At 58.3% G+C, this 56,865-nt stretch carries 51 protein-coding genes and 1 pseudogene (1 of these 52 only partly in view); 26 read left to right on the top strand and 26 right to left on the bottom strand.

Translation table 11 applies throughout. The features are described from left to right. Positions 1-918 carry the 5' portion of an ABC transporter substrate-binding protein gene (locus IE091_RS09080; protein ID WP_039175162.1) on the bottom strand. 60 nt of this gene lie to the left of the window's left edge, so 918 of the gene's 978 nt are visible here — the first part of the coding sequence; its start codon is at positions 916-918; the stop codon falls past the left edge of the window. A gap of 158 nt (positions 919-1,076) precedes the next feature. On the opposite strand from IE091_RS09080, the gene IE091_RS09075 reads away from it, so the two are divergent. Then, on the top strand, positions 1,077-1,829 hold the full coding sequence (locus IE091_RS09075; protein ID WP_189463474.1) for a DeoR/GlpR family DNA-binding transcription regulator: 753 nt from the start codon (positions 1,077-1,079) through the stop codon (positions 1,827-1,829). Positions 1,830-1,832: 3 nt separating this feature from the next. Here IE091_RS09075 and IE091_RS09070 read toward each other — a convergent pair whose 3' ends face one another. Both IE091_RS09070 and IE091_RS09065 read right to left on the bottom strand, forming a co-directional pair. After that, on the bottom strand, positions 1,833-2,291 hold the full coding sequence (locus IE091_RS09070; protein WP_039175164.1) for a DMT family transporter: 459 nt from the start codon (positions 2,289-2,291) through the stop codon (positions 1,833-1,835). A 13-nt stretch (positions 2,292-2,304) separates the two neighbouring features. Beyond that, positions 2,305-2,733 carry a DMT family transporter gene (locus IE091_RS09065; RefSeq protein ID WP_039175165.1) on the bottom strand — a complete coding sequence of 143 codons (429 nt, stop codon included), beginning with the start codon at positions 2,731-2,733 and terminating at the stop codon, positions 2,305-2,307. 89 nt (positions 2,734-2,822) lie between these two features. Here IE091_RS09065 and IE091_RS09060 point away from each other — a divergent pair, with 89 nt between their 5' ends. Continuing rightward, positions 2,823-3,764: a LysR family transcriptional regulator gene (locus IE091_RS09060; RefSeq protein WP_189463473.1), complete on the top strand. Its 942-nt coding sequence runs from the start codon at positions 2,823-2,825 to the stop codon at positions 3,762-3,764. On the opposite strand, the gene rimO is transcribed toward IE091_RS09060, so the two are convergent. Continuing rightward, positions 3,751-5,118 carry a 30S ribosomal protein S12 methylthiotransferase RimO gene (gene rimO / locus IE091_RS09055; RefSeq protein WP_039175167.1) on the bottom strand — a complete coding sequence of 456 codons (1,368 nt, stop codon included), beginning with the start codon at positions 5,116-5,118 and terminating at the stop codon, positions 3,751-3,753. The two genes, IE091_RS09060 and rimO, sit on opposite strands and share 14 nt — an antisense overlap. A gap of 261 nt (positions 5,119-5,379) precedes the next feature. Here rimO and IE091_RS09050 point away from each other — a divergent pair, with 261 nt between their 5' ends. Then, on the top strand, positions 5,380-6,579 hold the full coding sequence (locus tag IE091_RS09050) for a GGDEF domain-containing protein (RefSeq protein WP_189463472.1): 1,200 nt from the start codon (positions 5,380-5,382) through the stop codon (positions 6,577-6,579). A gap of 4 nt (positions 6,580-6,583) precedes the next feature. Here the strand turns inward: IE091_RS09050 and IE091_RS09045 are convergent, their stop codons facing one another. Next, the gene (locus IE091_RS09045; protein ID WP_189463471.1) at positions 6,584-7,354 is read right to left on the bottom strand and encodes a methyl-accepting chemotaxis protein; all 771 of its coding nucleotides are present in this window, start codon (positions 7,352-7,354) and stop codon (positions 6,584-6,586) included. Between the two features lie 74 nt (positions 7,355-7,428). On the opposite strand from IE091_RS09045, the pseudogene IE091_RS09040 reads away from it, so the two are divergent. Continuing rightward, positions 7,429-8,987: pseudogene (locus IE091_RS09040) on the top strand (IS3 family transposase). Positions 8,988-9,018: 31 nt separating this feature from the next. Here IE091_RS09040 and IE091_RS09035 read toward each other — a convergent pair. Next, positions 9,019-9,948 (bottom strand): PAS domain-containing protein, encoded by a 930-nt coding sequence (locus tag IE091_RS09035; protein WP_189463470.1) that lies wholly within the window; start codon positions 9,946-9,948, stop codon positions 9,019-9,021. A gap of 198 nt (positions 9,949-10,146) precedes the next feature. Here IE091_RS09035 and mtnK point away from each other — a divergent pair, with 198 nt between their 5' ends. After that, positions 10,147-11,409, top strand: a complete 1,263-nt coding sequence (mtnK, locus tag IE091_RS09030; RefSeq protein WP_189463469.1) for an S-methyl-5-thioribose kinase — start codon at positions 10,147-10,149, stop codon at positions 11,407-11,409. A 488-nt stretch (positions 11,410-11,897) separates the two neighbouring features. Here the strand turns inward: mtnK and IE091_RS09025 are convergent, their stop codons facing one another. The 3 genes from IE091_RS09025 to IE091_RS09015 are packed head-to-tail and all read right to left on the bottom strand — an operon-like array spanning position 11,898 to position 13,758. Next, positions 11,898-12,446, bottom strand: coding sequence for a 1,2-dihydroxy-3-keto-5-methylthiopentene dioxygenase (locus tag IE091_RS09025; RefSeq protein WP_039175169.1), 549 nt, complete (start codon positions 12,444-12,446; stop codon positions 11,898-11,900). A gap of 38 nt (positions 12,447-12,484) precedes the next feature. Beyond that, complete coding sequence (gene mtnC, locus IE091_RS09020; RefSeq protein ID WP_189463468.1) at positions 12,485-13,171, bottom strand: acireductone synthase; 687 nt, start codon at positions 13,169-13,171, stop codon at positions 12,485-12,487. Continuing rightward, a complete protein-coding gene (locus IE091_RS09015; protein ID WP_189463467.1) occupies positions 13,168-13,758 on the bottom strand; it encodes a methylthioribulose 1-phosphate dehydratase in 591 nt (196 codons plus the stop codon). Before IE091_RS09015 ends, mtnC begins: the two co-directional genes overlap by 4 nt. Positions 13,759-13,863: 105 nt before the next feature. On the opposite strand from IE091_RS09015, the gene mtnA reads away from it, so the two are divergent. Next, positions 13,864-14,883, top strand: a complete 1,020-nt coding sequence (gene mtnA / locus IE091_RS09010; protein WP_189463466.1) for an S-methyl-5-thioribose-1-phosphate isomerase — start codon at positions 13,864-13,866, stop codon at positions 14,881-14,883. A 13-nt stretch (positions 14,884-14,896) separates the two neighbouring features. On the opposite strand, the gene IE091_RS09005 is transcribed toward mtnA, so the two are convergent. The 8 genes from IE091_RS09005 to IE091_RS08970 all read right to left on the bottom strand — a co-directional run bounded on the left by IE091_RS09005 (position 14,897) and on the right by IE091_RS08970 (position 23,999). Then, complete coding sequence (locus IE091_RS09005) at positions 14,897-15,577, bottom strand: RES family NAD+ phosphorylase (RefSeq protein ID WP_039175172.1); 681 nt, start codon at positions 15,575-15,577, stop codon at positions 14,897-14,899. Beyond that, on the bottom strand, positions 15,574-15,975 hold the full coding sequence (locus tag IE091_RS09000; protein ID WP_096922051.1) for an MbcA/ParS/Xre antitoxin family protein: 402 nt from the start codon (positions 15,973-15,975) through the stop codon (positions 15,574-15,576). Before IE091_RS09000 ends, IE091_RS09005 begins: the two co-directional genes overlap by 4 nt. Before the next feature lie 74 nt (positions 15,976-16,049). Continuing rightward, the gene (recQ, locus tag IE091_RS08995) at positions 16,050-18,170 is read right to left on the bottom strand and encodes a DNA helicase RecQ (RefSeq protein ID WP_189463465.1); all 2,121 of its coding nucleotides are present in this window, start codon (positions 18,168-18,170) and stop codon (positions 16,050-16,052) included. 62 nt (positions 18,171-18,232) lie between these two features. After that, complete coding sequence (locus IE091_RS08990) at positions 18,233-19,075, bottom strand: carbohydrate ABC transporter permease (protein ID WP_189463464.1); 843 nt, start codon at positions 19,073-19,075, stop codon at positions 18,233-18,235. After that, positions 19,072-19,956 (bottom strand): carbohydrate ABC transporter permease, encoded by an 885-nt coding sequence (locus tag IE091_RS08985; protein ID WP_096922054.1) that lies wholly within the window; start codon positions 19,954-19,956, stop codon positions 19,072-19,074. Before IE091_RS08985 ends, IE091_RS08990 begins: the two co-directional genes overlap by 4 nt. 68 nt (positions 19,957-20,024) lie before the next feature. Beyond that, a complete protein-coding gene (locus IE091_RS08980) occupies positions 20,025-21,284 on the bottom strand; it encodes an ABC transporter substrate-binding protein (protein WP_422822525.1) in 1,260 nt (419 codons plus the stop codon). Positions 21,285-21,361: 77 nt separating this feature from the next. Next, a complete protein-coding gene (locus IE091_RS08975) occupies positions 21,362-22,486 on the bottom strand; it encodes an ABC transporter ATP-binding protein (protein ID WP_189463462.1) in 1,125 nt (374 codons plus the stop codon). 94 nt (positions 22,487-22,580) lie between these two features. Beyond that, on the bottom strand, positions 22,581-23,999 hold the full coding sequence (locus tag IE091_RS08970; RefSeq protein WP_189463461.1) for a sigma-54 interaction domain-containing protein: 1,419 nt from the start codon (positions 23,997-23,999) through the stop codon (positions 22,581-22,583). Positions 24,000-24,277: 278 nt separating this feature from the next. Here IE091_RS08970 and speB point away from each other — a divergent pair, with 278 nt between their 5' ends. From speB to IE091_RS08950, 4 genes are all read left to right on the top strand, one after another. Further along, positions 24,278-25,228, top strand: coding sequence for an agmatinase (gene speB, locus IE091_RS08965; RefSeq protein WP_189463460.1), 951 nt, complete (start codon positions 24,278-24,280; stop codon positions 25,226-25,228). 137 nt (positions 25,229-25,365) lie between these two features. Then, positions 25,366-26,748, top strand: a complete 1,383-nt coding sequence (locus tag IE091_RS08960; RefSeq protein ID WP_189463459.1) for a YjiH family protein — start codon at positions 25,366-25,368, stop codon at positions 26,746-26,748. A 10-nt stretch (positions 26,749-26,758) separates the two neighbouring features. Further along, positions 26,759-28,387, top strand: a complete 1,629-nt coding sequence (locus IE091_RS08955) for a 5-guanidino-2-oxopentanoate decarboxylase (RefSeq protein WP_229800796.1) — start codon at positions 26,759-26,761, stop codon at positions 28,385-28,387. Positions 28,388-28,396: 9 nt separating this feature from the next. Continuing rightward, on the top strand, positions 28,397-29,842 hold the full coding sequence (locus IE091_RS08950) for an aldehyde dehydrogenase family protein (RefSeq protein ID WP_189463458.1): 1,446 nt from the start codon (positions 28,397-28,399) through the stop codon (positions 29,840-29,842). A gap of 16 nt (positions 29,843-29,858) precedes the next feature. Here the strand turns inward: IE091_RS08950 and IE091_RS08945 are convergent, their stop codons facing one another. Then, on the bottom strand, positions 29,859-30,632 hold the full coding sequence (locus IE091_RS08945; RefSeq protein WP_189463457.1) for an SDR family NAD(P)-dependent oxidoreductase: 774 nt from the start codon (positions 30,630-30,632) through the stop codon (positions 29,859-29,861). A gap of 256 nt (positions 30,633-30,888) precedes the next feature. On the opposite strand from IE091_RS08945, the gene IE091_RS08940 reads away from it, so the two are divergent. The 3 genes from IE091_RS08940 to IE091_RS08930 all read left to right on the top strand — a co-directional run bounded on the left by IE091_RS08940 (position 30,889) and on the right by IE091_RS08930 (position 33,805). After that, positions 30,889-31,869 carry a TRAP transporter substrate-binding protein gene (locus IE091_RS08940; protein WP_189463456.1) on the top strand — a complete coding sequence of 327 codons (981 nt, stop codon included), beginning with the start codon at positions 30,889-30,891 and terminating at the stop codon, positions 31,867-31,869. An 89-nt stretch (positions 31,870-31,958) separates the two neighbouring features. Beyond that, on the top strand, positions 31,959-32,513 hold the full coding sequence (locus tag IE091_RS08935) for a TRAP transporter small permease (protein ID WP_039175186.1): 555 nt from the start codon (positions 31,959-31,961) through the stop codon (positions 32,511-32,513). Next, positions 32,510-33,805 (top strand): TRAP transporter large permease, encoded by a 1,296-nt coding sequence (locus IE091_RS08930; protein WP_189463455.1) that lies wholly within the window; start codon positions 32,510-32,512, stop codon positions 33,803-33,805. The genes IE091_RS08935 and IE091_RS08930 overlap by 4 nt, the downstream gene beginning before the upstream one ends. Positions 33,806-33,955: 150 nt before the next feature. Here IE091_RS08930 and IE091_RS08925 read toward each other — a convergent pair whose 3' ends face one another. Genes IE091_RS08925 through IE091_RS08915 form a run of 3 tightly spaced genes read right to left on the bottom strand, consistent with a single transcriptional unit; the run spans position 33,956 to position 37,900 of the window. Further along, on the bottom strand, positions 33,956-35,389 hold the full coding sequence (locus IE091_RS08925) for an FAD-binding oxidoreductase (protein WP_144980615.1): 1,434 nt from the start codon (positions 35,387-35,389) through the stop codon (positions 33,956-33,958). Beyond that, positions 35,389-36,690: an L-fuconate dehydratase gene (locus IE091_RS08920; RefSeq protein ID WP_144980612.1), complete on the bottom strand. Its 1,302-nt coding sequence runs from the start codon at positions 36,688-36,690 to the stop codon at positions 35,389-35,391. Before IE091_RS08920 ends, IE091_RS08925 begins: the two co-directional genes overlap by 1 nt. A gap of 46 nt (positions 36,691-36,736) precedes the next feature. After that, a complete protein-coding gene (locus IE091_RS08915; protein ID WP_144980609.1) occupies positions 36,737-37,900 on the bottom strand; it encodes a fumarylacetoacetate hydrolase family protein in 1,164 nt (387 codons plus the stop codon). 396 nt (positions 37,901-38,296) lie between these two features. On the opposite strand from IE091_RS08915, the gene IE091_RS18655 reads away from it, so the two are divergent. Beyond that, entirely contained in the window at positions 38,297-38,548 is a 252-nt protein-coding gene (locus tag IE091_RS18655; protein WP_422822522.1) for an SDR family NAD(P)-dependent oxidoreductase, read from the top strand. Between the two features lie 234 nt (positions 38,549-38,782). Further along, positions 38,783-39,607, top strand: coding sequence for a transcriptional regulator NanR (gene nanR, locus IE091_RS08905; RefSeq protein ID WP_229800795.1), 825 nt, complete (start codon positions 38,783-38,785; stop codon positions 39,605-39,607). A gap of 94 nt (positions 39,608-39,701) precedes the next feature. Here the strand turns inward: nanR and IE091_RS08900 are convergent, their stop codons facing one another. From IE091_RS08900 to IE091_RS08880, 5 genes are all read right to left on the bottom strand, one after another. Next, positions 39,702-40,658, bottom strand: a complete 957-nt coding sequence (locus IE091_RS08900; RefSeq protein ID WP_144981490.1) for an NAD(P)-dependent oxidoreductase — start codon at positions 40,656-40,658, stop codon at positions 39,702-39,704. Positions 40,659-40,680: 22 nt separating this feature from the next. Beyond that, entirely contained in the window at positions 40,681-41,736 is a 1,056-nt protein-coding gene (locus IE091_RS08895; RefSeq protein WP_144980604.1) for an Ldh family oxidoreductase, read from the bottom strand. 38 nt (positions 41,737-41,774) lie between these two features. Continuing rightward, entirely contained in the window at positions 41,775-42,653 is an 879-nt protein-coding gene (locus IE091_RS08890) for an NAD(P)-dependent oxidoreductase (protein ID WP_144980601.1), read from the bottom strand. A 67-nt stretch (positions 42,654-42,720) separates the two neighbouring features. Then, positions 42,721-43,686: a GntR family transcriptional regulator gene (locus tag IE091_RS08885; protein ID WP_144980598.1), complete on the bottom strand. Its 966-nt coding sequence runs from the start codon at positions 43,684-43,686 to the stop codon at positions 42,721-42,723. Positions 43,687-43,729: 43 nt separating this feature from the next. Further along, positions 43,730-45,259 carry a UxaA family hydrolase gene (locus IE091_RS08880; RefSeq protein ID WP_144980595.1) on the bottom strand — a complete coding sequence of 510 codons (1,530 nt, stop codon included), beginning with the start codon at positions 45,257-45,259 and terminating at the stop codon, positions 43,730-43,732. Between the two features lie 246 nt (positions 45,260-45,505). Here IE091_RS08880 and IE091_RS08875 point away from each other — a divergent pair, with 246 nt between their 5' ends. The 11 genes from IE091_RS08875 (at position 45,506) to IE091_RS08825 (ending at position 56,765) form a co-directional block, all read left to right on the top strand. Then, positions 45,506-46,528: a TRAP transporter substrate-binding protein gene (locus IE091_RS08875; RefSeq protein WP_189463453.1), complete on the top strand. Its 1,023-nt coding sequence runs from the start codon at positions 45,506-45,508 to the stop codon at positions 46,526-46,528. Between the two features lie 17 nt (positions 46,529-46,545). After that, complete coding sequence (locus IE091_RS08870) at positions 46,546-47,085, top strand: TRAP transporter small permease (protein ID WP_144980590.1); 540 nt, start codon at positions 46,546-46,548, stop codon at positions 47,083-47,085. A 9-nt stretch (positions 47,086-47,094) separates the two neighbouring features. Continuing rightward, positions 47,095-48,357 (top strand): TRAP transporter large permease, encoded by a 1,263-nt coding sequence (locus IE091_RS08865; protein ID WP_189463452.1) that lies wholly within the window; start codon positions 47,095-47,097, stop codon positions 48,355-48,357. 7 nt (positions 48,358-48,364) lie between these two features. Next, entirely contained in the window at positions 48,365-49,369 is a 1,005-nt protein-coding gene (araD1, locus tag IE091_RS08860; RefSeq protein ID WP_222114779.1) for an AraD1 family protein, read from the top strand. 64 nt (positions 49,370-49,433) lie between these two features. Further along, positions 49,434-51,017 (top strand): aldehyde dehydrogenase (NADP(+)), encoded by a 1,584-nt coding sequence (locus IE091_RS08855; protein ID WP_144980584.1) that lies wholly within the window; start codon positions 49,434-49,436, stop codon positions 51,015-51,017. A 143-nt stretch (positions 51,018-51,160) separates the two neighbouring features. After that, positions 51,161-52,294: an iron-containing alcohol dehydrogenase gene (locus IE091_RS08850; protein ID WP_189463451.1), complete on the top strand. Its 1,134-nt coding sequence runs from the start codon at positions 51,161-51,163 to the stop codon at positions 52,292-52,294. Between the two features lie 123 nt (positions 52,295-52,417). After that, positions 52,418-53,404 (top strand): tripartite tricarboxylate transporter substrate binding protein, encoded by a 987-nt coding sequence (locus tag IE091_RS08845; RefSeq protein ID WP_144980578.1) that lies wholly within the window; start codon positions 52,418-52,420, stop codon positions 53,402-53,404. Between the two features lie 113 nt (positions 53,405-53,517). After that, positions 53,518-54,315 (top strand): HpcH/HpaI aldolase family protein, encoded by a 798-nt coding sequence (locus IE091_RS08840; protein WP_189463450.1) that lies wholly within the window; start codon positions 53,518-53,520, stop codon positions 54,313-54,315. Positions 54,316-54,411: 96 nt separating this feature from the next. Further along, positions 54,412-55,398 (top strand): tripartite tricarboxylate transporter substrate binding protein, encoded by a 987-nt coding sequence (locus tag IE091_RS08835; protein WP_189463449.1) that lies wholly within the window; start codon positions 54,412-54,414, stop codon positions 55,396-55,398. Positions 55,399-55,407: 9 nt separating this feature from the next. Beyond that, positions 55,408-55,905, top strand: coding sequence for a tripartite tricarboxylate transporter TctB family protein (locus IE091_RS08830; protein WP_189463448.1), 498 nt, complete (start codon positions 55,408-55,410; stop codon positions 55,903-55,905). Then, positions 55,893-56,765: a tripartite tricarboxylate transporter permease gene (locus IE091_RS08825; protein ID WP_229800793.1), complete on the top strand. Its 873-nt coding sequence runs from the start codon at positions 55,893-55,895 to the stop codon at positions 56,763-56,765. The genes IE091_RS08830 and IE091_RS08825 overlap by 13 nt, the downstream gene beginning before the upstream one ends. The last annotated feature ends 100 nt before the right edge of the window (positions 56,766-56,865 follow it).

The following is a 56,865-nucleotide window of genomic DNA, read 5'->3' as shown; positions in this document are numbered from 1 at the left end:
CTCGATATCGACCGGCATCAGCTGAATCGAGTCGCGTTCGGGAAAGCCTTCCGGCGGGGCAACGTCCGGGTGCGCAGGCAGATAGCCCTGCTGGCTCACCAATTCCTGCCCGGCTTGGGAGAGCACGAAATCGACGAACTTCTGGGCAGCATCCGGGTGTTGGGCTTCTGCCATGATGGCGACGGGCTCGGTCACGGCGCTGACGCCTTCCTCAGGGAAGACGAACGCCACGGGGGAGCCCTTGGCCGCTTCACGGATAGGCAGGAAATCCACCACGATGCCGTACGGCTTGGTGCCTGCTGCCACGGCGTTGAAGACGCCACCGTTACCGCTTTGGGCTTCCGTGCGGTTGGCGTGCAGGGCGTCGTAATACTCCAGGCCCAGCGACGTTTCACCGATGGCGGCCATGTGGATCAGCGCTGCGCCGGAGTAGAGGGGGCTGGGCATGGTGACCAGGCCTTCGTATTCCGGGCCAATCAGGTCGGCCCAGCGTTGCGGCTGGTGCTCGGCACCCGTGTTGTAAACGATCCCGGTGGTAATGAGCTTGGTGCCGTAGAAGTAGCCGTCGGCGTCGTAGAGCGCCTCATCGTAGGCGTCGCGCTCGGGGCTCAGGTAGGGTTGCAGATGGCCCTCCTGCTTCAGCGACTCCATGGTCATGCTGTCCGCGATCAGCAGCACGTCGGGGTTGCTCACCCCCGCGGCCAGCTCCGAACGCAGGCGAGTCATCAGGCGCGTCGTGCCGTCGCGCACCCACTCCACCTCGATCTCCGGATAGGCCGCCTGGAAGGCATCCACGGTTTGCTGGGCGTCGCTGTTGGGCTGGCTGGTATAGAGCACCAGCGTTTGGTTGGCCAACAGAGGCGTGGACAGGGCAAAGCTTGCAAGGGTCACGGCACGACACAACGAACGCTTCAACATCGGGGAAACCTCCAGTAGGTGAACAGTGATCACACTACTGTCATCGCCTTACAACATCGTGACACTACGCTTTCGTTTGAAAGCGAATGACTTTCGCCGAGCAGAAAATGGTTTTCGTTTTGCTGGCGTCAACCTTGAAGGGAAAACCGGGAGGAAGCATGGACGTCAATCAACGTCGGCGGGCGGTGCTGGCCTGCGTGCGGGACGAAGGGCGGCAGACCCTGGAGGCATTGGCGCGACGGTTTGGGGTCTCGGTGCAAACCGTGCGCAGCGACATACGCTCGTTGGCCGAGCAAGGGCTGCTGCTGCGCCGGCACGGTGAGGTGATCGCGTTTCCTGACCAGGAAAATGTCGGCTATGACCAGCGCCAGATCGTCAATCAGGCAGGCAAGCGGCACATTGCCCGTCAGGCAGCCTCGCTGATTACCGATCACCAGTCGCTGTTTTTAGGCACCGGCACAACGGTGGAGCAGCTGGCCGATGCGCTGCACGGCAAGCAGGGCCTGCAGATCATGACCAACAACCTGCATGCGCTGATCAAACTGTGTGCCCTGGAGTGCGAGCTGGTCGTGGCGGGTGGTCGCGTGCGACGTCGCGACCAGGACGTGATAGGCGGTGATGCCTGGCGCTTCTTTCAGCGTTATCGGGTCGATGTGGGCATCGTCTCGGTGGGCGGGATGGATAGCCAGGGCCTGCTGTACGACTACAACGACGACGAAGTCATGGCCCGGGAGGCGCTGCTGGCCCACGCGGCGTACCGTATTCTGGTACTGGACAAGACCAAGTTCGACCTGCCGCTGCGCTGCGCCGCCGGATCGCTGGCCGACTATCATGCAGTGATCACCGACAGCCCCTTGCCCGACCGGCTCAGAAGCCCCCTGGCGGCCCAGGGGGTGAGATTTCTATGTTGAGCGTCAGTCGCGTTGCTGCTGCCGGTGGCTCAGGTAGATCAGGACGATCGCCACGAGCAACAGTGCCATGGCCAGGTAGCGTGAGCCATCCAGTTCACGCTGAGCGTTATCGAGCCAGCCAAAGTGGTCAATCAGCAGGCTCATCAGCAGCTGGCCCGAAATCACCGATACCGTGGCAGCAGCCGTCCCGACACGCGGTACTGCAAAGACGATGGCCAGCATGTAGACCACCCCGAAGAGCGCCCCGGTCAGTTGCCACTTGGGCACGCTCATGAGCGTTGCTTCCTGAGGGGGCTCGAAAAAGAGCACCAGCAAAAAGGTCAGCACGGCACCCACGGCGAACGTCAGCCAAGCGCTCTCCATGACGCCAGTATGAGCGCCCAGACGGCCATTGATGGAGGATTGGGCGGCCAGGACTGCACCGCCCGCCAGTAGCAGGGCAAAGACAATGGGTAATAGCATGGTGGGTCTCCTGTTACATCAACCAAAGGGCAGCAAGAATCATGGCCAGTGCCGCCAGGCGATAGCCATCGACGCGACGCCGTTCGCTACCCAGCCAGCCAAAGTGGTCAATGGCCAGACTGGCCGCGACCTGGCCGCACAAGATACCCACCATGGTCATGCCCACACCCACCAGCGGCGTGGCGAGGGTCAACACAATGACGTAGATCGGCCCCAGCAAGCCGCCCGTCAATAGCCAGCGAGGCTGCTGAAACAGCGCACCCAGCTGGCGTTTGGGCGCGAATAGCAGCGCAAGCGACAGTAACAGGGCACCTACCAGGAAGATGGAGAGCGTGGCAGAAAAGTACCCCACCTGTTCCCCCAGAGGCCCTAGCAGCCCTGCCTCCACCGATAACCCCATCCCGGCGATCAATACGCCGAGCAGTATCAACGCGTGTTGCATGTGTCGTTCCCCGATTCAGAAAGAGGCCGCACTCTAAAGAGACACGCTTGTTGCTACAATGCGTTAAACGGGCAAAGGACTATTGCATTTTGGACAACTCGATTCGCCTGCTGGCACTGCGGCTGTTTGTTCGCGTGGCTACCAGCGGCAGTTTTTCAGAGGCTGCACGCTACTATGGGTTGCCGACGTCCTCGGCGTCGCGGCATATCGCCAGTCTGGAGCAAGCGCTGGGCCAGCGTTTGCTTTATCGCCATACGCGAGCCGTCAAGCTGACGGAGGCAGGGGAACGTTACTTCCATGAAGTGCACGAGGCGCTGGCGCGACTGGAGCTTGCCACCGAGGAAGTCATGGGAGGGGCTCGGCACCCTCGCGGGGTGCTTCGAATCAATGCGCCCGTGGCGTTCGGTCGGCGCCATATCGCCCCCCATTTGGCCCGGTTTCAGCAGCGCTACCCTGAAATCGAAGTCGATTTGACGCTGGAAGATCGCTTCATCGATCCCGTGCAGGAGGGGGCCGATGTGGTCATTCGCGTGGGAGCCTTGGCTGACTCCAGCCTGGTGGCTCGTGGCATTGCTCGCCAGCGTTTCATCGTCTGTGCTGCGCCGAGCTATCTGGCGGAGAAGGGCGTGCCAACGACACCCCATGCGCTCGGAAAGCATAACTGCCTGCTTTACAAAGGCAGCAAAGGGACGCAGTCATGGCATTTTCGGGCGTTTGAAGAGGCGCGTGCGGTGCGCCATGTTTTGGCGGGAAATCTGGTGGCCAACAATGCCGAAAGCCTGGTGGAAGCGGCCATCGCTGGGCAGGGCGTGGTGATGTTTCCCTCGTGGCTGCTGTTTGAGCCACTGCGTCAGCAAACGCTGGTGCCTTTGCTGACGCAGTGGGAAGCCTCCGATGACGGTCATCTGGACAATATCTATGCGATTTATCCAGACAACCGTCTTCGCTCGTCAAAGGTCTCTGTGTTCATGACCCATCTGGAGCAGGTCATTGGGAGCCCGCCCTACTGGGATAGCATCAGCCCGCGTTGACGATGTTATTGACAAAGTTCAGCGGCTGGGGAGTATCGATCACCTCGGCCCACAGGTCGTACTCGTCGGCATGGGTGACGCGTGCTCTGACCAGGTCGCCGGCGCGCAGCGCATGGCGGCTTTCCAGATAGACCATGCCATCGATTTCCGGGGCGTCGGCTTCGCTGCGGCCAATGGCGCCTTCGTCGTCCACTTCGTCGACCAGCACTTCGATCTCACGGCCGATCTTGGCCTGCAGGCGAGCTGCCGAGATCTCCTGCTGGTGGGCCATGAAGCGCTCCCAACGGTCCTGCTTCACGTCATCGGGTACCTGCGCCAGGCCCAGCTCATTGGCGGGGGCACCTTCTACCGGGGAGTACTGGAAGCAGCCCACCCGATCCAGCTGCGCTTCGCTCAGCCAGTCCAGCAGGTACTGGAAATCTTCTTCGGTTTCACCGGGGAAGCCGACGATGAAGGTCGAGCGGATGGTCAGCTCGGGGCACTGCTCGCGCCAGCGTTTGATGCGCTCCAGGGTACGGTCTTCGAAGGCGGGGCGTTTCATCGCCTTGAGCACCTTGGGGCTGGCGTGCTGGAAAGGAATATCCAGGTACGGCAGGATCTTGCCCTCGGCCATCAGCGGAATCAGCTCATCCACATGAGGGTAAGGGTAGACGTAGTGCAGGCGCACGCGAATGCCCAGCTCGGACAGCGCATCGCACAGTTCGGTCAGGCGCGTTTTGACCTGGCGCCCGTGCCACTCGTTCTCCACGTAGCGCACATCGACGCCATAGGCGCTGGTGTCCTGGGAGATCACCAGCAGCTCTTTCACTCCGGCCCGCGCCAGGGCTTCGGCTTCGCGCAGTACCTCACCCACGGGGCGGCTGACCAGCTTGCCCCGCATGGAGGGAATGATGCAGAAGCTGCAGGTATGGTTGCAGCCTTCGGAAATCTTCAGGTAGGCATAGTGGCGCGGCGTCAGCTTGATGCCCTGGGCGGGGACCAGGTCGATGCGGTGGTCGTACTCGCTGACGAAGGGCACCGCGCTATGCACGGCGTTCACCACCTGTTCGTACTGCTGTGGGCCCGTCACCGCCAGAACGTTGGGATGCACGTCGCGAATCACGGACTCATCCACCCCCATGCAGCCAGTCACGATCACCTTGCCGTTTTCGGCAATGGCTTCGCCAATGGCGTCCAGGGACTCGGCCTTGGCGCTGTCGATGAAACCGCAGGTATTGACGACCACCACATCGGCATCGTCGTAGGTGGGTACGATCTCGTAACCATCGGTACGAAGCTGCGTCAGGATGCGCTCGGAATCGACCAGTGCCTTAGGGCAGCCTAGCGAAACAAAACCGACCTTGGGTGTGGACATAATGGGCCTCGAGGAAGAGAGCTGAGGGGCGATCACCTTGAACAGAGGCCCCAAAAAGAACATGGCGAGAAGATAAGGGGCGGCATTTTAGCGCCCTTGACCAGCGGGGGGAACCTCTACGCGTTGGATTCGCCAACGTGTTCGGCAGGCGACGACGCCGTCAAGAGGTGGCAAACTAAATTGAAGGCTCGACAAGTGTATGAAACGAACGCCTAACCGAAATGGCAACGATTGCCCTTGGGCAGCGCAGGAGCAAGGACAATGAAGAGTGATAGGTTGCTGAACGCCATCGAATATGAGCTCAGACCACGCTGCCGCTTACGGTTCAGGCAGGAGTTAGAGGCGCTCTTCGAACAGGAAACGCACCAGACACGCCAACGCCATCTGGTGATCATGGGCCTGATCACCGCTCTTCTTTATGTCCTGTTCCTGATCAACGACTACAGCTTTCGACCCGAAGCGTTTCTGGCCTCCGTGATGATTCGCGGTGTCATCTTGCTACCCATGGCGCTGGCGATTTTCTGGTGGGTCTATCGTGGGGTGCCGCCATGGCTGCGTGAAACGCTGATGGCAGGACTGGTCGTGATTGCCATGATCGGCTCCAGCACCATTTTCTACATTTCCAGCTCGCCGCACTCTTATCTGGATGTCTTTTCGTTTGGTCTGATCCTGGTGGCTGGAAACATCGTTTTTTCGTTGCGTTTTCCTTATGCCTTGATGTCCACGGTGATCAGTATCGGAGTCATGAGTGTCTTCGTATTCTATTACGAGCCTATGCCAATCGAGGCCAAACGTTTGGCTATGTTCGCTATTCTGGTCAAGGCGGTGTTTACGTTGATGGCCAACTACCGCCTGGAGTACAGCGAACGAACCTCCTTTCTGCTGCTGATGCGTGAAAAAATTCAGGCAGGCCATATGCAGAGTGCCAATCACCAGTTGACGCGGCTCTCGGTGACCGACCCACTGACGGACATTGCCAACCGCCGCCAGTTCGATACCATTTTTCCCGCGCATTGGCAGGTGGCTCGGTTGGAGCAGAGTCATTTGGCCATCATGGTGATCGATATCGACCACTTCAAAGCCTACAACGACTATTACGGCCACCTTCAAGGAGACCTTTGCCTTCGTCAGGTGGCCGCCGCGTTACAAGCCAACAGCCGATCCGACGATCTGGTGGTGCGCTATGGCGGTGAGGAGTTCGTGATTCTGATGCCTCGCACCGAACCACATACGGCGCATCAAACCGCAGAGCGTATTCGCGAGAGTGTCGAAGCGCTGGCCATTGCCCATGGCGGGTGCGGTACTTCCTCCGTGGTGACGGTCAGTATTGGGGTGGCTGCCATGCAGCCGACCTTGGGGCAGGAAGACGCCATACTCTTCACGACCGCCGATCAGGCGCTTTACGACGCCAAGCGCCAGGGGCGTAATCGCGTCTGCATGACGCCCCTGGCAGAAAGCTGACCGTCTAGAACGAAGCCGCGCTGGCGAGTGGGCTGTGTACGGGCTTGCGCGACGGCAGTGCCAGCACGTTATCCTGGCGTGGCTGTGCGCCTTGCCGCATCGTCACCGGATGCTGGCGTTCGCCGATGGGCATGAACGCGTGGGCGCTGTGGGACAAGTGAGCCACTTCTCTGGAGAGGAGGTCGACGGCACTGATGTAGGCATCCATGCTGGTCGCGCTCTCCTGGGTGCCCTGGTCGATCTGAGCGATGGCCTGGCTGATCTGAGCGATGCCCTCGCTCTGTTCGCGGGCGGCGGCGCGGATCTCTTCCATCAGGTCGTTGACGTTGTGGCTCGCCTGACGGATGCGGCTCATGGCATCCCCGGCGGAGCCTGCCTTGTGCTGGCCTGCCTCGATGCGCTGGCGGGCCGTTTCGATCAGTGTCTGTACCTGATGGGCTGCCTCGGCTGATTGGCGGGCCAGGCGGCGTACTTCTTCGGCCACTACCGCAAAGCCTCGGCCATGTTCACCGGCCCTGGCAGCTTCGACGGAGGCGTTCAGGGCCAGAATATTGGTCTGGAAGGCAATATGGTCGATGGTCTTGACGATGCCTGCCATGTCCTGGGACGTGCTGGTAATGCCCTCCATGGCATCATCCAGTTCCTGCATGATGGCCACGGCCTTGTCCACTTCGCCCACGTTACCCACCGACGCCTGGCTGGCCAGTTGGGCATTCTCCGAACTTTGCCGCACGGTAGACGCGATCTGCTCGGCGCTGGCAGCCGTTTGCTGCACCCCCCCTCTGTCAGGATTGATGTCGTGTCCCTTGTTACACTCTCTTAAATATTCAGGGGCGTTTGGAGATCTGTATGCCTCGCTATTCCGATGAGCGACGTCAGGCCGCTGTGGCCAAGCTGTTACCGCCTTATAACCAAAGCGTAGAAGAGGTCGCTCGGCAGGAGGGGATCTCGCCAGCAACTGTTTACAAGTGGCGTAAAGAAGCCCGTGCGGAGGGACGCTGCCTGCCCGATGCAAGTGACCAGGGTACGACCGGCTGGTCGTCCCGAGACAAGTTTGCAGCGGTGGTTGAGACCGCAGCGATGAACACCGAAGACGTTGCTGCCTATTGTCGTCAACGGGGACTGTATCCCGAGCAGCTGCAACGCTGGCGTCATGACTGCGAACAAGCCGCCAGCTTGTCCCATGAGGACCGCCGTCGAGAAGCGGATGAAGCCAAGCAGCAGCGCAAGCGGATCAAAGAGCTGGAACGAGAGCTACAGCGCAAGAACACAGCACTCGCGGAGACAGCTGCACTGCTGACGCTGTCAAAAAAAGCACGGGCGATCTGGGGGGACGAGGAGTCATGATCAGCATCGAGGATCGCCAACATGCCGTAGAGCTGATTGCTGTTGCCTGCAACGAGGGCGCCACCTTGGCGGCTGCCTGTGAAGTTGTCGGGATTTCTATCCGGACTCACCAACGCTGGATGCAGGCGGGAAAGCTAACAGGCGACAAACGCCCTTTAGCCGAACGCCCAGCCCCCGCTAATGCGCTGACCCCAGAAGAAGAGGCCGAGATCTTGAGGCAATGCCACCGTGACGAGTTTGCTGCTTTACCGCCGGATCAAATTGTTATTCGGCTGATGGATGAAGAGCAGCGTTACATTGCCTCCGTATCGAGCTTTTATCGAGTGCTGCGTAAACATGGCCAGCTGGCACACCGGGGACGCGCCAAAGCCCGCAAATCACAGCCAGCGCCGACTACACATACAGCAACCGCCCCCAACCAGGTGTGGTCCTGGGACTGCACCTGGCTTCCTGGGCCAGCCAAGGGTACCTACTACTATCTGGTGATGATCCTCGACATCTTCAGCCGTAAAGTCGTGGGCTGGGAAGCCTTTCTGGGGGAGTCTGCAGCTAACTCACGCCGTGTCATTGAGCGAGCCGTGCTGGCCGAAAACATGGTAGGCCAGCCTCTGGTGCTGCACGCAGATAACGGCAGCCCCTTCAAAGGCATTACCTTGCTTGAGAAGCTGAGAGATCTGCAGATCCAGCCTTCGTTCAGTCGACCGCGTGTGAGCAACGATAACGCCTTCTCCGAGGCTCTGTTCCGCACCTGCAAGTATGTGCCGAACTACCCTGTCAGTGGCTTCGCTGACCTATCAGCTGCCCAGCGTTGGGTGCACGGCTTCGTCCAGTGGTACAACTATGAGCACCGCCACAGTGCTATCCGCTTCGTGACGCCGATGCAGCGCCACACAGGAGAAGACAAAGTCATATTGGCCAAGAGACATGCCCTCAACCTTGCAGCCAGAGCTGTGCATCCTGAGCGCTGGAGTGGGGACACCCGCAACTGGCATCCTGTGACATTAGTATCGCTAAACCCAGAGCGCCGAGTAGTTAGGGAGGTAGAGAAAATAGCTGCATAAAAATCAAACAGGGCGACAGATACCTTGACAGTTACCGCACCGCAGAGGCTTGTTGATCCACTCGATGGCCCATGGCCTGGTTATGCCGAGATAACTCCTCCACCGAGGGCATGACCTGGGCAATCCGCTGGTCCAGGTCGCCAATCAGTGCATCCAGCGAACGGCGCATGAAGTTCATGGTGGCCAGGGTGTTGTCCATGGCTTTGTTGCCCACGGTAGGGACCTGAGCGTTCAGGTCGCCTGCCGCGATTTGCAGTGCAAAGTCGTTGGCCTTGTGCAAGAAGCGGCGCAACCGGCGCGCCTGGCGCCACTGCAGCGCGCTCAGCAGCAGCCCGCTGGCCAGCACCATCATCACCAGCGGCAGGGTCACCGAGGTGGTCACGTGGCCCTTTAGCCACCAGGCGCATCCCGCCATCAGTAGCCCAGTGGTGAACAGCGTCATCAGAACGCCGGAAATGCTGGCCAGTCGCGGCGCCCACCAGGCGGCACTTGCCAAGCGCTTCAGCGGGTTACGCGCCATGATCTCACCGTGCTTGACCGTGTAGCGACCCTGCTGCTCACGAATGTCTTGATAAATACGCTCCGCCTCGGCCACTTCTGCCTGTTCCGGTTTTACCCGAATGGACACGAACCCGGTGATTTGATTGTTTTCACGGATGGGCACCACGTTGGCACGCACCCAGTAGTGATCTCCGTTCTTGCGCCGGTTCTTGACCAGCCCGGTCCAGTACTGGCCCGCCTTGAGGTCGCTCCACATATCGGCAAACACCGGGGCAGGCATGTCAGGGTGGCGCACCATGTTGTGAGGCGAACCCACCAGCTCCTCATAGTCGAAGCCGCTGATCTCGACAAAGCGATGGTTGGCATAGGCGATGTGGCTGCTTCGGTCGGTTTTGGAAATCAGCACATCATCATCGCGTAGAGGGTGTTCCACTTGGGTAACAGGGCCGTTGTTTTTCATGATGGAGTACCTGTGGGAGGAATACCTGATTGGGTTGGTCAGGTATTACTATAAATCTGCTACAAGAGTTATCCAGTGGTGTTGCATTGTTTAACATTTTCCTGCCCGGACAGTCGGTCATGGCAAGAAGCCGCCATGAATTTGACAACCTCCTCGCGGTATGACAAACACACAACCCTTTCAGGTGAGGGATTGAACGTGGCAGACGAGCAAAGCTATCAGGCGTTGGCAGTGGACACCCTTGGCCAGCGGCTGGGGGGAGTGGAAGCGGTCGCCCGCCGCGTGGGCGGCGACCCGGCACAGTGGCAGATCCGTGAAGTGGGCGATGGCAACCTCAATCTGGTATTCATCGTCACCGGCAGCACCGGTAGCGTGGTGGTCAAGCAGGCGCTGCCCTACGTGCGCATGGTCGGCGAGAGCTGGCCGCTGCCGCTCTATCGTGCCCATTTCGAATACTACGCGCTGGTACGCCAAGCTACGCGTGCGCCTGGCGTGGCCCCAGAGGTGTACCATTTCGACAAGCCCCAGGCGCTGATCGTGATGGAGTATCTTCACCCGCACGTGATTTTGCGGCGCAAGCTGATCAGCGGCGAGCGGGTGGCTCGGCTAGGGGAGGCCATCGGTGAGTTCTGCGCCCGCACGGCGTTTCGCGGCTCGGAGCTTTCCATGGCCAGCCCAGAGAAAAAAGCCGATGTGGGCCTGTTCTCGGGCAACGTCGCGATCCCCGCGATTACCGAATCACTGGTGTTCACCGACCCCTACTACGGCGCCGAGATGAACCGCCATACGCCCGAGCTCTCGCCCGTGGTGGACGCACTACGCCGCAATGCGCCTTTGAAAGCCAAAGTGCAGCGGCTGTTGATGAAGTTCACCGCCAACACCGAAACCATGCTGCACGGTGACTTGCACTCCGGCTCCATCATGGCCACCGACACCAGCGTGCGGGTCATCGACCCCGAGTTTTCCCAGTATGGCCCCCTGGCGTTCGACCTGGGCATGGCCGTGGCCAATTTCTTCATGGCCTACTTCAGCCAGCCAGCCCACCGCCAGGCAGACGAGCTGGAAGCGTATCAAGCCTGGATTCTCTCGGTGATCAGCGACTGCTTTACCCGCTTCGATGAGGAGTTTCGTCACCTCTGGCAAACCGAGCGGACCGGTATTCTGTTCCCCAGGTCGCTATTCGAAGAGCAGGGCAACAGCGCCGACGACGCCTGCGATGCTCTGCTGGATGAGATTCGTGAAGATGCGCTGGCCTACTGCGGCATCGAAATGCATCGCCGCGTACTGTCGCTGGCCCACAACGCCGATTTCGAAGAGATCGAAGACACCGCCCTGCGCGCTGAGTTGGAAGCACGCAACGTGTTGATGGGCCAAACGCTGATCATGGAACCGCAAGCCTACCGAGACCTCGACGCGCTGACGCAACTCGCCAAAACGTTCAATCAGAAAACGGTGTTGTAAGCGTCTTTCCATTGACTCAGTGGCACCTTCGGCACCGCTGTGCGGTGCTTCGCGGGTGCGCTTCGCTTACGCCGCGCTACGGGTGCCCATCTTGAGCTTGGAGAAACGCCGTAGCGCGGCGTAACGAATCTTGCTCGGCACGAGCAAATGAGGCACCCGCAGGGGCGGCGGTAGCCGCCTGGGTGGGGCTGCTGTGGAGGATCAACGCTCGGTGGCACCTTCGGCACCGCTGTGCGGTGCTTCGCGGGTGCGCTCCGCTTACGCCGCGCTACGGGTGCTCTGCTTGAGTTTTGAGAAGCCTTGTAGCGCGGCGTAACGAATCTTGCTCGGCACGAGCAAATGAGGCACCCGCGGGGGCGGCGGTAGCCGCCGGGATGGGGCCAGAGTGAATGATCAACGCTCGGTGGCGACTTCGGCACCGCTGTGCGGTGCTTCGCGGGTGCGCTCCGCTTACGCCGCGCTACGGCTTACCCTTCACCCTTCATCGCTCAAAGCTGATCTAAACGATCGAATTTTCCGGCGATGTCGCTTTCGGTCCAGTGGGGGACCCAGCCTTCCACGTTGTCGAAGAAGCGCAGCGCGGTGAATTCCGGCTCGGGGCCCATGTCGAACCAGTGCGGAGTGTTGGCGGGCACGCTGATCAGGTCGTTGCGGGTGCAGAGCACCTGGTAGACCTTGTCGTCGATGTGCAGGCAGAACAGCCCCTGGCCTTTGACGAAGAAGCGTACTTCGTCTTCGTGGTGGCGATGCTCGTTCAAGAACTTCTGGCGCATCGCTTCTTTGTCCGGATGAGTGGGCACCATGTGCAGCACGTCGACGGTCTGGTAGCCACCCTTGGCTTTGACCCGGTCGATATCTTCCTGATAGAGCGCCAGGATCTCTTCCTGGGTGGCATCGTCGGCAATCTCGCCCGGCGCTGCCCAGCGTTCGAACAGAACGCCCACGCGGTTCAGTTCGGCGGCGATTTGCGCGCCGTCCGTGGTATCCAGAAGCGCATCGTTAGGGTTTTGATCGGCAAAGACTTTCAGTTGTGACATTAATGACTCCTGAAATAAGCAATGGTCAACCGTTGCCGCTAGACGGCAAGCTCGTCGAAGCGTGCGACGCAGGCGTGGTGTGTTCCCGGCTGGGTGCCTTCGCGTACCAGCTGCCGGGTTTGCATGCCCGCCTGTTCAGCGGCATCCAGCTCTTCGACGACATCTGACAAGAACAGCACCGATGCGGGCGGCAGGTCAAGGGTGTCGAGGATACGCTGATAAGAGGCGGCCTCGCGCTTATGGCCAACATGGGTGTCGAAGTAGCCGCTGAACAGCGGGGTCAAATCTCCCTCGTCACTGTAGCCAAACAGCAGCTTCTGCGCCTGCACCGAGCCGGACGAGTACACATACAGCGCCACACCTGCGGCCTGCCACTGGCGTAGCGCCGGAGCCACATCGGCGTATAAGTGGCCGGTGAAGTCGCCACGCTGGTAGCCGTCGGCCCATACCATGCCCTGCAGGGCTTTCAGCGGCGTCACTTTCTGGTCGGTATCGATCCAGTGCAGCAGTGTCGCAATCACCGCTTCCAGCGTGGCCTCAGGGGCCTGCATGTCGCTGCGCACGGCGTCGATTTGCTCGGTCACGGCAGGCGTGGCTGCGTTCTGGCGCAGAAAATCAGGCAGCTTGGCGTAGGCGTAGGGAAACAGCACTTTATGAACGAAATTGATATCGGTGGTGGTGCCTTCGATATCGGTCACGATAGCGCGAACGGTTGATTGACTCATTGGGACCACCGGCTCTCTTCCAGTACACAGGCAAGTAAGAATTCGATGGCTTCCAGGTGGCGGCGGCAGCTGGAAATGCTGTCGCCCACGGCGTAGATGCCGTGTCCCGCCACGAGAAAGCCCCAAGGCATCGGCCAGCCCTGGCGAACGTGCCTGGCCAGCTCCTCCATGTCCTGGGAGTTGGGCACCACCGGCAGGCGAACCGTTGCATCATGCGTCGCGTTACCCGCCAACGCCTTTTGCATCTCGAAACCGCTCAGTTCGATGCCATCGGGAAAGCGTCGCGACAGTACGGTGCTGGCGACAGTGTGGGTGTGCAGCACGCAGTGAATGTTCGGGTCTAAGCGGTACAGCGCGGCGTGCAGGTCGCTTTCGGCGCTGGGTTTGCCGCTACCTTCCAGCACGCGGCCTTCCAGGTCGCAGAGCAGCAGGTCATCGGCCTGGATGCGGGTTTTATCCCGCCCGGACGCCGTGACCCAGTAACCAGCCTCGGTGCGCGCGGAAAAATTGCCGCCGGTGGCGGGGGTCCAGCCTTGCTGCGCTGCCCAGGCAATGGCGTCCAGCAGTTCGGTGTGTAAGGTAGTCATAAGGCCTGCATCGTCTCATCCAATGGGCATCATTCTATATGATAAGCTTCGCGCCTGATAAGCCGCGCGCCGAGTTCACCGGTTCAAGACCTCAAGGAGCCCTTCATGGTTACGTTACAGTCACGCAGTTTACGAGTGCATGCCGACGCCCTCGAATACCTGGACCAGACCCGGCTCCCCCAGGCCGAAGAGTGGGTGCGCTGCGACTCTCCCGAGGCGTGGCAGCACGCCGTCAAGCATCTTGCCATTCGCGGGGCGCCGTTGATTGGCTTGAGCGCGGCGTTCGTACTGGCCCAGTATGCGGCTCGCCATCCGCAAAGTGAGTGGCAGTGGGTGAGTGATCGCTTACGTGCGACGCGCCCCACGGCGGTGAACCTGATGTACTGCCTGGACGCCATGGAAGCTTGCTTTGCCCAAGGCGCGGACGCCCTGGCCGAGCGTGCCAAAGCGCTGTTCGAAGAGGACCGCGCGCTGTGCCAGCGCATGGCCGAACGGGGCGCTGACCTGTTGGCCTCCGGCGACCGGGTGCTGACCCACTGCAACACCGGCGCGCTGGCCACGGCGGGCGTAGGCACCGCGATTGGCGCGCTGGCCATCGCCAAACAGCGCGGCGTGGCGCTGCAGGTCTATGTGGATGAGACCCGCCCGCTGCTCCAGGGCGGCCGCTTGACCGCGTGGGAAATGGCCGATTTAGGCATTCCCTACCAGCTGATCACCGACAGCATGGCGGCCAGCCTGATGGCGGCGGGCAAGGTGGATAAAGTGATGGTGGGGGCGGATCGCATCTGCGCCAACGGCGACTTTGCCAACAAAGTGGGCACTTACATGCTGGCGGTGGCGGCACACTACCATCAGGTACCGTTCTACGTGGTGGCCCCTTACACCACGGTCGACCCCGCCTGCGCGACCGGCGCGGCGATTCCCATTGAGCAGCGCGATGGCGCGGAGGTGCGCGGTGCCGCCGGCGCGTTTGGCGAGGTGGTGTGGGCGCCCAGCGATGCACCGGTGTGGAACCCGGCGTTTGATGTGACCCCGGCCTCACTGGTCACCGCCTGGATTCTGGATACCGGCGTGTTCGACGCCGCCGCCATCGCCCAGGGCGAGCATCTGCGAGGATGGTGTTAACGTTCCGGCAGCCTCATTCCAGCAGCGTCAGCTCGTACACATGGCGAATTCGCTGACCGTCCCAATCGTACCCGAGATGACGGCCTTGCCGAGTGGCGGAGAGTACCGGGGGCCTTAGCACGGCCGCGCACTGGCCGCTGGGGTCGCGAACGCTGGGGTACACGATGCCATCTGCCTGTTGATCCCAGGCGTTTCTACCCAGAGCTTGCCCGGCAGACCAGCTATCTGGGGCGAGCAGGGGCGCTGCGTCGCGGTGGCCCCGCAAGTCAATCAGTTGGCCCATCACATCGGAGAGATAGACGCGCTGCTGCAGCATCATGGGCGGCTCGTTGGACTCTCCCATGAAGCGCTCTGCGTGGTACAGGGTTTCCGCAATGGCGGTGGCTTCGGTAAGTGCGCAGTAGTAGGCACCAAAGGTGCCATCGCTGAACCGTGAACCGGAGGCAGAGAAGTGGCAAAACGCCGCCATGACGGGAGACCAGCCTGGCCCATAACGGCGGTCGCCGTCGCGCACCAGATGAATCGCGCCCGCCTCTTCACGAAGCCTGGCAGAGGTCTCGCCTTCCAGTTCGTTGAGCAAATCCCAGTCGTCCGTGTGGCTGTTGACGCCTTCGAACAGGTCGATCGGTGGGAAACGTGAAGGGATGACGCGATAGCTTGGCCGCCATGTGACGTTGCTGAGCGGGAAGTTCATACATGGCCCCCTCCACGTGCGGCATCCAGGTGCTGGCGAACGACATAGAGGTCGGAAACGTGACCACTCAACAGGCGCTCCATGGGCGTGTGGCCAGCAAACAGGGGATTGCTGTTGGCTCGTTTTAGCCAGCTATCGGCGGCCTCCTGGTTGGGGAGCAGGATATGCAGCGCCTTGTAGATGCCCAGAATCAACGACATTCGCTCAAGATGGTTGGCATCCAGGCGGGCTTGCTCGGGGGCTTGCTTCCAGCGTCGGTAAGTCGAGTCGGGCACGCCGAGTAACAAGGCGGCTTCGCTCTCTTTCAGGCCCCAGCGGCGGGATATGTTGGGATACGTGCGCATGGCAGCAGCTCCCATGTCGCGGCGCTTGGTAGCGGTGTTGTGCTGAATGGCCATATCGCGTCTCCTCTCTTGTATAGAGAGTACACCAATTGAGCGGTTTTATAAAAAAAACGCTCAACTGGTGGCTGCTAGCGTCGGGCAGCCATGGAAGCCCGCACGCAATGCAGTATCGGATAATCCACACGCCCCTCCAGCGCCTCGAACACCACTTTCAGCCCCTGGCCTGGAAACTTCTCGAAGGCGGCGTGAATCTGCGCCAGGGTCGCCGGGTCCAGGTTGACCACCTCTTCCAGGGTCAGTTCGCCGCCTTGAATGGCATCGCTCAAATGGCGGTAGACCGTGTTGGCGGCCAGCCCGCGCTGCTCGGCGACTTGTGCGGGGGTTAGCCCCTGGCGCAGCAGCGTGGCGGATTCCATGGCGCTATTGCCGATGTCGGTGGGCGCTTCGGGCTCATTGGGGTGCGCCAGTACCACTGCCAGAAATCCTTCGCCGTAATCGGCCAGCTTGCGTGCGCCGATGCCCGAGATGGCGCCCAGCGCCTGCAGCGTTTGCGGTTTTTGCGCTACCAGCTCGGCCAGGGTGGCGTCGTTGAAGATCACGTAGGCGGGTACGCCCTGGGCATCGGCAAGCGCTTTGCGATGCTGGCGCAGCGCTTCCCACAGTACGCCGTGGCCCTTGGCGGCGGATGACCCTTTGGCTCCGCGCCGCGCAGGCTTGCTGGGTTTGCGCAGGGTGAGACTTTGCTCACCGCGCAGTATGGGCCTGGCGTTGGCGGTGAGCTTGATCGCGCCATGGCCCTCCATGTCCACGCTCAGATAGCCGCTGGCGATCAGCTGACGAAACAGCGCTTTCCACTCGCTGGCGGTGAGCTCCTGGCCGATGCCGAAGGTGCTCAGGCTGTCGTGGCCAAAGCGGCTGATACGCTCGTTGCGCTTGCCGAGCAGCACATCCACCAGATAAGTGACGCCAAAGCGCTGTTCGGTGCGGTAGACACACGACAGCGCCTTCTGCGCGGCCACGGTGGCCTCCCAGGTGTCAGGCGGGGTGAGGCAGTTGTCGCAGTTGCCGCAGGGTTCATCTAGCGAATCGCCAAAGTAGTGGAGCAGCGCCTGACGACGGCAGCTGATGATCTCGCAGAGCCCCAGCATGGCATCGAGCTTCTGTTGCTCGATGCGCTTTTGCTGGTCGGCGGCACTGGAGTCCTGCTGCATCTGGCGCAGGGTGATCACATCCTGAAGCCCATAGGCCATCCAGGCATCGGCGGGCAGCCCGTCGCGTCCGGCGCGGCCGGTCTCCTGGTAGTAGGCTTCGATGCTTTTGGGCAGATTGAGGTGCGCCACGAAACGCACGTCGGGTTTGTCGATGCCCATGCCGAAGGCAATGGTGGCGACGATCACCACGCCATCTTCGCGCAGAAAACGGGTTTGATGCTGCTGGCGTTGCTCGGCGGGCAGCCCTGCATGGTAGGGCAGCGCGGTGAGCCCCTGGCGCGCCAGCCAGGCGGCGGTTTCTTCCACCTTGCGCCGAGAGAGGCAGTAGACGATGCCCGCTTCGCCGTCGTGGTGTTCGCGGATGAAACTCAGCAGCTGCTCTTTGGCATTGCCCTGATTTTCAGCGATGTGGTAGCGAATATTGGGGCGGTCGAAACCGTTGTTGTAGAGCGCGGCTTCCTGAAGCTGAAGATGCTCCATGATGTCGTGCCGGGTAGGCACGTCGGCGGTGGCGGTGAGCGCGATGCGCGGCACGTCGGGAAAGCGCTGATGCAGGTGGGAGAGCTGGCGATACTCGGGGCGGAAATCGTGCCCCCACTGGGAAACGCAGTGGGCCTCGTCTATGGCGAACAGCGCGATGCGTGTCTGCTCGAGCAGCATCTGCATGCGCGCCGTGGCCAGCCGCTCGGGTGCGATGTAGAGCAGGTCCAGCTCGCCTGCGCGCAGGCGGTTCTCCACCTCCATCGCCTCATGCATCTCGAGGCTGGAGTTGAGGTAGGCGGCGCGCACCCCGTTCTGGATTAGCGCGGCCACCTGGTCCTGCATCAGCGCGATGAGCGGTGAGACCACGATGGCGGTGCCGGCGCGCAGCAGCGCCGGGATCTGATAGCACAGCGATTTGCCGCCGCCGGTGGGCATCAGCACCAGCGCGTCTCCGCCGCCCGTCACGTGCTCGATGATGGCCTGCTGGGGGCCACGAAAGCGCTCAAAGCCAAAGACTTCTTGCAGTACCTTGAGGGCTGCCGGGTCGCCGTGCATCGCTGCTCTCCTTGTCGTGTGCGTGAAGGAGAATTGTCGCACGAAAACCCGAGTGAGTTGGGTTAGCGAATCCCCGCACGTAAAAACGACTGCACGAACTGGCGCTGGAACAGCAGAAAAGCCACCAGCAGCGGCGCAATACTCAGCAGCGTGGCAGCGCTGACGGTGGCCCAATTGACGCCGGTTTCTGGCGCGGAGAACACGCCCAATCCCACCGTCAACGGGCGGCTCTCCACGGAGTTGGTCACTACCAGCGGCCACAGGAAGTTGTTCCAGTGGTGGCTGATCGACACCAGCCCGTAGGCCAGATAGGTGGGCTTGGCCAGCGGCACGTAGACCTTCCACAGGATTTCCAGCCAGCCACAGCCCTCGATACGAGCGGCGTCCTCCAGCTCTCGGGGGATGGTCTTGAAGGTCTGACGCAGCAGGAAAATGCCGAAGGCGCTGGCCACGTAGGGCAGGCCAATGCCGGTGATGGTATTGATCAGCCCCAGCTCGCTGGCGATACGGTAGTTTTCGACGATCAGCACTTCGGGAAACACGAACAGCTGAATCAGTACCAGCATGAACAGCAGGTTCTTGCCGGGGATCGGAAAGCGGGCAAAGGCAAAGGCGGCCAGCGTGCAGACCACGAACTGGGCCAGTACCACGCCGGTCACCAGCGCGAAGGTGTTCAGGTAGTAACGCGCAAAGGGGGCCTGGACCCAGGCGTTCGTGAAGTTGTCCAGCGTCAAAGGCGCCAGCAGGTCGAAACGTACCATGTAGGCGGGCGGGTGAATCGCGGCCCACACCGCGTAAAGCAGCGGAAAGATCCAGATCACGGCCAGCAGCCAGGCCGCCAGGGTTTCCAGGCGGGGCAGCGCCAGGGTGCGCCGTGGCGTCACCGTAAAAGAGGAGGTGCTCATTGGTAGTGCGTCCTGCGGTCCAGAATCGTGAACTTCAGTGTGGCCACCACCGCCAACACCAGCAGAATGACCACGGTGATGGTGGCCGCCATGGTGCGGTCGAAGAACGAAAAGGCGTTCTCGTAGACGTAATAAAGCAGCAGGTTGGTGGCGTTATTGGGCCCGCCCTTGGTCAGAATGAACAGGTGGTCGACCACCCGCACCGCATTGATCAGCGCGTTGATCAGCACGAACAGCGTGGTGGGCATCAGCAGGGGAAACGTCACTCGCCAAAAGAAGCTCCAGCGGCTCGTGCCTTCCAGGTCAGCGGCTTCCTTGAGCTCCGGGGGGATGGCCTGTAGCGCGGCCAGGTAGAAGATCATGAAAAAGCCTGCTTCTTTCCACACCGACATGACGATGACCGACCCCAGCGCCACGCCGGGGTCGCCCAGCCAGTTCACCCCGGCAAACCCCAGGGCGCCGAGCAGCTTGTTGAATAGCCCTATCTGCGGGGCGTAGAAAAACATCCAGATATTGGCGGCGGCGATCATGGGCAGAATGGTGGGCGTGAAATAGGCCATGCGAACCAGCCCGCGCCCAGGTAGGCGGGCATTGACCAGCAGCGCCATGCCCAGTGCCAGCGCCATGGAAGTGGGAACCGTGCCCAGCGCGTACAGCAGGTTGTTGCGGGCGACTTTCCAGAACGTCGGGTCGTCCATCAGCACGCGATAGTTGTCGAGCCCGACGAAGGCGGCGGGCTCGCCGCGAAAGCCGGGCAAAAAAAGGCTGTTGATCACGGTGGTGACCGTGGGCAAGTAGGCAAACGCAGTGAGCAGCAGCGCCGCTGGCAGAAGCAGCAGGGCGCCGTAAAGCTGCATCGTTCGATGGGCGTTCAGGTTCATGGAGCCGCCGTGATGAGAAAAAGCCGGGGCGAACCCCGGCGAGCATGGAAAGGTCCGCCTATCGGCGCTTACCGGGCATAGCGGCGCAGCGCCGCATCGGCCTCACGCTGGGCCTGGCTCAGCGCGTCGGCAGGGCTCATTTGCCCTGTCAGTGCGGCTTGCACGGCGTTATCCAGGGCTCGGCGCACGCGGCCACCCTGGTAGGTAGAGAGTTCGGCAGTGCCGTGTTCGAGCTGGTCCCGGGCCACGGCGGCAGGGGCGAATTCTTCCACGTAATGCTGCAATGCCTCGGTGTCATAGGCGGCGGGGCTGACGCCCATGTAGCCGGTTTCGATGGACCAGGCGGCGGCACGCTCGGGGGCGGTCATCCAGCGGATGAAGGTCATCGCTGCGCGCTGCTCCTCTTCACTGGCATCTTCGAAGATGTAGAAGTTGCCGCCACCGGTGGGGCTGCCGCGCTGGGTCTTCATGGGCAGCATGGCGACGCCAAACTCGAAATTGGCCTCGTTGCGTACCGCGGTCAGGTTACCCGTGGTGTGCCACATCATGGCGGTGGACTGCTCGAGGAAGTTCTGGCGCAGGGTACCCCACTCGATGGTGCCACTGGGCATGGCGTCATGCTCGGTGGCCAGCGACACCCAGTATTCGAGGGCTTCGATGGCGGCCGGGTCGTCAAAATAGACCTCGGTGCCATCGTCGTTCATCAGACGATGGCCGTTCTGGAAGGCAAAGGCCTGGAACATCCAGTAGGGGTAGCCGGTGGACGGTACCATCACGCCCCACTGTTCACCATTCGAGGCTTCGCGCACGGCGGCGGCCATCTCGGCCATCTCTTCCCAGTTTTCCGGCGGCGTTTCCGGGTCCAGGCCAGCGGCTGCAAAGGCGTCCTTGTTCCAGAACAGCACGATGGTGGAGCGCTGGAAGGGAATGCCGTAGGTCTTGCCATCCAACTGACCGTTCTCCATCAGGCCGGGGTAGAAGCCATCCAGCCACGCGCGCTCTTCCTCGGTGTCAATGAGGTCATCAAAGGCCACGATGGCGTTCTGCTCGATCAGCTCGTACAGGTCGATGGAGAACAGCACCGAGAGCTGAGGCGCATCCCCGGCTTCCATGGCGGACATGGCGCGTACTCGGGTGTCGTCGTAGTTGCCCGCGTAGATGGCTTCTACGTTGATGTCCGGATATTCGCTTTCGAATTCAGCCACCAGGCCATCGATCACGTCGGTCAGTGCGCCCCCCACCGACACCGGGTAGTACATCGTCAAATCGATGGTATCCGCCTGAACCTGAGCGGCGCCCAGTGCGCTGGCAAGCAGGGCGCCGGACATCAAGGGATGAGAAACTCGCATGGCTGACTCCTCGAAGAGTGGGTGATGTCGCAAGGGTTGTGGGGTGGTGAGCAAACTCAGTGCTGAAAAGAGCCCACCGTCGGCGGGCGCGGAATGGTGCGATACGGCGTGAGTTCCAGCGCCGACAGGTCGTCCCGGCGTGCGCCGGAGGGGGCGAACAGGTGAGCCTTGTCTGCCGACCAGAAAAGCCGACAGGGCTGGCCCGTCAGGCTGTGTTTGCCGCCCAGCCGCACACGCAGGGTGTGCTGCCCGACGCTCACATGGGCAATGGTGTCGGCGCCCAGATACTCTTCGCTTTCCACCTGGCCGGGCAGGCCAGCCGCCGAGGCCCCGCGCAGTTCGATATCCTCGGGGCGAATGCCCAACAGGCCGCCTGCCGCGGGCAACGGGGCAACGGGGGTGGTGGGTTCACCTTCGATCACCGCTCCCTGTTCCCCGGCCACCAGCGGCAGCAGGTTCATGGCCGGGCTGCCGATGAAGCTGGCCGCGAAGGCGCTGGCGGGCTGGTTATAAAGCTCGTCGGGTGTGCCGTCCTGCACGATATGTCCTTGTTGCATCAAGATCACACGGTCTCCCATGCTCATGGCCTCTACCTGGTCGTGAGTGACGTAAACCACCGTCATATCGAGTCGTGATTGCAGGGCTTTGATCTCCCTGCGCATATCGCTGCGCAGCCGCGCATCCAGGTTGGACAGCGGCTCGTCCATCAAACAGATGGGGTGTTCGGAAATGATGGCGCGCGCCAACGCTACCCGCTGGCGCTGGCCGCCGGAAAGCTGTGCCGGTTTGCGGTGCAGGTAATCCGTCAGGTCCACCAGCTCGGCCACCTGGGCCAGGCGCTGCTGCCGTTCTGCCTTCGCTACCTTGCGGCTGCGCAGGCCAAAGACGATATTGTCGGCCACGCTCAAGTGCGGAAATAGCGCATAGGACTGAAACACCATGCTCAGACCACGGTCGCCGGGCGGCAGGTGGGTCACGTCCCGTTCGCCGATATGGATGCGGCCACTGCTGGCGTCGTCCAGCCCTGCCAGCATGCGCAGGGTGGTGGATTTTCCACAGCCTGACGGCCCCAGCAGAATGACGAACTGCCCGGGCTGAATATCGAAGGAAATGTCGTTGACTGCCGTGGTCGCGCCCCAGTGCTTGGAGACGCCTGCCAGGCGAATGCGCGATTGGTTCATGGCTCTCATCCGTCATGCGTGGCGACGATCTAGAGTGAGAGCAAGGTGTTGCGTTTGTATGACGCCTGGATGTCAGGTTGATGTCGTGAGGCGGTCACGGGGTGATCTTGATGCCGTAACGCTGCAGGCGGCGCACGACGCTGGATTGGCTGATGCCCAAACGTTTGGCGATGGCATACGTGCTGGGCAGAGTGCTGCACAGTTGGCTCAAGGTCTCGCGCTCGATGCGCGCCAGGTACTCCTTCAGGCTTTCGTCCTGTTGCAGAGACGCTGCTGGGGACGTCAGCCACGCAGTGGGCAGCGGTGTGTCGGGTGGCTCAGAGGCCGAAGGTGCCGCGGGCGCTTCGATCTGGTCGCCGGGGCTTGAGAGCCAGGCTCTTTCCAGCCAGTTTTCCAGCTCCCGCACGTTGCCGGGCCAGTCGCTGCCCATCAGCGTCGACCAGGCCGGGTTACTGATGATTTTTTGGCGGCCATAGCGGTGGTTCAGCCGGGTCAGGCAGGCTTCCACCAGCACGGGAATGTCTTCGCGGCGCTCGCGTAGCGGGGGCAGCGTGATGGGGATGACGTTCAGACGATAGTAGAGGTCCAGCCTGAACAGGCCGGTTTCGACGCGTTTGGCCAAGTCCTGATTGGTCGCCACGACCAGCCGGAAGTTGACGCGACGAGCCCGCGTGTCGCCCAACCGGGTCAGGCTGCCATCCTGAATCACTTTCAGCAGTTTGGTCTGCATCAGCAGCGGCAGCTCGCCAATTTCATCCAGAAAGAGCGTACCCCCTTCGGCCTGCTCCAGCAGTCCGGCCTTGCCTTGCCGCGCGGCACCGCTGAAGGCGCCGGGCTGGTAGCCGAACATCTCCGACTCGAACAGGTTTTCCGGGATCGCCGCGCAGTTGACCTCGATGAACGGGCCATGATGGCGCTCGCTCCAGCGGTGGAGCTGCTTGGCAAAGGCCGTCTTGCCCACGCCGGACTCCCCCAGCATCAGCACGTTGGCATCCGATGGTGCCACGCGCTTGAGCAACAGGGCGATTTCCCGCATCACATGGCTTCTGACCTGAAGGTGGTCCAGCGCGTCATCCAGCGCTTGCTCTTCGGCATCGGGGGCGGCCTGGCTGCGTTTCAAGTGTTCACTAAAACGTTTTTGCAGCAAGGCGTATTCGTCCTGCAGCAGCTGAAGGTCGGTCAAATCCCGTGAGCGGCTGACAATGCGCTCCAGCTTGCCGTTGACGAACACGGGGTAGGCTTCGGCAATGACGCGGCGGCCCGTGCCGGTGATTTGCATTAGCTGAGCGGGCTGGCGAGTGCGGATGACTTCCATGGTGATGGACGGTTTCAGAATACCGGCGGCCTGGAGCTGTTGAACGCTGCTGGAAAGCAGCTCCTCCCGTGATACGCCGTATACCGCCTCGGCACCGGGACTGATATCCATAATCTGACCGTCGCCGCTGACGATAAAGAAGTGGTCATTGGCGGTTTCCACGATGGTTTGCAGTACGCGCCTGTCGATTTCACTCATGCGTTCCTCCTTATCTACCGCAGCCGCTTTTGTATCGTTGGATGAACAGGGTAATGCAAATATGACTCATTGATTCATTTTTGCATCGTTTCATTAGCGTTGCGATTCATTTTTGCATCAATGGGGCGGTAAACCTCCCTATTTATCAGCGCAGGTGACTTGGCATGGTCTGTGCAGTGGTCTGTGTATTGATCTGTGCATCAACGATGCATGAGCTGGATAAATCGCTGAAGCGCCAGGCCCGTCAGGCTGGCCACAATAAATCCAAGGAGAGAACGATGTCGGAATTCAATCAGCCGCTGGGCGGCAACACCATGCCGCGCTTTGCAGGCCCTGCCACCATGATGCGCCTGCCCACGCAACAGAGCGCAGCAGGGTTGGACGCGGCGTTCATCGGCATTCCCATGGATATCGGCACCTCCAATCGCCCGGGTACCCGCCTGGGGCCACGCCAGATTCGCGATGAGTCGTGCATGTTGCGCCCCTACAACATGGCCACGGGGGCGGCTCCCTTCGAGCGGCTTCAGGTCGCCGATATCGGTGACGTGCCCATCAACACCTTTCACCTGCCGAAAAGCGTCGACATCATCACCGCCTTCTACGACGACGTGCTGAAGCACGACTGCATTCCTCTGACGCTGGGGGGCGAGCACACGCTGACGCTGCCGATTCTACGCGCCATGGCCAAAAAGCACGGCCCGGTGGGCTTGATTCATATCGATGCCCATGCGGATGTGAACGAGCACATGTTCGGTGAGCCCATTGCCCATGGCACGCCGTTCCGCCGTGCCCAGGAGGAAGGGCTGCTGGCCCGTGACAAGGTCGTGCAAATCGGCCTGCGTGGAACCGGCTATGCCCCGGAAGATTTCGACTGGTGCCGCGAGCAGGGTTTCCGCGTAGTGCCCGCCGAAGAGTGCTGGTACCGCTCGCTGGCCCCACTGATGGCTGAAGTGCGTGAGCAAATGGGCGATACCCCGGTGTACATCAGTTTCGACATCGATGGTCTGGACCCTTCGGTCGCCCCCGGTACCGGCACGGTGGAAATGGGCGGGCTGACCTCTGCCCAAGGGCTGGAAATCGTGCGCGGTGCCGCTGGCTTGAACATCGTGGGCGGGGATCTGGTCGAGGTGTCGCCGCCGTACGACCCCAGCGGCAACACGGCGCTGATGGGCGCCACGCTGCTGTATGAAATGCTCTGCGTACTGCCCGCAGCGCAACGCCGCCCGTAAGCGCTGCCTGCAAAAGTGCCCTGCACCAAGCGCCGACCTGACAAGGCGCGGATGACAATACACAGGAAGGGGAGTGGTGCTCCCCTTCAGGACGCCGCCAGCCCACCTCCAATAATCACATCCAATAGGTGAACCGTATGTCACACTCTAAAGCGACGCCGGAAGCATCCGCTTCGTCCACGTCGATACCCCGCGCGCATCTGCTGAAGTTTCTGATTCCTTCGCTGATCGGCGTGCTGCTGTTTCTGATCCCTTTTCAGTTTGGTGAGACCGTCAATATCGGCATGGGGCTGATGGCCGATGGCCTGCAGACCCTGCTGGGTGGGGCGCTGCCTTCCATTGCGCTAGGCGTGCTGTGCGTTTCCGTGATGGTGACACTGTACGTCAAGCTGGCAAAGCCTGCCTGGGCACGGCAAGGCCACTTCAAGGAGATGTTCGATGTGGGCCCCGTATGGATTGCCATGCGCGTTCTGGGGGCCGTCTTCGTCATCATGACCTTTTTTCAGGTCGGCCCTGAGTTCGTGACGGCGTCCTTTACCGGCGGCGTGATGCTGAACGACCTGGCACCGGTGCTGCTGACGTTCTTCTTTTTCGCTGCGCTGCTGCTGCCGTTTCTGGTCGAGTTTGGTTTCATGGAGTTCATTGGCACCATGGTGCGTAAGCCGTTTCGCGTCATCTTCAACTTGCCGGGTCGCAGTGCCATCGATGCTACCGCTTCCTGGATGGGTTCGGGCACGGTGGGCGTGCTGATCACCTCGCAGCAGTACGAACAGGGCTTTTACAACGGCCGTGAAGCCTCGGTCATTGCCACCAACTTTTCGGTAGCGTCGATTGCGTTCAGTCTGCTGGTGGTCAATTTCGTCAATCTCAATCACCTGTTCATACCGTTCTACTTTACCGTCGTCGTATCCGGGTTGATCGCGGCGGTGATCGTGTCGCGTATCCCGCCGCTGTCGCGTAAATCCGATGACTACCACGAGCCGGTGGGCTGCCAGCTGAGCGAAGAGCGCACTGACAACGTGGGATTGCTGCGTTACAGCCTGCTGCAGGCCACCTGCCGTGCGGCGGGCGCACCCGGGCCAAAAGCGCTGGCCCGGCTGGCGCTGCTCAACGTCATCGACATCTTCCTGACGCTGTTGCCGCTGGTATTCGCGATTGGCACCGTGGCGCTGATTCTGGCCGAGTTCACGCCGCTGTTTACCTGGCTCTCGTACCCCATGGTGCCGGTGCTGGAGCTGCTGCGTATTCCTGAAGCCCAGGCGGCTGCACCTGCCACGCTGGTAGGCTTCGCGGACATGTTCCTGCCTGCGGTGCTGGCTACCAACATCGAAAGCGAGCTGACCCGCTTCGTGATTGCCTGCCTTTCCATGACCCAGTTGGTCTATATGTCCGAGATCGGTGCGCTGCTGCTCAAGTCGAAGATTCCCATCAAGTTCTGGGAACTGGCCGTGGTGTTCCTGCTGCGTACGGCCATTACGCTGCCGATCATTGCCTTCATGGCCCACACGTTTTTCTTCTAAGGGGCGATGCATGAACGAGTCGAAGACGATGTCCTGCGCCGACCTGTTGATCCACCTGCTGCGCGATACCTACGGCGTGCGAGCGCTGTTTGGCATTCCCGGCGTGCATACCGTGGAGCTGTACCGTGGCCTGGAGGGTAGCGAGGTGGCGCACATCACCCCGCGCCATGAGCAGGGCGCGGGGTTCATGGCCGATGGTTATGCCCGCGCCAGTGGCCAGCCCGGTGTTTGCCTGATCATCACCGGGCCGGGGATGACCAATATGGCCACTGCCATGGGCCAAGCCCTGGCGGACTCCATCCCCATGCTGGTGATCTCCAGCGTCAATCGTCGCGATACGCTGGGCCTGGGCCAAGGGCGGCTGCACGAACTGCCCAGCCAACAGCAGATGATCAGCGGCGTGGCGCGGTTCAGCCACACCCTGCTGGATGCCAGCACGCTGCCGGAGGTACTTGCCCGTGCCTTTGCCGTGTTCAACGGTGCTCGCCCAGGCCCGGTGCATATCGAAATCCCCATCGATCTGTTCAATGCACCCGTACCCGTGCCGACCAGTTGGCAAGCGCCAACGCTATACCGAGCGGCCCCCGACCCGGAAGGCGTGGCCGAAGCGGCTCGCTTGCTCCAGGCGGCGAAGCAGCCCCTGGTGCTGCTGGGGGGTGGCTGTGTGTCAACGCCAGAAGCCGCGCGAGCGCTGGTTGAGCAACTGGATGCGCCCACGGTGACGACCATCAACGCCAAGGGGCTGCTGGGCCGTGATCACCCGCTGGACCTGGGGGCCAATGCCGCGCTGCCTGCCGTCAGGGGGCTGGCTGCCAGTGCCGATGTGATTCTGGCCATAGGCACCGAGCTGGGCGAAACCGACTATGACGTCGTTTTCGACGACGGTTTTCACCTCAACGGCACGCTGATTCGAATCGACCTGGACCCCGAGCAATTGGTGCGCAATCAGCGCACCACGCTGGGTTTGGTGGGTGATGCCGGGCGCAGTTTAGAGCTTCTGCTTGAGCACTTTTCAGCGCCGCTGAAACGTCAGGGCGCCGAGCGAACGGCCGCTGCGCTAAACGCATTGGATTTGGCCAATGATCCTGCGTTTCGCGATTTCGTACCGCTTTATGCCGCGCTGGCCGACCACCTGCCTGAGGCCATCCTGGTCGGTGATTCCACCGCGCCGGTGTATGCCGGTAACCATCTGGTTAGCCAGCCTGCGCCCAGGCGCTACTTCAACGCCTCTACCGGCTACGGCACCCTGGGCTATGGGCTGCCTGCGGCACTAGGAGCACAGCTAGCCCGGCCTGATCTCCCCGTCGTCGCGCTGGTGGGAGACGGCGGGGTGATGTTTACGCTTTCGGAGCTTGCCACTGCGGTGGAAGCCCGCCTGCCAGTGGTCATCGTGCTATGGCACAACGCCGGTTATGAAGAGATTCGCCGCTACATGGATGCCAACGACGTGGCCCGCCTGGGGGTCGATATTCAAGCGCCCAATTTTCTCACCTTGGCCGAAGGCTTCGGCTGCCCCGGCATGCTGGTAGAGAGCCCCGACGAGCTTTCCAGAGCGCTTGCTCAGCGCGTGCCCAGCGGCCCGCTACTGATTGAAATCGACGCCGCTGCCTGGCAGCGGGCGTGCTCACTTCCCGACTAGGACGTTCCCATGCAGACTCTCGACCAGCAGTTCATCAATAATCAATGGGTCGCCTCGGCGGGCACTCGCCTGCTCGATGTGATGAACCCTTACCGCGAAGAGCGGATCGCGCGAGTGACCGGTGGCGATGCGGCAGACGTCGATGCGGCGGTGGCCGCTGCCCGGCAGGCACAGCCCGAGTGGCAGGCGTTGGGTGGGGCGGCACGGGCCGAGTATCTGACCAGGTTGGCCGAGGCGCTACAGGCACGTCGTGAGGTCTTGATGCAGCTGTCGGCGACCAACAACGGCAAACCGCTGGCCGAGGCAGGGATCGATCTGGACGATGCGATTGCCTGTTACCGCTATTACGCCGCCCAAGCCAAAGCGCTGGATGCGCGCCAAGGAGAGCGCGTCAGTCTCGAAATGGAAGGCGTAGAAGCCCGCACCTATCATGACCCTGTCGGCGTCGTGGGGCTGATTGCGCCCTGGAACTTCCCGCTGGTGACCAGCGCCTGGAAGCTGGCGCCCGCGCTGGCCGCAGGCTGTACGGTGGTGTTCAAACCCTCGGAAGTCACCCCGCTGCCCGAGCGGGTGCTGGCGGAGATCGCGCTGGACATTGGCCTTCCCGCAGGCGTGCTGAATCTGCTCAATGGCGACGGTGAAGGCATTGGCGCGCCGCTCACTCACCATGCAGGTGTGGATAAAATCTCCTTTACCGGCAGTAACCGCGTTGGCGAGGCCGTTATGCAGGCCGCCAGCGCGCGCACTGCGAGCGTATCGCTGGAGCTGGGCGGCAAATCCCCCATCCTGGTGATGGACGATGCCGACCCCGCCCAGGCCGCTGACTGGGTGATGGCGGGTATCTACTTCAACGCCGGGCAGATTTGCTCTGCCACCTCGCGACTGCTGGTGCACGAAGACGTTGCCGAGGCGCTCTACGCGGCGCTTGCCGAGCGTATGGACGCGCTGACGCTGGGAGACCCGCTCGCTGAAGGCACCGACCTGGGGCCGTTGACCAGCGCCAGGCAGCGCGATGCCGTACAGCGCTATCTCGATATTGCCGAGCAGGAAGGGCTGACGGTAGTGCGCGATGGGCGGCATCGCACGCTACCCACCCAAGGCTATTTTCTGGCACCCACGCTTTACCGCGATGTGCCGGTAGAGAGCCGTCTGTGGAAAGAAGAGATCTTCGGCCCCGTGCTTTGCGGTCGCAGCGTGGCAAGCGAGGCCGAAGCCATTCGGCTTGCCAATGACAGTGACTTTGGCCTCGCCGCCACGGTGATCAGCGGTGATCCAGAACGCGCCAAGCGGATTGGCCGCCAGCTGAAAGCGGGCAGTATCTGGTACAACAGCGAGCAGCTCGTGCTGCCCGAAACCGCCTGGGGTGGCTTCAAGCGCAGTGGAATCGGGCGCGAGCTGGGCCCTTGGGGGTTGAGTGCCTACCTGGAAGTGAAGCATGTGGTTGGCCCGGCGTAAGTCGCCAGGCCAACGCTTACGTCTGGTGGCGCAAAATGGTCGGCGCTGACCACTGCTGACACACGGGCATGACTTCCAGGCGGGTGATGTTGACGTGGGCAGGCAGGGAGGCCACGTGCAGCGCCTGCGCGGCCACGTCTTCTGGCTGGAGCGGCTGGGCGCCTTCGTAGTAGCGGTCTGCGACGCTCTGGTCGCCCTTCATGCGCACCAGGGTGAACTCGCTGGCCGTCATGCCGGGGGCCAGGTCCGTGACGCGAATGCCCAGCGGGCCCACGTCACAGCGCAGGTTATAGCTGAACTGCTCCACGAAGGCCTTGGTGGCACCGTATACATGGCCGCCTGGGTAGGGCGTATTGGCGGCAATGGAGCCCAGGTTGATGATCGTGGCCCCTGGGGTGGAAGCGCTCAGCAGCGGCAGCAGGTGCTTGGTGACGTTGACCAGCCCCTTGATATTGGTATCGATCATGCGATGCCAGTCTTCCAGCGATGCTTGCGGCGCCGGGTCCTTGCCCAGCGCCAGCCCGGCATTGTTGATCAGCGTTTGCACGCGCTGAAAGCGCTCAGGCAAGGCCGCCACAACTTCGGCCACCGCCTCGGCGTCGCTGACGTCCAAAGCCGCCGTATGGGTAGGCACGCGCCGTTCGAAGGTGGCCTGCAGCTGCGCCAGGCGGTCCTGGCGCCGCCCGGTCAATACCAGTGCCCAGCCCGCGTCGGCAAAAAGATGCGCGCATGCCAGCCCGATGCCGGACGTCGCACCGGTGATGAACACGACCTGCTCGGTTTCGTGCATGGAGAATACTCCCACATTGAATTGTTATGGAACCTCTCGGGGTAGCGCCATTGGGTAACGAACCCGAGCCCTTGAGTATCCATCTTTAGTCGCAGCCTTTCGCAGCGCCCTGGAAAAAGTGCCGCTATGAGGGACATTGCAGCCATCGTCATTGACGAAGCCTGCCTTCTCGAACGCCGATTTGAGCCGTTTGGCGGCTTGTTTCAAGATCGAAGCAGTACCACACCCAATAACGACAACCGTAGAGAGCCTTCCCATGCGGAAACAACTGCTTGCCACGCTGGCGACCCTGGGCATGCTGACGACAGTACCGTTCGTTCTGGCTAACCCGATCGAAATCCAAGTCAACAACACCATGAGCGAAGGCGGTTCCGAAAGCGCCGCCGTGGAGCGCTTTGCAGAGTACCTGGAAGAGCAGGCGCCGGGCCGCTTCAACGTTCGCCCTTTCCTGGCGGGCTCGCTGGGAGGCGAGGATGCCATTCTGGAATTGCTCAACCTCGGGCAGACCCAGCTTTCCATTACCGGCGGGAACTGGCGCCAGCAGTATGCGCCTGAGTACGACGCCATTACCGTGCCATTCGTGTTTGCCACCTGGGAAGAGGTGGATGCGTACATGGAGAGCCCCTCTGGGCAGGCGTTGATCGCGCAGGCCGAAAGCCAGGGCGGGCTCAAGTACTTTGGCACCCAGCATCGTGGGCCGCGCCACATGACCGCCAACAAGGCCATCGAAACCCCTGAAGACCTGCGCGGTTTCCGCATGCGCCTACCTTCGTTGCCCGTGTGGCTGGCGGTATGGGAAGAGATAGGTGCCCAGGTGGTCAACGTGCCTGCTCCGGAGATCTACCTGGCCATGCAGACGCGCCAGGTAGACGGTCATGAAAACTCGCTCTCTTCGCCATATACCCGGCGCTTATGGGAAGTGCAGGACCACATCATTCTGACCAGCCACGTGCAGTTCCCGTGGAACTGGGTGGCCAGTTCGCGGTGGTGGAACGGCCTGGAAGAAGACGATCAAGCGCTGATCGAAGAGGCCATTCACGTGGCGCGAGCCCATGGCTCCGAGCGTGAGCGCGAGCTGGACGAGTACTACCTCGGCGCGCTGGAAGAGCAGGGCATGACCATCATCGAACCGGATATCGAGGCGTTCAGAAACGCTGCGTTGCCTGCCATCGAGCGGGTCATGGCCGATATGGCCGATGGCGTGAGCGAGGACGCCCTCGGGCATCAGGGCGAATGACGCGCTAGCGCCAACGCGTTGGGTTCAGCCACGGGGGTGCCCGACACCACCGTGGCCGTGGATTGCGAGATCACCTCAGGAAATGATCGATGAATGCTCCCTCGGAAGAGAAAGCGGCACCCGTGCAGGGGCTGGATAGAGCCGCCCAAAGTGTGCTGCGTGTCATTACGAGCCTGTGCGATGTGGTGGGCGTGACCTTGATGGTGGCCATTCTGGTGCTGCTGGTGGCCGCCGTGGTGGCTCGTGACCTGCTGGGGCTGGGAATGCCCTGGACAGAAGAAGTCGCGTCGCTGCTGGCCATTTATGCCATTGGTTTTGGCTCCATTTCGGCGTGGGTGCGTAGTGAGCATCTGGTCGTGGACCTGTTTAGTCACCGGCTCTCCAACGTGGGCAGGCATCTTCAGTATCGCTTGACGGCCATGATCTCCTGCGGATTTTTCGTGCTGGCGGCCTGGGGCGCCTGGATCATGTCCGACATGAGTGCCAACAACAAGACCGTATCGCTGAGTATCAGCTTCAGTTTTCTCTATTACGGCGTGTTGCTCAGTTTCTCGGGCATGGCGCTGATCGCCGCGTGGCAGACCCTGCGTGGCCCCGTGGCCTGGTTGGAAGCGCCCCGTGAAGAGGAGCCCGCGCAGCCATGATGGAATTGCTCGTATTCGTAGGGGGCTTGCTGGCCCTGATGGCCATTGGATTGCCCGTGGTGGTGGCCATTGGCGTGACCTCGTTCATTGCCCTGGCGGTAACCGGGGCGGGGGGCCTGCCGGTGGAGCTGCTGCCGTTGCGCATGGTGCAAACCCTCAACAACTTCACGCTGCTGGCCATCCCGCTATTCATTCTGGCGGCCAACATCATGAACGTGGGCTCCACGACCACCCGTATCTTCGACTTCGCCACGGCGCTGGTGGGGTTCACCAAAGGCGGGCTGGGGCACGCCAATGTCGTGGCCAGCTCGATTTTTGCCACCATGTCGGGTACCGCAGTCGCCGATGCCGCCGGGCTTGGCAGCATCGAAATCAAGGCCATGAAGGAGCGCGGCTACGAGCTGGGCTATTCCACCGGTATTACGGCGGCCTCCAGCGTCATCGGCCCTATCCTGCCGCCCAGCATTGCGCTGGTGGTGTATGGCTGGTTGGCCAATGTCAGTATCGGTGGGCTGTTCATGGCGGGGTTGCTGCCGGGCATCCTGATGGCGCTGTTACTGATGGGCATGACGGTGGTGCTGGGCATGACTGGCCGGGTGGTGATGCCCACACCGACCGCGTTCGATGCCTGCGAAGTCGTGCGCACGGGCAAACGGGCCATCCTGCCCCTGATGATGCCCGCCATTATCGTGGGCGGTATTTGGGGAGGCTTTTTCACCCCCACAGAAGCGGGTGCGATTGCCTCGCTGTACGCGGTGATCCTGGGCGGGGTGATCTACCGTGACCTGAGCGGGCGGGATTTATTCCAGGCGTTTCGTAGAACCCTGATGTTCAGCGCGGTCATTCTGCTGATCATCGCGGTATCGAGCTTCTACGGCTGGATTCTGGTCCGTATGGGTATCCCCCAGGCGCTGGCAGGCCAGGTCGCCAGCATCGATATGCCCACCATCGTGCTGCTGCTCTGTTTTGCGCTGTTTTTCCTGCTGATCGGCTGCTTCATGTCGGTGATCGAGAGCATCCTGATTTTCACGCCCATCGTTGTACCGGCCGCCCTCAGCGCGGGGTTGGACCCCGTTCACTTCGGTATCGTGATGGTCATCACGCTCTCGGTGGGCGTCATCACGCCGCCCTTCGGCACGGTACTGTTCCTGATGGTCGGGATTACCCGGTTGAGGTACGGCCAGGTGGTCAAAGCCGTGCTGCCATTCCTGCTGCCCATCCTGGCCACGGTCCTGCTGTTGATCGCCGTGCCTGGACTGGCGACCTGGCTGCCGAGCATGATGGGGTATTGAGTAGACAATTAGGCCATACCGCCTAAGTGTGTAAATAATTAAAACTGGCAGAACAGCTCCTCCAGTAACCGGAGGAGTTGGCATCGATAACCAGGTTTTAACTAAAATGTTTTGTAGGTTCTCAAGTCGGTCCAGGCTCTTAGGTATAAATCAGTGTGGCGAATCCACGGTAGGCAAAATCCTTCCTGGATTCATCAGCCCCTTAGGATCGAACAGCGTTTTAACGCCTCTGACCATCTCACGCTCAATCGGCGATAGGCGCGCCAAATAAGGCGCTTGCTTGGTGCGGCCAATGCCGTGTTCAGCGCTGATGCTGCCGTGGAAATCATCCAGCACCTTAAAAATACACTCTTCAAGCTCGTGCAAATGGGCTTTCTTATCGCTATCCGCCATGGCCGCGGGGGGTAGGATATTGAAGTGCAGGTTGCCGTCGCCCACATGGCCGTAGGCAATGATTTCGCACTCGGGGGATGCTGCCATCACCACCTCGCTTGCCCGGCTCACGAAGTTCGAAATCGCCGAGATGGGTACCGAGATATCGGTGCGCAAATGTTCTCCGCGCCGCCGTTGGCCTTCCAGCATGCTTTCTCGGAACTGCCACAGCTGGGCGGACTGGGTGTCGCTAGAGGCTAGCGCGCCATCCAGTACCAGTTCGCGCCCCATGCCGACTTCTAGCAGTGCTTCCAGCAAGGCACTAAGATCGACTGGCCCGGTGGCAGCAACCTCCATCAGTACGTACCAGGGGTAGGCGTCTCCAAGTGGATCACGTAGCTCTGGCGTCGCTTCAATCGCTAACTCAATGCAGCGACGAGGAATCAGCTCGAAAGCCGTTAGCAGATCGCAGCACTCTCGGCGTGCCAAACCATAAAGATCAATCACGGACTGAACGGAGGGCAGCCCCAGCAGCGCCGTCCGATTTTGGGTGGGGCGCGGTGATAGTTTTAACACTGCCCCAGTGACGATGCCCAAGGTACCTTCGCTACCCAGAAACAGCTGTTGAATGTCATAGCCGCGATTGTCCTTGTGCAGCGCATTCAGGCTTTCCCAAACGCGTCCATCAGGCAGTACTACTTCAAGGCCCAGCACTAGCTCGCGCATCATGCCGTAGCGCAACACGTTAAGCCCGCCTGCGTTGGTGGCGATATTGCCGCCAATCTGACAACTGCCTTGCGAGCCGAGCGAGAGGGGAAAGTCGCAATCATGATCAAAGGCGGCCAGCTTAACGTTCTCAAGAATACAGCCTGCGTCTACCGTGATGGTGAAGTTGATCGGGTCAATGGCCCGCACGCTATTTAAGCGCTCTAAGCTGATTACCAGCTCCTGTCCATTGGCGGCGGACAAGGCACCTGCCACTAAACCGCTATGGCCGCCTTGGGGCGTCATCGCGATCCCTTGTTGATAGCAGCGCTTTGCTACTTCTGCGACTTCAGCGGTATTGGCTGGGCGAGCCACGGCTAGCGGCATGCCCAGTGTATCGCCTGCCCAGTCGCTCACGTAGCGCGCCATGGCATCCGGTTCGCGCAGTAAACCGCGCTCACCGAGCAGGCTGGTTAACTCATTTAGGAAGGTGGTGGTGTTGGTCATTAACGCTCTTCCTGCCAGGCTGCACCCTCAGGGAAGCGGTGCTGTGCTTGGGATTCTGCGTGCATGGCAATGCTGTACCCCGGCGCTTCGGGCACCTGATAGCGGCCACGGTTGATGACTACCGGGTCGATAAAGTGCTCGTGAAGGTGATCTACGTACTCCAGCACGCGGCCTTCAAGGTTGCCGGATACCGCAATATAGTCGAATAGCGAGATATGTTGGGTATATTCGCATAGCCCTACGCCGCCGCCATGAGGGCAAATCGGTACGCCGAATTTAGCGGCCATCAGCACCACGAGAATAACCTCATTTAGCCCACCCAAGCGTGCTGCATCAAGTTGGCAGTAGTCGATGGCATCCGCCTGGAAGAACTGCTTGAACATCACCTTGTTGTGGCAGTGTTCGCCGGTGGCGACGCCAATCGGTGCCACTCGATGGCGGATCTCGGCGTGGCCGAGAATGTCGTCAGGGCTGGTGGGTTCTTCGATCCAGAGTGGGTCAAACTCGGCCAGGCGGCGCATTTTGGTGATCGTCTCGTCGACTTCCCACACCTGGTTGGCGTCCATCATCAGCACGTTGTCCCAGCCGATCTCATCGCGCAGCAGCGCTGCACGGCGGGCGTCCTCTTCGATGTCGCCGCCAATTTTCTGTTTGAAGTGCGTCCAGCCTTCGGCCAGCGCTTCACGTGCCAGGCCGCGCACTTTCTCGTCGCTGTAACCCAGCCAGCCCGCCGAGGTGGTATAGCCTGGGTAGCCGTCACTGCGCATTTCGGCTTCTCGTGCCGCTTTGCCGGGGGCTTGGCGGCGTAGCAGACAGATTGCTTCTTCTGGCGTTAATGCATCCGTCACAAAACGGAAGTCGAGACAGCGCACCAACTGTTCGGGCGTCATATCCACCAGCAGTTTCCACACCGGCTTGCCTTCTTTTTTCGCCCACATATCCCACACGGCGTTGACGATGGCGGCGGTCGCCAGGTGAATCGCGCCTTTATCGGGGCCAATCCAGCGTAGCTGGCTGTCACCAGTGATTTCCCGCCAGAAGGTGCCCATGTTATCGGTAATCGAGGCCAGCGTGCGCCCTTCAACCAGAGGCGCCAGCGATTGCAGCGCCGTGACTACGATCTCGTTACCGCGGCCAATGGTAAAGGTTAAACCGTGCCCCTCTGGGCTGCCGTCATCGGTGTGTAGGATGACGTAGGCGGCGGAGTAGTCCGGCGCGGCATTCATGGCATCCGAGCCATCCAGCGAACGCGAGGTGGGGAAGCGAATGTCTTGAATGTCGACGCGAGTAATCGTTGTCATTGTGCTCTCCTTGGCGGTGCGATGAGGGGCGTATTGAGTGTCAGTATCAGCGGCGCGCTAAGTGGCGCATCAGTTCGCGAATACCGTAAGTCCAGGGCGGCAATTGATCGCTGCGGCCTACCCGGTTGACCAGTGCGCCCAGAGCAGGGGTGGCGATAGTAACGCGATCACCCAGGTGGTGGGTAAACCCCTGGCCTTCTCCGTCGCGATCCTGAATCGGCGAGAACATGGTGCCCAGGAACAGCATAAAACCGTCTGGATATTGGTGGTGATCGCCAATGGTTTGCTGCACTAGATCCAGCGGATCGCGGCTGATCTCGCGCATATCGCTCTTACCCTGGAGCAAGAAGTCGTCATCCACACCTTCGATACGTAGCGATACTTGGCAGTTGCGCACGCTGTCGATAGTAAAGTGATCATCAAACAGACGGATAAACGGGCCGATTGAGCAGGAGGCGTTATTATCTTTCGCCTTGCCTAACAGCAGGGCGCTGCGCCCCTCGACGTCCCGCAGATTGACGTCGTTGCCTAAGGTGGCGCCGCGCACCTGGCCGCGGCTATCGACGGCCAGGACGATTTCCGGCTCGGGGTTATTCCACTGAGAGGAGGGATGCAAACCCACCGGCGTGCCAAAGCCTACCGATGAGAGCGGCTGGGCTTTGGTAAACACCTCCGCATCGGGGCCGATACCCACTTCCATATATTGTGACCAGCCACCGCGCGCCTGAAGCGCCTTTTTCAGCGACATCGCTTCTTCTGAGCCCGGTGCGATTTTAGAAAGGTCGGTGCCGATCAGTGCCTGCAAATCGTCGCGAAGCTTCACCGCCCTCGCCGGGTCGCCGCCCGCTTGCTCTTCGATCATTCGCTCCAACAAACTTACGGCGAAGGTGACGCCACACGCTTTGACGGCCTGCACATCACAAGGCGCGAGCAGGTAGGGCACTTGTGGTTGAGATAACTGAGAGTTTTCAATGAGTTCCTCGACACTGCAAAGCAGTGGGCCTTCCGCCTGTTCCACTACCGCTTGTAGATCGTCGTGTTCCAGAAGGTCAGCCATGGTGGGGCCGAACGCGGTAATGTCGATCACTTGGCCGTTGCTGATGGTTACGAGTGCGGGGCCTGGATGATTACCTTCCAACCAAACTCTGCCTACTAGAAGGGCCTTGTTCAGGTCGGTTGGGAGTGTGTCCATTAATGAAAGTGCCTGCATGCGCATCTCCATTCGTTCTTGGAATTAGTTTTATTATTGCCCTTGCGGGCGACTAGCGCTGAACATGGTTACTGCCTAGCATACTATGAATGTCATGCTGTATGACAGGTATGCTATTTCATGGTTTGCTTTATCGCACCGTTTCGTTTCAGGTCGATAGTTAAATAGATCTAGAGGTAGGTAATGTCGCTATGTGCGTCTTTCTTATGGAAAATAAAAGTAAGGAAAATTCCATGTGAGACGAGTGGAAACACTGGTGTTGATTTTGGTTTTTTTTTGTGGTAGGTGATCGGCTGGTGAGAGCGCTTTACCCTGAAAGCAGATATCATTGGCACCCACGAGACCCAAAAAATTGTCGACGATGCTGCCGAGCGCTGACGCGGTTTAGACTTGTTGATGAATAACGCGGGAGATATGTCGAACCGTTTTGGCCTGGATGAGAGGAACGAAGAGCAGTATGAGCGGGTTGTGGATTTCAATAGCCACTCTATGACTATGGCCAGTCGCGTGGCGCTGTCGCATTTTCAGCGTACTGGAGGCTGCAATATTATGCATAGCACTTCGCTTGCTGTACTCGATGGCGGCGGGGCTGGGTTATACGCTTCCACCAAAGGGTTTGTGAGCACGGTTACCCGAAATATGGCCTAGGAGCTTACTAAGTATAACATCCGCGTAAATGCCATAGCCCGGCACAATTGCCACTGGTTTTTATGATCGCCACTCCAGAGATGCTCGCCGTGACGCGGCTTGTGTATCATTTTACAGGGGCCGTCTGGGTGCTGCAGAGGTGTGTGGGCGTGTACGTGCTTCTGGGCCAGCAGATACGCTCATTGGCTATTTCATGGAGCAAAACATTGAAGTTAACGGTAAACAGCTAATGCCATGAGTAGCCCCACTCTTATGAGCGAAAACTGGCTGCAAACCATGCACGGAAATGCCGTAAAATGGCGATTAATCCAAGATTCATCAGGAGTAACTGCCATGAGCAGTAGATACCGGATCGAACGTAAAACACTGTCTGAGCAAGTCGCCGAACAGCTTGAAGCAGACATTCTGGAAGGGAGAGTGAGTGAAAATGACCAACTTCCTTCAGAGCGGGAGTTGATGGAGCAGTTTGGCGTTGGTCGGCCCGCAGTGCGAGAGGCGCTATTTCACCTTCAGCAGCTTGGGCTAATAGCGATCAATAGCGGCACCCGGGCCAGGGTGATTCGTCCCACTGCCGAGGCAGTCATGGCAAGGCTTTCTGGTGTGACACGGCAACTACTTTCCCAGCCTGATGGTCAGCAGTATTTCCAAGAAGCGAGAGCCATGTTCGAGATATCGTTGGCGCGCTACGCTGCTCGTCATGCCAGCGAGGAGGATATTGTTCGGCTACGCAACGCCTTGGCGGATAATCGCGACTCCATTGGTGATGAGGCGCGCTTCAAGCGCTCCGACAATAATTTCCATGGTGTGTTGGCCAGCATTGGACGTAACCCAGTTTTCGATGCCATCCATGTTGCACTTTCTGAGTGGTTGGATGATCGCCGTGCCCAAGTGCTGCAGCAAAAGGGTGAAGACAAAGCTGCGACGGATGCCCACACGGACATTATTGCTGCTATCGAATCCCGCGACCCAGATGCGGCCGAAATAGCCATGCGGCGCCACCTTGATCGTCATTATGGTACTTATATGCAGCTTAAAAAGCGTCTATCTAATATTCCGTAGCCTGTCAGTAAGCGTTTTTAATTAATAAGCGCGACACCTGGTTTGTCAGATGCCGCATTAACTCCGTTATTATCGCTACCTTAATGTTGAGGCCCTAGCTATCTTTGGCGGGAAAAGTGGAGATTTCATTTCGCTTTATACAGCTGTCATATGCTTGAGGTACGAAGGCCTCATCACCTATGTCACTTCGCGCTAATGCAAGAAACTTGCAAAGTGGCGGTAGCATAAGAGTGGCTAGTTGATTAGTTTTTAACGTGTCTGTAAGGTAGTGCATATCTTTTTCAGCATTAAAAAGACTAAACTGTAAGCTTGGGCATTCTTTCTGTAGAACCCACTCCATAACAGGAGCAAGCATTGCGCTATTGGCCCCCCCTTGTGAACATATCTCTAGCAGTTTTTCTTGTGATACACCCATCCCTGCTGCCATAGCGGCAGCCTCGCTTACTAGCGTTGCAGACCCTAAGGATATAAAGTTGTTAATTAGTTTTAGCTTGTGTGCTGTACCAATCTTACCCACATGAAAAATGTTTTCCGCAAAGCTTTTGATGACAGGCGTGATACGGGCCACGCTAGAAGCATCGCCACCCACCATCACATTTAGTCGCCCCTCTTTCGCTTCCTTGGGGGTGCGAGCTAAAGGCGCATCTACAAATACCACGCCGTGGTGTGCTAGTTTTTTAGCCAGGTGCTCAGTTGATTCAGGGTTGGCCGTAGAACAGTCAATAATGATAAGCCCCTCATGGCATCCATCTATTAAGCTGTCAGTGCCGTACACAATTTCGCTAACCTGTTCGGATGTCTGTACACAGATGAAAACAATATCGCTATGTTTTGCCATCTCAGCGGGAGTGCTGACTTCCGTGGCGCCTTCCTGACATAGTGCTTCAACTGAAGATCGATTTCTATGGGCCAGCACTGTTAATGGGTAACCATTGTTTAAAATATATCTGGCCATCTCCTTGCCCATTAAACCGAGCCCGATAAATCCTATGCGTTCTTTTTTCATGGTTATCTCTGATAAGTGATTCAACACATTTATGCTGTTGCCCATTAGACCTCGGAATAGACCATTGTCATTCCAGTGCATTAGGGAAGATTACTCCCAGCCGTTTTGACCAGTCGATAAGAGCTTCGGGTACACCGTTTGGAAGAGGTACTCCCTCTTGCATATAACGCCTGTGCAGTGCAAGACCACGTTCGCCAGGTATTCGAACGGGAGGGCTGTTTTCTGCTACAGGATTATTACGGCACGCATCCACTAGGGCACCGGTTTCGCGCTTAAAGGCGTCAAGACCACCAAAAGCGCCAGGATCCATGATCTGAACCATGACAGAGGCTCCCCATTGTGAAGGTTTCTGCACGCGGCCGAATCCAGCGAGCCCAGACGTTAGTGCTTCTACCATTAGCCCAAGCGCATATCCCTTGTGACCATGGTCAAGACCACCAATTGGCATGATGCTCCCCTTAGGTGCATCGAAAAGCACGGAAGGCTGGTTGGTCGCATTCCCTTGATGGTCCTTAAGCCACGGGAACGGCAGTTGACTATTGTGTTTGTGGAGTCGTCCAACCATGCCATTCGTGGTAATAGAGGTGCTGACATCCAGAAGGACCGGCCCTGAATCCGTCGGGTAGCCCACAGCAATCGGGTTGGGCGTATGAGTAGCCTGCAACCCGCCGTAGGGTGCAACGGATTTGGTTGCTGGGTCAGAGGATTCGATGATGACCAACAGGTTTTTATCTGTGGCGCGCTTGAGGTAAGCGGCTAAGCAGGCTATGTGATTGGAGCGGCGAATAACAACTGTGCCTGTGCCGCAAGTGCGTGCCATGGTTTCGGCGGCGTCCATCGCTTTTAGAATCAGCCAGGGGCCGGGTAGATATCGACCGTCCCAAGTCTGTACGGCTGTGCGTTCGGAGATCGTTTCGTACTCGCCCGTGACTGGCATCCTACCTGAATGGATTTCTTCAAGGTACGGGGATAGTAGCTGAAGCCCGTGAGTCGTATGCCCCATCAGGTCGCCCTCAACGAGCACATCGGCGACGGCCTTTGCCTTCTCGTGATCAAGCCCAGCGGCCCCCAGTAGGTCAATGCTAAACTGGGTGATGTGCTGAACGTCGTAGTAATTGCTCATCGTTTTGATTCTCCAAGAATTGTTATTGTCAGTTGTTTTTACGTATTCCGTCTTCTGAGGTGCTTAATCAGGACACTGTGGTCAAGCTCCCCATCGCCTTGATTGACGAGTTCTTCAAACAACGTATTAACCAGTGAGGATACCGGAAGCTCAAGGTTCATTGTTTTGGCAAGCTCCATAGCGGTTTGGGTATCCTTCAACTGCCATTTTGCAGGCCCGCCAGGCTGGAAGGTTTTGTGAATCATGCGCTGACCGTGAATTCGCAAGATGGTTGAGTCTGCAAACCCTCCTTCCAGGGCGGCCAGCATTTTCCCAGGATCGGCCCCGCCTCGTTCTGCCATGAGGATGGCTTCGGCTACGGTCGCAATGGTATTGGCCACGATCATTTGATTGGCGAGCTTGGCCAGTTCCCCGCTTCCGGCAGGTCCGACCCGTACAGGCCGGCCAAGTAGATTGAGAACGGGCTCAATGGCTTGAAAAGTCATAGCGTCGCCGCCCACCATAATAGCTAATGTGCCATCTATGGCTCCTTGTTCGCCTCCTGAAACCGGTGCATCCAAATAATGAACGAGCTTTTGAGCGGCTTCTTCTGCCTGTTTTCGAGCGCTTTCGACCGGGATTGAACTCATGACGACAAGCGTGGCACCACGCTGCATGATCTTAAGCACTCCCTTCGAGCCGAGTAATATTTCATTGCAGACTGGGCCAGAACTTAGCATTACGATGACAATGTCGGATTGAGCAGCAGCTTCTTTGGGCATGTCGACGACTTCGATACCATGGTTTGCCAAACGATCCGCTTTGCTTTTCGTTCGATTCCAGGCACGTACTTGATGGCCTGCGTCCGCTAGACGTACTGCCATTGGAGCGCCCATGATGCCAGTGCCAATGAAGCCGATAGTGCGTGATCTTGTCATTATTGATTCCTCTATCGTTTATCCTTCAGTACTTGCTGTACGCTCGGAAGCAGCATGGGTTGGATAGTTAGCGCAAATAAGGCGGTACCGAGATCTCTCCGGATTCGCGAAAATTGATCAAACGTCCAAGCACCTTGGATTCCGATCGTTCCAAGTGGCTCGCCAGCGCCTTGCCTGCTAATGCCGGTTGTTGTTGCCGCATTTTTTCGAATATCCGTAAATGCTCGTCGAAGAATGGGTCCTGATCAGGAAGCTTGAGTACCCGGCCGAGAAGGTGTTTGCTAACCAGTAGGATGGGGTGTGTGCGGCGGAGCATATTCATAACCTCTTGGTTATCCCCCTGACTTACAGCGCTATGGTGAAGGTCATTCTCCAGCTCATCCAAAAGCTCGCCTTCGATATCGGGGTAGCTTTGGGCCGCATGCTCGAGTCTTCCGATATAACGGTCGATGGTGCTTTCAGGCATATTCCTGGCGGCCCGTTCGATCATGTAGGGCTCGAGCTGGCGACGCGCTTCATAAAGGTTGTGCAGCCGCCGGTCATCCAGCGGCACCACGCTCCAGCTATTGTATTTCGTCTTCTCGACCAGACCGATCGACTGCAGGTAGAGAAGAATCTGATGGGTGACCGTACGGCTGACATTCAGCGACTTGGAGAGCTTGAGTTCATTGAGTTCAAAAGCGCCCTTGATCGAACACAAAACGATATCGTGCTCCACGCTATCGATATGAGCCCGCCAGGACACGGTACGATCAACCTTGGGCGCGTCGCCTGATTGCTTGAAGTCACGCTCGCTGAGAGAGCGCCGCACGATATCGCCTGGCGATGCGCCGACAAGATAGCCGCGCCCCTCGAAACGGCATATATACCGCTCCTCATGCAACTGACTCAGCGTTTGGCGCACGGGTGATCGGCTAATGCCAAAGAGGGTGGCGATGTTGCCTTCAAGCAACACCAGTCCAGGTTCGAGGCGCTTTTCGACGATACTTTGCTTGAGAGCCGTATAAAGCTGATCGCGTAGCGTTCTTGTCATGGGTAACCATTGGTCATAATCAGTCGATTGGTTTCGTGGACGATCAAGTGACGGCGCCTACAAGCCAGGGGACGAACTCATTGTTACCGTAACCAAGCGACTCGCTGGCACTCATGTCGCCCGAGGCAATGGCGATGATACGCTCGAAAATCTGTTCGCCAACACGCTCCACGCTGTCGGTTCCGTCAACGATGACGCCGCAGTTGATATCCATGTCCTCGTGCATCTTCTCATACATGGCGGTATTGGTTGCCAGCTTGAGACAAGGGGCGGGCTTGAAACCCGACACCGAACCTCGGCCCGTGGTAAAGCAGACCACGTTGGATCCCGAGGCTATCTGGCCTGTCACGGAAATAGGGTCGTACCCGGGGCTGTCCATGAAGTTGAACCCGCGCGTCGAGATCTTCTCCGCGTAGAGCAGGACATCGTTGAGACTCGATGTGCCTCCCTTGGCAACTGCCCCCAGCGACTTTTCAAGAATCGTGGAGAGCCCGCCGGCCTTGTTGCCCGGGGAAGGGTTGTTGTTCAACTCGGCCCCGTTTATCTCGGTGTAATGTTTCCACCAGCTGATGCGATCGAGCAGTTTTTGTGCAACGTTTTCGTCGATGGCGCGATCAATCAGCAGGTTTTCAGCCCCGTAGATCTCCGGGGTTTCGGCGAGTATGACGCTGCCTCCGTGCTGAACGATCAAATCCGCTGCATGGCCAAGTGCTGGGTTTGCGGTAATGCCCGAGTAGCCATCCGACCCCCCGCACTGAAGAGCAACGACCAAGTGTTCGAGAGAGACGGGCGTGCGTTCTTGCTGACCGTGCCGGGCGGCCATTTCCAGAATGTGGCTGCAGGCCCTCTTGATGCTGCTGCGGGTCCCGCCGGCGTCCTGAATGTTGAAGTAGCCCAGCCTGGAGGCATCTTCCAGCCCCTTTCGTTTGACCAGTGTCTTGACCTGATTGGTTTCACAGCCAAGGCCAATGATCAGCACAAACGCAAAGTTGGGATGTTGGGCATAGCCTGCGATGACGCGCTCGAGAAAGTCGAAGCCTTCCGAATCGGTGTTCATGGCGCAGCCTGAGCCATGGGTAATGGCCACCACGCCATCGAATCCCATCTTGTCCAGCTCGCCGGACCGGTTGAGTTCATCGGCCGTGGCCTTTGCGACGGTCGCCGAGCAGTTGACGGTGGAAAGAATGCCGATGTAATTGCGCGTACCCACGCCGCCGTCAGAGCGCTGATACCCCTGAAACGTTCGGGTGTGGCTGGTCGTGCCGGTTCTTGGATGCGCCTTGAAATCGTCCAGCGATGAATCGAGTTCGATCATGGTGAGGTTGTGGGTATGCACATGCTCGCCAGGCTTTATATCCCGCGCGGCAAGCCCTATCAGCTGGCCATACTTGAAGACGGCCTCGCCTTGTTGAATGGCGGCAAGCGCCACTTTGTGCCCTGCATCGATATTTTCCCGAGCCGGCGTGCCGTCCTTGTCGATCGGAATGCCTTGGGGAACCGCTTTCGAGGCAACGCCCACGTTGTCCCTCGAATTGAGATGAATGATTACGGAGGGGGAGTTGATGAGATCCATCGTTTACCTCGAGCTGATGTCAGGGCTTTCGATGCACGGGGTAGGCGCAATCTAAAAGCGGTCATTGTGGATGCACTCTAGCAAGCGGGCGGTGCACGTCGATTAGACTATCGTCCTATATAATGCTCATTGAACGCAATGTTCATTTGATCTAGATTGCTTCCATGCATTAAGCGCGCAGCCACCAAGCAAGCTGAATTACCTATACAAGGCTTGCTTATATTTAATAAAAAAACGGAGTGATCTATGGCTTCAATAATCAAGAACAAGCGCTTGCTAGGAATGGCCCTGTGCGTGGGCGGGGTGCTGGGGAGCTTGTCTACAGCGAACGCGGCCACCACCTTGCGCCTTGCCCATACCTTCAACCCGGGCGAAGCGAGCTACGAGCTGTTTGCAAAACTGCCGGAACTAATCGAAGAGCGTACTGATGGTGAGGTACGTATTCAGGTCTTCCCAAGTGAGCAGCTGGGCTCTGAGGTACAGCTTCTTCAACAGGCGAGCAACGGGTCGGTGGATATTGTCGTCCCCGGCTATTCAGGTGCCAGCACGCTGGTACCCGCCCTCGAAATATCGAATGCGCCCTTCATGTTTCAAAGCTGGGACGAAGCGCGTCATATTCTGGAAGGAGACGCCTACCAGCCGATCTTCGATGAGCTGGATGAACAATACGGTCTACAGCCGCTGGCTAAATCCTGGTACTGGGGGTGGCGCAACTTCACCTTCAAAGGCGCCGACGTTCACTCGATTGACGATATGACGGGCTTGAAAATCCGCGTGCCGGAATCCCCCGCTTGGGTCGAAATGATCAACGCCTTCGGCGCATCGGCAACACCCATACCGTTCAGTGAGGTGTACCTGGCGCTTCAGCAGGGCACCGTCGATGGGCAGGAAAACCCTATCCCCACTATCTACGCGCGCAAGTTCTTCGAGGTTCAAGACCAGCTTGTCATGAGCCGCCATATGCTTCAAAGCCAGGTAGTGCTGATCAACAGCAACCGCTTCGATTCGCTCAGCAGCGACCAGCAAGAGGCGCTCAAGGACATCATGGCTGCGCTTGCCGACGAAAACTACGCCATGCAGAGCGCGCGGGAAGAAGAAATGCTTCAAGAGATGAAGGATTCCGGCCTGATCGACGTGGTGGACGATATTGACAGGGCACCTTTCGAGCAAGCCGCACAAAGTGCCTACGACAACCTCACCAGCCGTTGGGGCGAAGAGCACTTTCAGCGCGTATTGGATGCTGTCGAAAGCTACCGCCAGCAGGACTGATGACGTGATGCCCCGCCATGAAAGGCGGGGCTGAAAACTCTAAAGGCATTGTTATGAAATCAGCGTTACTGCGTCTTGATTCGCAACTTTTGACGGTGGAAAAGTGGATTGCCGGATCGTTACTGGGCGCCATGGCTTTATTGCTCGTGGCAGGAGTGCTCTTTCGTTATGTGCTTGGAACGCCATTCGTCTGGAGTGAAAGCGTCTCGAGGCTTTTGATCGTCTGGCTGACATTCGTCGGAAGCAGTATCGCTTTTGCCGAGAAGAAGCATATCACCGTGGACTCCATCCTCTATTTTCTTCCGAGCATGGCGAGGCCCGTGATCCGGGTGTGCATCTTTGTCCTGGTGGCGGTAACGCTTGGCTACATGACCTATCTAGGCTACCTGTACTGCCTAAGTGTCTCTCGTAACACGTCCCCCATGCTGGGTATTTCACTCGCCTATTTTTCGATGGCCATGCCGATCACCTTTTTTATTGGGCTTTTACACATCTTCGTCAACGTCTTTCTAAAGCGTGACTTTCTAGTCTTCGAATCAGCGTTGGATGAAATATAGGTTCTCACTATGTTAGCCGCGATCGCTCTACTTCTATTTGTACTGATCTTGTTGGGTATGCCGATTGCTGTCGCCATGATGGGAGCCTCTATCGTCGCGATTATTGCCTTGGACATTCCCATGAATGTTCTGGCGCAGCGTGTTTCCTCGGGTGTCGAGTCGTTTCCCTTGCTGGCCATTCCGCTATTCATGCTGGCGGGAGGTATCATGAATAACAGCGGCATCAGCGAGCGGATGTTCGGTTTTTGTCGATCATTGGTTGGTCATCTGCGAGGCGGTTTAGCGCACGTGAACGTCTTGTCGAGCGTGCTGATGGCCGGTATATCAGGCTCTTCGCTTGCTGACTGTGCGGCAACGACCCGCGTAATGGTGCCGCAAATGGAAAAACACGGTTACGACCGTGGCTTTTCAGTCGCACTCACCACCTCGTCTGCCACGCTCTCTCCGATCATTCCACCGTCGATCTTGATGGTGGTCTATGGATGGCAGGCCAATATCTCGATCGGCGATCTGTTTCTTGCGGGTATTCTGCCTGGGCTGTTGATTGCTTTTTGCCTGACGCTTTTGATTACCTTGATCAGTATCCTCAAGCAGTACCCCAAGGATGAGCGTTTCAATAAGCAAAGACTCTATTCAAGCGCCAAAACTGCCGCTTGGGCCTTGCTGATGCCGATCATCATTATCGTGGGGTTCCGGCTGGGCGTGTTTACCGTTACCGAAGTGGCTGCCATCGCCGTGGCGTACTCCTTCGTGGTAGGTAAGTACGTCTACAGGTCACTGAGCTGGCGTGACATGGGTGAGCTGCTGGTGTCAACGGCGCGAGAGGCGGCATCCATTCTGATCATCATCGCCGCCTCAGCCCCCTTGGCCTGGTCATTGAGTATTCTGCAGGCGCCTCAGGAGGTCGTGGGCTGGATCACGGGACTGACAGACAACCCCTGGGCTGTGCTGCTTCTTTTGAATGTTGCGCTTCTAGCGATTGGAATGTTCATGGAGACCATTGCGATCATTATCGTGCTGGTGCCCATTCTGATTCCTCTGCTGAATTCCCTGGACATCAATCTGGTTCACTTCGGCATCATCATGCTCTTCAATCTGCTTATCGGCCAGATTACCCCGCCGTTGGGTGTTCTGATGTTTGTCAGCTGCAATATCGCCAAACTGGGCACCCTGCAGTTTCTACGATCGTCGGCACCTTTCTTTCTTACCTTGTTAATCGCCTTATTGCTGGTGACGTACGTGCCCTGGCTATCGCTTGTGTTAATTCGTTGAGGTTCCTATGAAAAATAATATCCATGTTGTTCAGATTAGCTCCGAAAACGGCGCTGTCATTGCCGCCCAGGTGAAAGGGGAAAGGCTGCAGCCGCTTTCGGCTTCGCTTTACGATTTGGCGCTGGTGGCGGCCAACGAAGGTCGCTCGTTGAGCGATGTGCTAGAGGCATCCGCTGCCGGCGAGACGCTCGACTACAACGAAATGATCGAGTCCGGCCGGTTGCTGTCGCCGATTACCCATCCGGACCCCGCCCACCTGCTGCTTACCGGTACCGGGCTTACGCATCTGGGCAGTGCCGCACCACGCAACAAGATGCATGGCAAGGAAGGCGAGAAAAGCGGTCGTGAGGAAACCATTACCGACACCCAGCGCATTTTCGATTGGGGCGTGGAGGGGGGCAAGCCGGCGGGCGGCGGCCCAGGCGTACAGCCCGAATGGTTCTACAAGGGAACGGGGCACACGCTTCGCGCGCCGCACCAGGATATTCAGATGCCTGCCTTTGCGCTGGATGGCGGCGAAGAAGCTGAGCTTGCGGGCGTTTATATCGTCAATGCCCAAGGCCGTGTGTTTCGGATCGGCTATGCGTTGAGCAACGAGTTTTCCGATCACGTCACGGAAAAGCAGAACTACCTTTATCTGGCTCATTCGAAGTTGCGTGATGCCAGTATCGGCCCCGAGATCGTCATCGGTGAGCTGCCTGAGGAAGTCCGCGGTAACGTGTCGATTCATCGTGACGGCTCGGTGGTATGGCAGCACGATTTTGCCAGTGGCGAACAGCATATGTGCCACTCGATCGAAAACCTTGAGCACCACCACTTCAAGTACGCCACGTTTCGCGTTCCTGGGCAGCTCCACGTGCATTTCTTCGGCGCTGCGATCTTGAGCTTCGCCGACGCCGTGAAGCTTCAGGATGGCGATGAAATGCGCATCGAATGCAATCTGATGACTAAGCCATTGATCAATCGTATCAAGGTGATGCCGGAAGAGAGCGTTGGTGTAACGGCCTTGTAAGAGGAAAACGGCACGGCGGAATAGAGGCACAATTATCTTGATTCACAACGGTAGGAATGACGCTATGAGTTCACTTAAAGGTCAGTCGCTGATCGGTCAGCAATGGATAGACGGCACGCGTAAAGAGATTCGTGCCATCAATCCCGCAACGGGTGATACGTTAGACCCTTCCTACAAGGGGTGCTCTGAGGGGGACGTGGAAAAGGCCTGCGAGCTGGCACGATCGGCCTTCGACAACTATCGGGAAACCTCGCTTGACGCGCGGGCGACATTTCTGGAGACCATTGCCAGCGAAATCGAGGCGCTTGGAGATGTACTGATTGAGCGCGCCATGGCTGAGAGCGGCCTTCCACGCGCCCGCCTGGAAGGCGAGCGCGGGCGCACCTGCGGCCAGCTGCGTCTATTCGCCGGTGTCGTTCGCTCAGGTGAGTGGCTCGATGTGCGTATCGACCCTTCATTGCCGGACCGCCAGCCGGTGCCCCGCGCCGATCTTCGTCAGCGCCATATCGCGGTCGGACCCGTTGCGGTCTTCGGGGCGAGCAACTTCCCGTTGGCCTTCAGCGTGGCGGGGGGAGATACCGCCTCGGCCCTGGCGGCCGGTTGTCCCGTGATCGTCAAGGCTCACTCCGCGCACCCCGGCACCTCGGAGCTTGTGGGTCAGGCCGTACAGAAAGCGATTTCCCGGTGTCAGCTTCCGGAAGGCGTTTTTTCCTTACTGTTTGGATCGGGCCGAGAAGTCGGTCAAGCACTAGTTGCTGATCCGAACATTCAGGCGGTGGGATTTACGGGATCGCGGGCAGGCGGCATGGCGCTGATGGCGACCGCTCAGACAAGGCCCCAGCCAATTCCTGTTTACGCAGAGATGAGCTCGATTAACCCGGTATTTATACTCCCAGAGGCACTCAGCGCTCGCGCCAAGGCACTGGGTGAGGGATTTGTCGGCTCACTCAATATGGGAGCTGGCCAGTTCTGCACCAATCCAGGTTTGGTCATTGCGATAAAAGGGGACGGCCTAAAAACGTTCATCGAAGCGGCAAGTGTTGCGGTGAACGAAAGTGCTGCGCAAACGATGCTAACGCCGGGTATCCATCAAGCCTACGAAGAAGGCATCGCGCAACTACGTGTCAATGCTCGTGAAATCGCATGTGGTAGGCCGGGCGAGAAAGGATATCAATGCCAAACGGCGCTCTATACCACGCCAGCAGTAGATTTCCTGAGCAGTGCAGCGTTGCAAAAAGAAGTATTCGGTGCTGCCTCATTAATTATCGAATGTAGCGATGAAAAAGAAATGCAACAGGTCGCCCAACATCTCGAAGGTCAACTGACAGCCACCTTGCAGATGGACGAAGAAGATATGGAGCTTGCTCGCACCTTACTTCCTACTCTTGAGCAAAAGGTAGGGCGAATTTTGGTGAACGGCTGGCCTACAGGTGTTGAGGTATGTCATGCGATGGTACATGGCGGGCCTTTTCCGGCCACGTCGGATACACGAACTACCTCAGTAGGTAGCGCGTCGATTAATCGCTTCTTACGGCCGATCTGTTACCAGGATATGCCCATGACACTGCTACCGGAAGCTCTAAAAGACGATAATCCTTTGAAGATAGCCCGGTTGGTCGACGGTAAACGTGAGCACAATACCGCGTAAAACCCTCTGCGCTGCCAAGCATTTCCAGGAAGTGCTTAGGCAGCCAGAAAAATGCCAAAAAAGTATTGTCATACTATCATGCTGTATGACACCTTATGGAATGGCTATTTGGTTCACGATGCCAACAATAATGAGAAACCAGCATGCCCTACATGATTAACTACCTAACAAAAATTCAGTTTGGCGAAAACGCTGTTGACGAACTAGCCAGTGAGCTGGAAATACTCAAGATAACAAAACCACTGTTTGTAACAGACAAGACCTTGAGTACGAATGGTCTGCTAGCTCGGGTCATTGCATCATCAAAACTTGGTGGTGACGTTTGCATTTTTGATGCAACGCCGTCCAACCCGACGGAAGCAGCTGTAGAACAGGCGCTGGCTTTCTTACGCGAGAATGCCTGTGATGGCATTGTAGCTATTGGCGGAGGTTCAAGTATCGATCTAGCCAAAGCGGTCTCGCTGCTATTCGACCATCCAGCACCACTTCGTCAATATGCAGCGATCGAAGGTGGCGTTGCGAAAATTAGTGCCGATGTAATGCCATTGATCGCCATACCCACAACAGCTGGTACGGGGAGCGAGGTAGGTAGAGCTTCGCTGATAACCATGAAGAATAATCGCAAACTCGGTTTTCTTTCTCCATATCTGATTCCTTCGGTGGCTATTTGTGATCCTTGCTTGACGGTTGGCCTGCCGCCGTTCTTAACAGCTGCGACGGGCATGGATGCGATTGCCCACTGTGTAGAAACTTTTCTGAGCCCGAAAATTAACCCACCGGCTGATGCGATTGCGCTTGACGGCCTGGCGCGTGCCCGCCGCTCCCTTGTCGAGGTCGTTGAAAACGGTGAAAACCTGTCAGCAAGAACTGAAATGATGATGGCTGCCCTTGAAGGAGCCATGGCATTTCAAAAGGGGCTTGGTGCGGTGCACTCCCTGTCACATGCGTTGGGTGGCATAAACGAATTGAAGCTCCATCACGGCACGCTCAATGCGGTGTTAATGCCAACCGTTCTTCGGTTCAACCAGCCCGAGTGTGAAGAGAAATATACGCGGTTAAAAGCTGTTATGGGACTCACCCCTGAAGATGATCTTGCAATGGAATTCGAAAAGCTCAATGCAAAGCTCGGGATGCCAGCTAACTTGCGGGAAATGGGAGTTACTGAAGAGCATCTGGAGCCGCTTTCCCAATGGGCGTTAGAAGACCATTCGACGGCCACTAACCCACGTACACCTTCTAGAGAAGATTTTTACAGCATGCTCAGAGATGTTTTCTGATTGAGAACGCTTGGTCGTACATTTATCAAACAGCACTAGGAGTAATCGTTAAGACAGTAATAGCTAAACCGACACACTACTTTGAATGACACTCATTGCTAACAAAGCCAAAGGAAAATGAGCATGACAATTATAAACTCATCTATCAAGAACGCTGTTGTTTCAGGTTTCGCCGCCACCCTGATTGTTACCTCGGGCGCTGCTCTGGCGGACTACCCAGAACGACCTCTTACACTGATTGTACCCTGGGCCGCAGGTGGTGGAACGGATGCCACGGCGCGTACCATCGCGCGGGCACTAGAGGAGGAGCTGGGCCAGAATGTCAACGTAGTTAATCGTACTGGAGGCAGCGGTGTGGTGGGGCATACCGCTATGATCAATGCCAGACCTGATGGCTACACGATTGGTTTGGCGACAGGTGAAGTCAATATGATGCACTGGCAGGGGTTGACCAACCTCACTTTTGAGGACTTCACGCCGATCGCGCAAATTAACTACGACTTTCCAGGTATACAGGTCGCCGCCGACTCTCCCTATGAAAGTCTGGAGGCGCTTTTAGAGGCTATCAGAACGGAGCCTAAGGGTACTTTCACTGCCTCCGGCACTGGCCAGGGTGGTGTCTGGCATCTAGCGTTTGCTGGTTTCTTGATGGATCAGGGCATCGCGGCGGACCAAGTGACCTGGATTCCCAGTGAAGGTGCGGCACCTGCGATGACCGAGCTGGTCTCGGGAGGAATCGATATCGTTCCAAGTTCTGTGCCGGAAGCTCGCTCAATGATCGAGGCCGGCCGCGTTAAAAGCTTTGCGGTCATGTCGCCGGAGCGCATTCCAAGCTTCTCCGATATTCCGACTATTCATGAGGCAATTGGCAGCAGTTACCAGGTTGGTGAGTGGCGTGGCATCGCTGGCCCTAAAGGTATGGAGCCTGATGTCGTCGCTACGCTCGAAGCAGCTCTTGAGGCCGCTTATAACAGTGATACTTATCAAGAGTTCATGAACCAACAAGGATTTGGCACCGAATGGCGTAACGCTGAAGAGTTTGGCCAGCTCATGCAAGAGATGGACGGTGTTTTTGGTGACATCGTCGAACAGGTGGGGCTAGCAAACTAAAAGGCTCGCTCTTTTCCCTCACTTATCGAGGGAAAAGAGCGTATCGCTTGAAGGGCACTGTTGCCGCCAGAGGCAAAAGTGACCGACATCCACTTCTCTGCAGGAGTAATGGGATGCAGGTACCGACCAATACATTCAAACAGGCACTGAAAGGGCAAAACCCGATATGGGGCTGTTGGGCTGGTTTTGCCTCAGGCTACGCCACTGAGATTGTCGCCAGTACCGGTTTCGATTGGTTATTGATAGATGGCGAGCATGCGCCTAATACCCTTCCTTCTATCTTGGCCCAGCTACAGGCGGTCGCCCCTTATTCGACAGCGCCCGTAGTGCGTAGCGTTAATCAGGATCCGGCGCTGATCAAGCAACTGCTCGATATAGGGGCACAAACGCTGATGGTTCCGATGGTGGAAAGTGGCCAACAGGCAGCCGCATTGGTACGGGCCACACGCTATCCGCCGCACGGGATGCGCGGTGTGGGTGGCGGGGTAGTGCGGGCCACGCGTTGGGATGGCGTTGATGACTATTTGAAGAAGGCACATGAGTCGCTCTGCCTAATCGTGCAGGTGGAGTCTCCCCAAGGAGTTGAAGAGATAGAAGCTATCGCAGCAACTGAGGGTGTTGATGCGGTATTCATTGGACCAGCAGATCTTTCAGTTGGAATGGGTTATCCCGGTAATCCGACCCATCCCAACGTGCAAAGCGCCATAGAGAAAGTAATAAAAGCGGTACTTGCTGCCGGCAAACCGGTAGGAATCCTAGCACCCATCGAAGAGGATGCACGCCGCTATCAGAAGTTGGGCTGTCGTTTTATCGCCGTTGGAATTGACATCAGCCTGCTTCGACAGGGTGCAATAACGACCGTTGGGCTATATAAGGAACAGTCTGCTGGGACTCCATCAAAAACGTATTGAACTCGTAACTGAACAGTATGGAGAATGAAGAGTTTAGTGTGTGCATGCTGTGACAAGAAAGACTAAATAGACAATAAATACTTGAGGATAAGAATAATGAATACAAAAAGTGTTGGTTCCAGAATCCTTCAATACTCTGTTCTAGCAGTAGCAACCTCGTTAGTATCAACTCCGGCTGTTGCCGATTATCCAGAACGTCCTCTCACTTTGATTGTACCTTGGGCGGCTGGTGGTGGAACGGATGCAACGGCACGCACCATTGCACGTGCGTTAGAAGAGCAGTTGGGGCAAAACGTTAATGTAGTGAATCGTACCGGTGGCAGTGGGGTGGTGGGCCATACTGCCATGCGTAATGCAGCCCCTGATGGCTACACGATCGGCCTGGCCACCGTTGAGGTCAATACCATGCACTGGCAAGGGTTGACGGATCTGACATACGAAGATTTTACCCCTATCGCGCAAATTAATTACGACTCTCCAGGAATCCAGGTTGCCACCGATGGAGTATTTGAGAGTCTTGAAGAGATGATGGAGGCCATTCGTACTGAGCCTAAAGGGAGCTTCACAGCGTCGGGAACAGGGCAGGGTGGTATCTGGCATTTGGCCTTTGCGGGTTTTTTGATGAACCAGGATATTCCTGCTGATCAGGTTATCTGGATTCCCAGTGAAGGTGCGGCACCCGCGATGACTGAGCTGGCATCAGGGGGGGTGAATATCGTTTCGTCATCAGTGCCTGAAGCTCGTTCGATGATCGATGCCGGGCGCGTCAAAAGTTTTGCCGTCATGGCATCGGAGCGCCTTGCAGCCTTTCGAGACATTCCTACCACTCAAGAGCTAGTGGGAAGTGATTATCAGGTTGGTGCGTGGCGTGGAATTGTCGGCCCACATGGAATGCATACAGAAGTGGTTGCCATGCTTGAATCGGCACTCGAAGCGGCCTACCAAAGTGACACATACCAGGATTTCATGGCGCAACGGGGGTTCGGCACCGAATGGCGTAATGCCGAAGAGTTTGGCCAATTGATGCAAGAGATGGATACGGTTTTAGGTGAAATCGTCGAGCAAGTTGGGTTAGCCAACTAAGGAATGACCATGAGGGATTTTTTTTCCGGGGTGGCATTTTTTATGGCTGGTGTGGCAACGATTGTTACCGCCCAGCAATTTCCAACGCTCCCCAGTCTTCAATATGGGCCCTCGCTTTTCCCTTCCATCGTTGGAGCGGGATTTTGCATTGGAGGTACGATCCTGGCAGCCAATGCGTTATGGAATGGAAAAAAAGCAACGGCTCAAATGGCGCCCACCAAAGCCTCTTCCTTGAAAGAGTCCATCACTGAAAAACCTGGGTTGGTAATGATGCTACCGCCCATCGCCATTCTTTTTTACATCTTTGCGAGTGACTACATCGGCGCTATGCTTACGATGGCGGGCATCATGTTTGTCTTGATGGTGTTTAGGAAAACGGCTCCTTGGTTAGCATTGATTGCCTCTCTGCTCGTGGCGCTAGCAATCTATTTCATCTTTTCGCGCTACTTACTTATTCCGCTACCGCAAGGAACGCTAATAGAGGGGCGTGTACCATGGATATTCTAATGAATGGGGTTGGTTTGGTTTTGAATTTTGAAACCTTGTTGGTTATCTTGCTAGCGTCGCTTTTTGGAATATTTGTAGGTGCTGTGCCAGGACTTACGGCAACAATGGCTGTTGCTTTATTGGTGCCGTTGACGTTCTACATGGACACCATCCCCGCCATTGCTGCAATTGTCACGACCTCTGCCATGGCGATTTTTGCCGGGGATATTCCAGGCACTTACTTGAATATCCCTGGCACACCTGCGTCGGCGGCCTATGTCGGGGAATCTCATGCGCTGGCCAAAAAAGGAAGGGCGCGGGAGGCTTTAGGAATCAATCTTGCCTGTTCAGTCTTTGGCGGTATCTTCGGTACCATCATCTTGATCGTGGTGGCTCAGTCGCTTGCTGAGGTTGCGTTGAAATTTAGTGCCTTCGAATATTTCTGGCTGGCGGTGTTGGGACTAAGCTGTTCGATCTTCATCTCTGTTGGCTCCCGAATAAAGGCTTTTCTATCGCTTTTATTCGGTATATTACTGTCAACGGTTGGGTTGGACATGATGAGCGGTGCCCCTAGGTTTACCTTCGGAGTGCCGGATTTAATGGCAGGCATAAACTTCATTCCAGTCATGATCGGTATGTTTGCGTTGAACGAGCTAATGAGCTACTACGGTTCCAAATCCGAGAAAAAGACTATTAGCGTTGCCGATAAAGACAGTGTTTTTCGCAGTGTACCTAAGCATATGAAACGTTATTGGCGCAACATGGTGCGTGGTAGCTCAATCGGTACTTTAATTGGAGCTCTGCCCGGCGCAGGAGCTGATATTGCGGCCTGGATTTCCTACGGGGTGGGCAAGGGAAGATCCAAGGAAAAAGAAAAGTAACTATTCAGGTGGTTGCGGATAGCCTGTCGACAACCACCTGATTTTTCTGGCATAGTGCACAGCATCATTCGGCACACCTATGCGGCGATATGACCATCAG

This window comes from Vreelandella hamiltonii (assembly GCF_014651775.1).
Taxonomy (GTDB): domain Bacteria; phylum Pseudomonadota; class Gammaproteobacteria; order Pseudomonadales; family Halomonadaceae; genus Vreelandella; species Vreelandella hamiltonii.
Note: the sequence above shows the minus strand (reverse complement) of the source record. Positions and strands in the feature narration are given on the sequence as shown.

Bases quoted from the DNA above. Each gene is read 5' to 3' on its own strand.
- IE091_RS09075 (WP_189463474.1), top strand. From the start codon at position 1,077: ATGGACGTCAATCAACGTCGGCGGGCGGTGCTGGCCTGCGTGCGGGAC.
- IE091_RS09070 (WP_039175164.1), bottom strand. From the start codon at position 2,291: ATGCTATTACCCATTGTCTTTGCCCTGCTACTGGCGGGCGGTGCAGTC.
- IE091_RS09065 (WP_039175165.1), bottom strand. From the start codon at position 2,733: ATGCAACACGCGTTGATACTGCTCGGCGTATTGATCGCCGGGATGGGG.
- rimO (WP_039175167.1), bottom strand. From the start codon at position 5,118: ATGTCCACACCCAAGGTCGGTTTTGTTTCGCTAGGCTGCCCTAAGGCA.
- IE091_RS09050 (WP_189463472.1), top strand. From the start codon at position 5,380: ATGAAGAGTGATAGGTTGCTGAACGCCATCGAATATGAGCTCAGACCA.
- IE091_RS09035 (WP_189463470.1), bottom strand. From the start codon at position 9,948: ATGAAAAACAACGGCCCTGTTACCCAAGTGGAACACCCTCTACGCGAT.
- IE091_RS09025 (WP_039175169.1), bottom strand. From the start codon at position 12,446: ATGTCACAACTGAAAGTCTTTGCCGATCAAAACCCTAACGATGCGCTT.
- mtnC (WP_189463468.1), bottom strand. From the start codon at position 13,171: ATGAGTCAATCAACCGTTCGCGCTATCGTGACCGATATCGAAGGCACC.
- IE091_RS09015 (WP_189463467.1), bottom strand. From the start codon at position 13,758: ATGACTACCTTACACACCGAACTGCTGGACGCCATTGCCTGGGCAGCG.
- mtnA (WP_189463466.1), top strand. From the start codon at position 13,864: ATGGTTACGTTACAGTCACGCAGTTTACGAGTGCATGCCGACGCCCTC.
- IE091_RS09005 (WP_039175172.1), bottom strand. From the start codon at position 15,577: ATGAACTTCCCGCTCAGCAACGTCACATGGCGGCCAAGCTATCGCGTC.
- IE091_RS09000 (WP_096922051.1), bottom strand. From the start codon at position 15,975: ATGGCCATTCAGCACAACACCGCTACCAAGCGCCGCGACATGGGAGCT.
- recQ (WP_189463465.1), bottom strand. From the start codon at position 18,170: ATGCACGGCGACCCGGCAGCCCTCAAGGTACTGCAAGAAGTCTTTGGC.
- IE091_RS08990 (WP_189463464.1), bottom strand. From the start codon at position 19,075: ATGAGCACCTCCTCTTTTACGGTGACGCCACGGCGCACCCTGGCGCTG.
- IE091_RS08985 (WP_096922054.1), bottom strand. From the start codon at position 19,956: ATGAACCTGAACGCCCATCGAACGATGCAGCTTTACGGCGCCCTGCTG.
- IE091_RS08980 (WP_422822525.1), bottom strand. From the start codon at position 21,284: ATGTCCGGCGCCCTGCTTGCCAGCGCACTGGGCGCCGCTCAGGTTCAG.
- IE091_RS08975 (WP_189463462.1), bottom strand. From the start codon at position 22,486: ATGAACCAATCGCGCATTCGCCTGGCAGGCGTCTCCAAGCACTGGGGC.
- IE091_RS08970 (WP_189463461.1), bottom strand. From the start codon at position 23,999: ATGAGTGAAATCGACAGGCGCGTACTGCAAACCATCGTGGAAACCGCC.
- speB (WP_189463460.1), top strand. From the start codon at position 24,278: ATGTCGGAATTCAATCAGCCGCTGGGCGGCAACACCATGCCGCGCTTT.
- IE091_RS08960 (WP_189463459.1), top strand. From the start codon at position 25,366: ATGTCACACTCTAAAGCGACGCCGGAAGCATCCGCTTCGTCCACGTCG.
- IE091_RS08955 (WP_229800796.1), top strand. From the start codon at position 26,759: ATGAACGAGTCGAAGACGATGTCCTGCGCCGACCTGTTGATCCACCTG.
- IE091_RS08950 (WP_189463458.1), top strand. From the start codon at position 28,397: ATGCAGACTCTCGACCAGCAGTTCATCAATAATCAATGGGTCGCCTCG.
- IE091_RS08945 (WP_189463457.1), bottom strand. From the start codon at position 30,632: ATGCACGAAACCGAGCAGGTCGTGTTCATCACCGGTGCGACGTCCGGC.
- IE091_RS08940 (WP_189463456.1), top strand. From the start codon at position 30,889: ATGCGGAAACAACTGCTTGCCACGCTGGCGACCCTGGGCATGCTGACG.
- IE091_RS08935 (WP_039175186.1), top strand. From the start codon at position 31,959: ATGAATGCTCCCTCGGAAGAGAAAGCGGCACCCGTGCAGGGGCTGGAT.
- IE091_RS08930 (WP_189463455.1), top strand. From the start codon at position 32,510: ATGATGGAATTGCTCGTATTCGTAGGGGGCTTGCTGGCCCTGATGGCC.
- IE091_RS08925 (WP_144980615.1), bottom strand. From the start codon at position 35,389: ATGACCAACACCACCACCTTCCTAAATGAGTTAACCAGCCTGCTCGGT.
- IE091_RS08920 (WP_144980612.1), bottom strand. From the start codon at position 36,690: ATGACAACGATTACTCGCGTCGACATTCAAGACATTCGCTTCCCCACC.
- IE091_RS08915 (WP_144980609.1), bottom strand. From the start codon at position 37,900: ATGCAGGCACTTTCATTAATGGACACACTCCCAACCGACCTGAACAAG.
- IE091_RS18655 (WP_422822522.1), top strand. From the start codon at position 38,297: ATGAATAACGCGGGAGATATGTCGAACCGTTTTGGCCTGGATGAGAGG.
- nanR (WP_229800795.1), top strand. From the start codon at position 38,783: ATGAGTAGCCCCACTCTTATGAGCGAAAACTGGCTGCAAACCATGCAC.
- IE091_RS08900 (WP_144981490.1), bottom strand. From the start codon at position 40,658: ATGGGCAACAGCATAAATGTGTTGAATCACTTATCAGAGATAACCATG.
- IE091_RS08895 (WP_144980604.1), bottom strand. From the start codon at position 41,736: ATGAGCAATTACTACGACGTTCAGCACATCACCCAGTTTAGCATTGAC.
- IE091_RS08890 (WP_144980601.1), bottom strand. From the start codon at position 42,653: ATGACAAGATCACGCACTATCGGCTTCATTGGCACTGGCATCATGGGC.
- IE091_RS08885 (WP_144980598.1), bottom strand. From the start codon at position 43,686: ATGACAAGAACGCTACGCGATCAGCTTTATACGGCTCTCAAGCAAAGT.
- IE091_RS08880 (WP_144980595.1), bottom strand. From the start codon at position 45,259: ATGGATCTCATCAACTCCCCCTCCGTAATCATTCATCTCAATTCGAGG.
- IE091_RS08875 (WP_189463453.1), top strand. From the start codon at position 45,506: ATGGCTTCAATAATCAAGAACAAGCGCTTGCTAGGAATGGCCCTGTGC.
- IE091_RS08870 (WP_144980590.1), top strand. From the start codon at position 46,546: ATGAAAGGCGGGGCTGAAAACTCTAAAGGCATTGTTATGAAATCAGCG.
- IE091_RS08865 (WP_189463452.1), top strand. From the start codon at position 47,095: ATGTTAGCCGCGATCGCTCTACTTCTATTTGTACTGATCTTGTTGGGT.
- araD1 (WP_222114779.1), top strand. From the start codon at position 48,365: ATGAAAAATAATATCCATGTTGTTCAGATTAGCTCCGAAAACGGCGCT.
- IE091_RS08855 (WP_144980584.1), top strand. From the start codon at position 49,434: ATGAGTTCACTTAAAGGTCAGTCGCTGATCGGTCAGCAATGGATAGAC.
- IE091_RS08850 (WP_189463451.1), top strand. From the start codon at position 51,161: ATGCCCTACATGATTAACTACCTAACAAAAATTCAGTTTGGCGAAAAC.
- IE091_RS08845 (WP_144980578.1), top strand. From the start codon at position 52,418: ATGACAATTATAAACTCATCTATCAAGAACGCTGTTGTTTCAGGTTTC.
- IE091_RS08840 (WP_189463450.1), top strand. From the start codon at position 53,518: ATGCAGGTACCGACCAATACATTCAAACAGGCACTGAAAGGGCAAAAC.
- IE091_RS08835 (WP_189463449.1), top strand. From the start codon at position 54,412: ATGAATACAAAAAGTGTTGGTTCCAGAATCCTTCAATACTCTGTTCTA.
- IE091_RS08830 (WP_189463448.1), top strand. From the start codon at position 55,408: ATGAGGGATTTTTTTTCCGGGGTGGCATTTTTTATGGCTGGTGTGGCA.
- IE091_RS08825 (WP_229800793.1), top strand. From the start codon at position 55,893: ATGGATATTCTAATGAATGGGGTTGGTTTGGTTTTGAATTTTGAAACC.